This window comes from Maribrevibacterium harenarium (assembly GCF_006385675.1).
Classification (GTDB): domain Bacteria; phylum Pseudomonadota; class Gammaproteobacteria; order Pseudomonadales; family Marinomonadaceae; genus Marinomonas; species Marinomonas harenarium.
On the sequence record NZ_VFRR01000019.1, the window covers coordinates 1 to 55,161 of the forward strand.

Sequence of the window (55,161 nt, forward strand, 5' to 3'; positions counted from 1 at the left end):
GTCATCCGTTAGGTTGATGGTGAACGTCGCTTTCGAGCTGCTGCCATCCGTTGACGTCGCTGTGATCTCGATGGTCGGAGCCGTATCGCTTTCGTAATCCAGCTTGGTGTTGTCCGCCACGGTCACCACACCGGTGGTCGCATCGATCGTGAACGCACCGTTGTAATCGTTGGTCAAGCTGTAAGTGACTTCGTCGGTCGCATCCGCATCCGTCGCCAGACCTGTGATCTGTACTTCGGTACCGTTCGCCGCACTTTCACTGATGGTGTTCACGTCCGCATCGCTATCCTTCACCGCACTGATGCCGCTTTCGCTTGTGTCATCCGTTAGGTTGATGGTGAACGTCGCTTTCGAGCTGCTGCCATCCGTTGACGTCGCTGTGATCTCGATGGTCGGAGCCGTATCGCTTTCGTAATCCAGCTTGGTGTTGTCCGCCACGGTCACCACACCGGTGGTCGCATCGATCGTGAACGCACCGTTGTAATCGTTGGTCAAGCTGTAAGTGACTTCGTCGGTCGCATCCGCATCCGTCGCCAGACCTGTGATCTGTACTTCGGTACCGTTCGCCGCACTTTCACTGATGGTGTTCACGTCCGCATCGCTATCCTTCACCGCACTGATGCCGCTTTCGCTAATTTTCTCAATCGCGGTTTCTTTAGTCGATTCATTACCAGCTTCATCGATAACTTTAGCCTTTACTGTGATATCTCCATCTTTTAATCCGCTGATATCCGTTTCTGGCACAACCCACTCACCGGTCGCATTCTTCTGTGCCTCAACGACCACATCCGGAGTAGTAGGATCGCCATCGCTAAAGGTAACTGTGACGGTCGCAGCATCAGGATCAATACCACTTAGCGTGACCGAAACGTCGTTAACTTCTGAGCTATCTACAACTAAATCAGTAGCTGCCACTTCTAGTGCTAGCTCTGGGGTTTCCGCATCAGCGGATTTATCAAGGGTAATCTCACCCGTAAGCTCTGATTGATTACCACCGTCATCGGTCACCAGCGCAGTAACGGCGATATCACCGTCAGACAAGGACGTTAAATCAACTCCTGTAACTTGCCACTGCCCGCCACCAAGATTGGTTGCAGCAACAGTAATATCCGGAGTATTTGGGTCGTTATCGGAGAATGTAATAGAGACTGTCTGGGCAGTAGAGCCGATATTTTCTAGGGTAACAGTTACACTGGTAGCTTCTTGAGCATTCGTTACAAGATTGGCGGCGGGAACCGTAACTGAAGCATTTTCAACAGGGGAGCTAGCTGTAGGAGCCGGGAAAGTTGTAGCCTCAGGCACTTTGTAGCCTGTTGGGCCGTAATATACGTTACCACCACTTTCAACTGAGCGACTGTTGGCTGTGTCGTAACCGTAATCGGGAAGAGCTGTTAAATTTGAGCGAGAAATAGTTACATCAACACGATCACTCTCTCCTTGAGTATCTGCGTTGGTTTGTTCACCGGCAGCCGGCGCGTCTTGAATCAAGGTCGGGTCAACACCTGCCAAGATGGCTTGTTGCAGCGCTTCGGCATCGGTTGTGGCATCTGCTACCAATTCTTGGTCAGAGCCAAAACTGAAAATTTCGTCAGTGATTTCAACCACCGCCTCATTCGCAACAATGATTTGCGCGCCATCGACAAATTCAATGGTGGCACTGCCATTGCCCACGGCAACCACAGTTTCCCCATAAAAAATCGGGTCACCTTGTTTAATGGTACGTTCACTACCATCGATGGCTTGGACTCGAACAACACCTTCAAGTTGTACTACAAAACCGACGGCATTACCTAAAGTTGCAAAAGAGACTTGGTTATCGCTCATAACGTAAATTCCCTAAAAAATAAAATTCTCACTCATTGCCAACCATATCCTGCTAGGGCAACTAGTACTACTGTACCTTGGTACATATTTTTACAATTAGGGTGAATCTGTTATGCGAATTGCGACTTAAAGCGCCATTCTTTATAATTTAGTGTAATTTTTCCGCAATCCTCCTAAATCATAGTGGTGTTACCACTCCTCAAACATAGGTAATTCATGATTAGTTCAATGCAGCGTGAATGGTTTTCCAACATTCGCGGCGATGTTTTATCCGGCACGGTGGTTGCCTTAGCGTTAATTCCAGAAGCCATCGCTTTTTCTATTATTGCTGGTGTTGATCCTAAAGTAGGCTTGTATGCTTCCTTTTGTATCGCTGTAATTATTGCGTTTATGGGCGGTCGCCCCGGCATGATTTCGGCCGCGACCGGTGCTATGGCACTGCTTATGGTCACATTGGTAAAAGAACACGGTCTACAATACCTGTTAGCTGCCAGTTTTTTATGCGGTGTATTTCAGATCATTGCTGGTTATTTGAAGCTTGGCAGCCTAATGCGCTTCGTATCTCGGTCGGTAGTGACGGGGTTTGTGAATGCACTGGCCATCTTGATCTTTATGGCCCAGTTGCCAGAGCTCACTAATGTGACTTGGCATGTTTACGCCATGACAGCCGCAGGCCTCGGTATCATCTACTTGTTCCCATACGTCCCTGTAATCGGTAAAAGCTTACCTAGTCCGCTAGTGTGTATCGTTTCCTTGACCGCCTTCGCCATGTATGTAGGGCTCGATATTCGTACCGTCGGTGATATGGGCGAGCTACCCGACTCCCTACCTATTTTCCTATTACCGGAAGTGCCGTTAAATCTCGAAACCTTAATGATCATTCTACCCTACTCTTTGGCCCTGAGTGTCGTTGGTCTACTTGAGTCTATGATGACTGCCACCATAGTGGACGAGTTAACCGATACCACCAGTGACCGTAACCGCGAGTGTAAAGGTCAAGGGATTGCGAATATCGGTGCCAGCTTGATGGGCGGTATGGCGGGTTGCGCCATGATCGGTCAATCGGTGATTAACGTGAAATCCGGCGGTCGCGGTCGCTTGTCCACTTTCATCGCTGGCGGTCTATTGATCATTATGGTGGTCTTTTTAGATGATCTGATTAGCCAGATCCCCATGGCCGCATTGGTTGCAGTCATGATTATGGTGTCAATCGGTACCTTCTCTTGGCAGTCTATTCTTAACCTGAAGCACCACCCACTTTCCACCAATATCGTTATGCTTGCGACCGTCGCTATTGTGGTGATGACACACAACCTCGCTCTTGGCGTATTCGTAGGAGTGTTATTAGCGGCTCTCTTCTTCGCCAATAAAATTGGTCGCTTTATGGTGGTTAAAGCTGATCAAGATGAGCAAGAAGGTCACCGTACATACAAGGTGATCGGTCAGGTGTTTTTTGCCTCTTCAGAGCAATTTAATAAATCTTTTGATTTCAAAGAAGTGGTTGATCACGTCACCATTGACCTATCGGAAGCCCATTTTTGGGATATCACTGCCGTATCCGCATTAGACAAAGTTGTCATCAAATACCGTCGTGAGGGCGCTCAAGTGAAGGTGATTGGCATGAATGAGGCCACCGCCACTGTAGTCGATAAGTTTGGCGTGTATGATAAGCCAGAAGAAGTCGAAAAAATGATGGGCGGCCATTAAGGAGATCTCATGCAAAATATCATCGCTTGTATCGATGCATCCAAACAGTCGGAATACGTGGCCGATGCAGCAGCGTGGGCTGCTAAGACCCTCGATACACCGCTAGTAATGCTCCACACCATAGAGAAGTCAGCCACAAGTAACAAAACGGATCTTTCAGGCGCCATTGGCTTTGGTAGCCGGGAACACTTATTGGACGAGCTAACCCACTTGGATGAAGAGCGCGCCAAACTCGCCCAACGCCAAGGAAAACTACTGCTAGAAGCAGCAAGAGAGCACGTAGAAGCACTTGATGTGGAAGCGGTCAGCGTTACCCAGCGTCATGGTGACTTAGTTGAGGCTTTGCTAGATCTAGAAGATCAAGCGCGTCTAATTGTCTTGGGACGTTGTGGCGAAGACCACGCCAATGATTTGAATGTGATTGGCTCCCATATCGAAAGCGCTGCTCGCACAGTCCACCGACCCATCTTAATTACCGTGGATAAGTTTCAGCAGCCATCTAGCTTTATGATCGCCTATGATGGACGTGAAACTGCCGACAAAGCCCTTGAACGCATTATTGCTAGCCCTTTACTTAAAGGAATGCACTGCCATTTAGTTAACGTTAAGCGACCAGACCAAGATATTAACCAAGCGTTTATTAGCGCCAAACACAAACTGGAATCCGCTGGATTTGTCGTCTCTGCGGAGCGCCTTGGTGGTAACAACATCTATGAGAGCTTGCAAAATTATCGGGATAGCAATGGCATAGAGCTAATGGTCATGGGCGCCTACGCTCACTCTAAAGTGCGCCAATTCTTTGTCGGTAGCAATACCACTAAAATGATTATGGCAAGCCCGATCCCTTTATTGATTCTGCGTTAATATTTTTATTGTATACCAGTGGCAAGGTAAAGCACCTTGCCACTACTCTACGCCAAGCTCCAGTGCCGTTTCCCAGCTTTCGATAAAGCGCCGTTGCTTGAGTAAGTCTCGCCCTACTAATAACTGCTGGTCTAACTCAATAGAGCGTGTTGGCCCAGGCGGCAAAGTCAAATTATCGGTTTGTTCCGATACCTCGCTGTTCACTGGATACAACAATCCTTCTCGCGCCATCGCCTGCTGGCTCGCCCGAGATAAAATAAAATCGATAAACAGCCCCGCATCCTCAACGTTAGGAGCATTTACCGGAATTAATAAGGTACGCATAACCATCAAGGTATAATCTTTCGGCAACACCATGACCAACCGGTCGTCTTCCCTTACTCGCTGGGCCGCATAGGAGCCTAGTAGGTTGTAAGCAATCACCAAGCGACCTTGCGCAACGTCATCGATCATCTCACTGGTACAGCAATAGGTACGGACAGAATGGCTACCAAACGCCTCTAACAGACGCCCCCACGTCGTATCTGCTTGTCGGGCATCTTGGCTCGCCAATAGATATCCAACACCACTTTGGCGAATATCATAAGTGCCAATTTTGCCACGAATGGCTTCCCCCTGTTGCCGTACATAGGCTAGCAAGCCCTGACGATCTTTTGGGTAAGAATATGACGCGAAAGCAGCTTTATTCAGCACCATAACTACGGGCTCGAAGGAAAAAGCAAACAAATGATCACGCCATTTTGCAAAACTAGGCAGCTGTAACGTTTGCGAAGAACGATAGGCGCGAGCGAAGCCATCATTTACCAATTTAAGCTGCAAATCCATGGCACTACTGATGATCAAACTTGCCCCATTTGATTGGTGAAGCAATACGTTTTGGTACAGCTCTTTAGTATTAATATCCTCATAGCCAATGCGTATATCAGAAAAGCTCTGCACAAACTGGCTTAGCAAAGGAGCCACCGACGCCAAGTCTAGAGCCGATTGAATATGCAAGTAGCGGGGAGCATCATCACGGCCGAAATACACCGGTTCAGCCACTAGCTGACTTGCGCTAACCAACCAAAGGCCAAATGCCCAGAATAGCTTTTTCATTGCTCCACCTCTGAACCTCGGTAGGCGGGAAAACTCACCGCAATAGTCGTTCCCCGTGGCACCGTATCTAGCACTTCCAAGCATGCATGATGGTGATCAGCGATATCTTTCACCAACGCCAAACCAACCCCAGTGCCAGCAATGTCGTAGCGCCCTCGATAAAAACGCTCAAAGACCCTGGATTTCTGAGCATCGGGAATACCAATGCCAAAATCCGTTACTCGCACACAAAAACTACCATCACCCGGCAAGATACGCACTATCACTTCCTGCTGCACTTTATCGTCACTAGGCATCTCTGCAACGGAATAGCGCACTGCATTTTCGATCAGATTCTGCATCATTTGCTGAATTGCAAAACGGTCACCCACTATCATGGCACCATCCAAATCACATTCAAAAGATAGGTAGATCCCCTTTCGTAACGCTGTCACGGCTAAATCACGACAACTGTCCCGCACTGGCTCCACGAGATCGAGCAACTCTTTGTGCTGAGTTTGCAATCGGTGGGACATAACTGCCTGGTTCAATAAGGTGGTCACGGTTTCATTGAGGGCTTCGCACTGGTTAACAATTTGATTTAAGGCTCGGCGCTGGGCATCAGGGTTTTGAATATCCCGGGCGTTTTCTGCCACCGCCTTCAAGCTCGCGATAGGGGTTCGTAATTGATGAGCCGCATCCGCGGTATAGTTTTCAAGTTGCTCTAAGTTGGTCTGTAGCCGCGCCATAAAATGGTTAATGGCGAGTTTTAACTGGAGCGTCTCTTTAGGAGTCCGTAATGTCAAGGGAGATAAATCCCCAGGGGAACGATCTTCGATCAAACGACCAATACGGTGCAAGGGGCGCAGAGCCAATTGACTCCCTACAGCAATAAAGGTGATTGCCACCAACGCGACTAATACAACGACCTCGACTGCACGCTGGGTAATGGAGTTTGACATGGCTTCCCGAGCTAGCCGTGTATGACCAAGGATAATTCGCACCGTGCCGCTTGCTTCTGGGTCAGTAAGATAACGCTCCATGTAAGCGAACCGTACTAACTCACCGGAATAACGACGGTCAAAAAATTGTACTTTCCCCATCACCGGCTTATACAGAGGTTCGCTATCAATATCAGCATAGCCCGTAATAAAACCGCCTTGGGAACTTTCTACTTTATAGAAAACACGATCATCACTGGCCTGGGCCAAGGTAGCAAACGCGGACCATGGAATATCGATCAACACTTCCTTATGGATAAAGGAGACGTTCTCGTCCATTTGCAACAGAGCACTTTGCAGGAGTCGATCGAAGGATAAATCAGCCAGTTTTTGGCTGTAATCGAACACCAGTTTGATCGCTAGCCCAGCAATAAAGCCGATTAGCAAGATGCCGGTTAGCAGGAAACGAAAGCGCAAAGACGGCGCTTGTTTCTGCTCTAATGCTTCAGCGGCGGGGGTCGGATGAATGAATTTCGGCGACATAACCGATGCCCCGTAAGGTACTAATCACTAAATCCCCTTGCGCAAGTTTTTTACGTAGCCGAGCCACGTACAGTTCTATCGCATTAGGGCCTGGCGTTTCATCAAAGTTGAACAGGTGCTCCGTGATTTCATCTTTGCTTAACACTCGCCCCAAGTGCCCAAGAAAAATCTCCAATAAACGAAACTCCCGATTGGTTACCGGAGTGACTTCACCATTGACACTCACTTGGCGTTTATCACGATCCACGGTGATGTTACCGTGTTCAGTCACATTGGCGGCATAACCTTGACGGCGTCGCAATAGTGCTCTAACTCGCGCTTCCAGCTCCCCAAAGTCAAATGGCTTGGTTAGGTAATCATCTGCTCCTGCGTCTAACAAAGTAATGCGATCTTCCACCTGATCCCGGGCAGTTAAAATCAATACTGGGGTTGCCTGCTCTCGAGCCCGCAGCCGCTGTAATATTTGCAACCCTGATACGGAGGGCAAGTTGAGATCGAGGATGACTAAATCCACTTCTTGGTAACTCAAAATATCATCAGCTTGTTTACCATCTTCCACCAGATCGGCGGCGTGTCCAAGACTGGCAAGACGCTCACAAATCGCTGTACCCAGCACTTTCGTATCTTCCACCACCAAAATACGCATATACCCTAACCTTATTATTTTTGTTCGCCAAAAAAGCAAAAATGGGCCCAGTTGCATCTTAGCACCTGAGCCCATTGATCACACCCTTTGTGGGAGAGTCACTTGATACTTTGCTTAGTCCGCTGTTGGTGCGTTACGTTTCATACGTGCACGCAACATTGGGCCCACGATAATCGGCAATATCAAACCCGCTGCAGCAACGATCCACAGACCAATACTCAAACCGCTGCTAAACAAGATGCCCCAATCACCATCCGATAACACTAGGGAATGGCGTAGGTTTTTCTCCATTTCAGGCCCTAACAACATACCTAAGATGACCGGCACTAGCGGAATCTCAACTTTACGCAACACATAACCCAACACCCCAAAGCCAACCATAAAGTAAAGGTCAACCGCAGAACCTGTGATGGAATAAATACCAACAGAGGCAATGAGGGTAACAATAGGCATCAAGTATTTCGGTGGAATGCTGAGTAACTTAACAAAGATGCCTACCATGGGGATATTCAACAGTAGCAATACCAAGTTACCAACAAATAGCGCTGCAATCACCCCCCAAACAAGATCCGCATTTTGTTGGAACAACATGGGGCCTGGATTAACGTTCAAAGAGATCAACATGGCCAACAGTACGGCGGTGGTACCACTTCCAGGTACACCCAAAGTTAGCATTGGCACCAATGCACCGGATGCAGCGCCATTGTTACCCGCTTCCGGAGCCGCCACACCGCGTGGATCACCCGTACCGAAAGTACCTTTATCAGAGATACGTTTTTCCAGAGTATACGAAATAAAGCTTCCCAAAGAGGCGCCTGCTCCCGGTAATACACCCGCAACAAAACCAAGTACCGCACCACGCAAAGAGGCAGGTAGTACGAACAGGAAGTCTTTAAACGTCAATTTAAGCTTGTTAATTGCAACCTGCTTCAAGCCATCTCCCGCATGAGCTTCCAGGAAGAAGAACAGCTCAGAGATCGCAAACAAACCCACAATCGCAATCAAGAAATCCACACCTTCGAACAGGTGCAAATTATCGTAGGTAAAGCGCTGTACACCGGAAGAAATATCAATACCAACGGTCGCAATCATCAGACCCAACGCGGCGGCAATCAGTGTCTTAAATTGATTCTTACCGGTAATACCACCTAAGGTAGCGAAGGCCAGTGCAAATAAGGCAAAGTACTCAGCAGGACCAAAACTTAGAGCGAAACGAGCTAGAATCGGTGCCAAAATCACGAGACCAATGGTAGCGATAAAGCTACCGATAAAGGAAGCTATAGCTGAGGTCGCCAAAGCTTCCGCCGCTTTACCTTTGACTGCCATTGGATAGCCGTCAAGACAAGTCATCATCGCCGGTTCATCGCCTGGAATATTCAGCAAAATAGACGAAATACGGCCTCCGTACATAGCGCCGGCGTAAACCGAGGTTAGCAAGATCAAAGATGAGGTCGCAGATAGACCTAAGCTAAACGCCAATGGAATCAAGATCGCTACGCCATTGGCCGGCCCCAAGCCCGGTAAAGCACCGATTAATGTCCCCAAAATGGAACCAATTAGGGCAAACATAAGGCTTTCTGGCGTCAGCGCCACCGAAAAGCCATCAAGAAGTAAACTGATTGTTTCCATAACTTAGAACCCCAAGATACCGGCAGGCAAAGCCAATTCCAGCACTTTATTGAAGATTACGAATATAAATACCGAAGTCGCAACGCCTGTGATAGCCGCTTTAGACAAGCTCGCACCCATGCGCCAAGACAAAAAGCCCACCGCCACAGCAGCAGATGGAATAAAGCCCACCGGCTCAATTGCCCATGCAAAGCCCATCAATACAACACAGACAATCGCCAACTCAATCAACATAGATAGCGCAGGCCATTTCGCATTTGGATCGGGTTTTACCATCATGTAAATGGCACCGATACCCAAGAGAAACGACAACAATATTGGGAATGTCTCTGGCCCAACCGATTCCTGACCACCAAAAGGCTCAGGAAATTTCGTCGCTTCATAACCATAGACTACGGCTAAAATGAGCAATATCAGCCCAAACACACGATCATTTAAGCGCATGTAAATGCTCCGAAAAAATACAGGAAATACAGAAAAAAGGGGGGACGCGGGTTCCCCCCAAGTGATCGGCTGACTAACGGATTAAGCCGATATCTTTAGATAGAGTTTCGATGTTAAGAGTTTGGTTCTTAACGAACTGAGTGAAGTCTGCACCAGACTTGTTAAATGGCATTAGACCATTTTTCGCCATGATGTCTTTCCACTCTTTAGATTGGTAAAGCTCTTCCATAGTGTTTACCCACCAGTCGTAGGAATCCTGAGAGGCCTCACCTGGCACATAGAAACCACGCCAGTTTGGAGCAACGGAGCTGATGCCTTGCTCTAGTGCGGTCGGGATAGCGTCAAATGGCGCTGGCAGGCGCTCTTCGGACAATACCGCCAACATGCGTAGGTCACCAGAATCCATAAAGCCTTTTACTTCCGAGATGTCACCGGTGAAAGCATCGATATGGCCACCAACAACCTGTACTAGGGCTTCAGAACCACCACTGAAAGCCAAGTAACGGATTTTTGGCAACTGGCCGACATTCGCTTCTTTAGCAGTAATCAAGACTTTTAGATGATCCCAACCACCTGACGCACTACCACCGGCAAACTTAACAGCACTTGGATCGCCACGCAGAGCGTCCATCATTTGTGTCAGAGAGGTGTATTTGGAATCTTTACCTACGGCGATAACACCGTAATCGGCACCCAAGGTACCCACCCATTTTACTTGGTCAGCATTCATTCCTGGGAATTGGCCTTGCGCCAATCGAGTAGTGGTTGCCGTACTCGCAGCAACAATAAGAGCGTCGTCTTTAGCACGTTTACTTACCGTGTGGGCAAATGCGACACCGCCGCCGGCACCACTCATATTCACGGTCTGTACATTACCTTTGATGTAACCTAGGTCAGTCAGTGCTTTACCAACACTACGACAAGTAAAATCCCAACCACCGCCAGGGTTAGCTGGAGCAATACACTCGGCACTACGAGCTGGTTCATAGGCATGGGCTTGACCAGCAATTGTTAAGGCCGCAGCACCTGTTACCACTAGGGATTTTAGAGACATAGATTTAAGCATGGTTATCTCCTGCTTGTTGTTGTTTTTGTTTAGCACAAAGAAAGGGGCGATATTTCGCTTCCCAGTTTGGCTAAGATAACCAGTGAACCTGTCATCACCCTGTCAGAATGACAATTTTTTGAACAAAATTTGCAGAATTAAAAAAGCCGCGCTGAAATCATCAGCACGGCTTTAGACAAAACTATGGCGATATGCACTAAGGCATTAACACTCGATGGCGTTCACCGCTAGACCACCACGGGAAGTCTCTTTGTACTTATCTTGCATGTCCTTGCCGGTATCGCGCATGGTGCGGATGACTTTATCGAGGGAAATAAAGTGATCACCGTCACCGCGCAGCGCCATCTGGGTCGCGTTAATCGCTTTCATTGCCGCGATGGCGTTACGCTCAATACAAGGCACTTGCACCAACCCACCAACCGGATCGCAGGTAAGACCCAAGTTATGCTCTAGGCCGATCTCTGCTGCGTTTTCAACTTGGGCAGGGGTTCCCCCCATCACTTGACATAGACCAGCAGCGGCCATCGCACAAGCGGAACCCACTTCGCCTTGGCATCCAACTTCAGCACCGGAAATAGAGGCGTTCTTCTTGCAAAGTACGCCAATAGCCGCGGCCGCCAATAAGAAATCCACCACATTCTCTTCTGTCGGTTTAGTGCCGAACTCCATGTAGTAGGTCAATACCGCGGGGATGATACCAGCAGCTCCGTTGGTCGGTGCGGTCACCATTCTGCCCCCACCCGCGTTCTCTTCGTTAACCGCCAATGCGTAGAGATTCACCCAGTCCATCGCACTTAATGTAGAACTGATGATGTTGGGGCGTGTGGCGCGGATCAAAGATTTATGCAGGCTCATAGCACGACGACGCACATTTAGGCCACCGGGTAATACCCCTTCTTTGTGCAGACCGTTGGCAATACACTCTTTCATGGCACCCCAAATGTCCATGAGACCTTCACGAACTTGTTCTTCGGTACGCCAAACTTTCTCGTTCTCCATCATCAATTCCGAGATAGATAAACCATGCTCTTTGCACAGGGCCAATAGCTGCTTAGCGCTATTGAAGTCATATGGAAGCTCGACTTGGGGTACTAGATGGGTTTCTTGCTGCGCTGCCGTTTCGTCGATTACGAAACCGCCGCCGATAGAATAATAAGTATTACTGTAAAGCGCTGCACCCGTTTGGTCGAATGCGGTGAGACGCATTGCATTCGGATGGTATGGAAGGTTTTCTTCCAAATAGAGCATGTCGCGTTCCCAGATAAACTCGATTTCTTGGCTTGGAGCCAACTGCAAGCGCTGGCTAGCACGCAATTCAGCGATGCGACCATTAACGCAGTCTGGGTCAATGGTCGCTGGACGATCGCCCATTAGTCCCATAATCACCGCATTATCCGTTCCATGCCCCTTGCCCGTGGCACTCAAGGAACCATACAGTTCTACCAATACTCGCTGGGTAGATGAAGTTAATTGCTGGTCTAACAACGCTCCGGCAAAATCTGCCGCAGCAGACATAGGGCCGACCGTGTGGGAGCTAGATGGGCCGATACCAATTTTAAACAGATCGAACACGCTGATAGACATGACGCCTCCAGTAAACGAAATTTCCAATAGGAAACAAATGTGAAAAAATGAAACTATTACAGATTTTATTGACTAAAAACAAGCATTAATCAAAAAAATTTGAGCTGCCAATTGGCAGCTCAAAATGATTGCCGGAACGGCAAGAGACGGGAAAGATGAAGTGCGCTAAAACCAGATCTAAATCTGGAAAAAACCTTAGCGACCAAACACAACCGTGCGTTTGCCATTCAAAAACACACGTTTTTCAACGTGAGATTTGACCGCATTAAACAGGGTTACACGTTCTACATCTTGTCCTTTTGCGACCAAATCTTCGGGATAATGAGCATGGTCTACCGATTGGATACCCTGAGTGATAATTGGGCCTTCATCCAAATCGTTATTTACATAGTGAGCCGTTGCACCCACCATTTTCACACCCTTCTCCCACGCTTGGTGATAAGGACGAGCACCTTTGAAACCAGGCAACAATGAGTGGTGGATGTTGATAGCACGGCCATCTAGGTATTGACACATTTCTGGTGACAATACTTGCATGTAGCGCGCAAGAACTACCAATTCAGCTTCGTACTTTTCAATCAACTCAATCACTTGAGCTTCTTGCTGTGGCTTAGTGTCTGCCGTAATTGGCAAATAGTAGTAAGGAATACCATGCCATTGAGCCAATGGCTCAAGATCCGGGTGATTAGAAATAATCACTGGAACTTCAATATTTAACTGACCAGTACGGTAACGGTAAAGCAGGTCATTCAAACAGTGGTCGTACTTGGAAACCATGATGGCAACGCGAGGGCGATGATTCGGTTCCGTTAACTCCCAAGACATCTGAAATGGCTCAGCACGCAAAGCGAACTGCTCATTAAATGCTTGGGCATCAAATTCTTCAGATTTAGGAAAAAACGCGATGCGAATAAAAAAGCGCTCTGATTCCTGATCATCAAAAGAATGAATTTCTTCAATGTAATTGCCGGATTCGGCCATGAAACGGGTAACAACGTCCACCGTACCAATCATGCTTGGACATTGAGCGGTAAAAATCCAAGGTTTAGTGGTTGCTTTCATAGACTGTTCTCTCGTTGAAAGGCCAGCCCGAAGGCTGGCCTAAGCGGATGGGTTTAGGCTTCAACTACCAAACCGAATTCACGGCTAGCATCTTGAATCCATAGCCATAGGTAGTCAGCAAAGCTGCGACGCACGACAAGCTCAAAACTTTGCTCACCGGTACGGCGAATCACAGCAGAGCTCTTAGCGAATACGGTAGATACTACTTTACCTACTGGGAATTCACTATCGTGAATATCAACTGGCGTTGACTTTTTCAGCACGTCTTTAACATTAGCGCCAGACAATTGGTAAATGGTAGTACCACCGCTTACGTTCACTAGCGAATAATGTCCAGGCATGTCGGCAAAGAATGCCGACTCTAACGCAAACGCTTTGTTGCCAGGAACTACAATCAGCCACTCGTCAGGAGAGATCCAACGAACCGATGTATCACCCTTCTCTACAGAAGTGAGTGGCGTAGTTGGCAAAGCAACACCTAACAGCTTTTCTGCTACCGCAGCTTGCTCTGGGTTTTGCGCATTACAACGTAATGTAAGCAAGCCCATTAGCTTCTGCTCTTTAAATTTTACACCGCCCTGTTTAGGACCGTTTTTAGCAACGGTCTCTAAGTCAGCGTGATGCAACGGAGACTGACCCACAATGCCAGCGCCAGGTAGCTGATTCATGACCACCTTGGTTGGTACGGAAGTCGCTTCAGCACCGGTTGCTTTAACATCAGACATTTTGACGCTCCCCTTTTGGATCTAGGAAAATTGGACTACAAATTTCAGCTTCAACTACACGGCCATCAGCAAGTGGGTAGTAAACTTTTTCCCCCATCTTGTCCAAACCACCTTTCACAAAGCCCATGGCGATAGAACGACCTAGGTTTGCACTCCAGTAGCTAGAAGTAATATGGCCAACCATTGGCATTGGAATTGGTGCACTTGGGTCAAATACGCCCTGAGCACCTTCAGGCAATACCACGTTTGGATCAATGGTTTTGATGCCAACAAGCTGTTTACGGTCTTTACGTACACAGTCTTCACGACCCATACCGCGCTTACCGATGAAGCTGAAAGGCTTGTTCATTGACACAGCCCACCCCATACCTAGATCGTAAGGGTGTACTGAACCATCAGTATCTTGACCAGCGATGATGAAACCTTTTTCTGCACGTAGGATGTGCATGGTTTCAGTGCCGTATGGAGTCAGGTTATATTTCGCTCCATGCTCGAACAGTTTTTCCCAAACGTGTAGACCATAGTTCGCTTGAACGTTGATCTCGAATGATAACTCGCCGGTGAAGGAGATACGGAACACACGAGCTGGCACACCAGCAACTTCCATTGGTTTCCAATCCATGAAACCGAAGTTTTCTTTAGAAACGTCAGCATCAGTTAGCTCTTCCAGCAACTTACGGCTGTTAGGGCCAGAAATGGTCATGGTTGCCCAGTGGTCAGTTACTGAAGTGAAGTATACTTCAAGCTCAGGCCATTCTGTTTGATGGTATAGCTCTAGCCAGTTCAACACACCCGCTGCGCCACCTGTTGTGGTGGTCATTAGGAAGTGGTTGTCACCTAGGCAAGAAGTTACACCGTCGTCAAATACCATGCCGTCTTCTTTCAGCATTAGGCCGTAACGACATTTACCAACTGGTAGCTTCGCCCAAGCGTTAGAGTAGACACGGCCTAGGAATTCACGAGCATCCTTACCTTGGATATCGATTTTACCAAGAGTAGACGCATCAAGAATGCCTACAGACTCACGGGTAGCCACACATTCACGGTTTAGCGCTTCATGCATAGACTCGCCTGGTTTCGGGAAGTACCAAGGACGCTTCCACTGACCAACGTCTTCAAATTTCGCACCATGCTCAACGTGCCACTTGTGCATTGCTGTGTAACGTTTTGGATCAAACAACTCGCCACAGTTACGGCCAGCGATGGCACCAAACGTGATTGGCGTGTAGTTTGGACGGAAGATAGTTGTACCTGTCTCTGGAATAGACTGGTTCAAGAACTTCGCCGCAATCGCCATACCGTTGATGTTACCCAATTTACCTTGGTCAGTACCAAAGCCCATTGCGGTGTAACGTTTAACGTGTTCGATAGACTCAAAACCTTCACGACAAGCTAGCTCGATACCAGCCGCAGTAACGTCGTTTTGGTAGTCGACGAACTGTTTAGGTGCTTGCGAAGTTGGCTTAGAGTGCGGAATGTGGAACAACGCCATAGGCTTGCCCTGCACCACTTTATCTGTCTTCGGCACGGCCATTTCAGGAGCAGATTTGCCTAGCTTAGACAACGCTTCCTGAGCTGCTTTGATACCTTGAGACAAGGCACCTTCAGTAGTGAAGTCGCCAGAAATCGCACCAGCAATAAGTTGCTGTTGTACGGTAGCACCTGGAACGAAGCCGATTACATCATCTTTCCAGACTGGGCGAGAGCCAGTGTGACAAGACAAGTGAACAACAGGGCTCCAACCACCAGAAGAAGCAACAGTATCAGCACGTAGCTTTTGTACGGAACCAGTAACGCGAGAACCATCTTCAGACAGAGAAGCAACAGAGACTTCTTGAACGCGCTTGCTACCGTGCACATCAATCACGCCAGAACCAGCAATGATGTTAATACCACGATCACGAGCAGCAGACACTAGATCTCCGCTTGGGTTACGACGGCTGTCAACAATCGCTACCACTTTACGACCTGCATCATGCCAATCCAATGCTGTGCGGTAAGCATTGTCGTTGCTAGTCATAAGCACAAGCTCATTGCCAGGAAGAACACCGTAGCGGTTAATGTAAGTAGAGACAGCACTCGCCACCATACAACCTGGCACATCGTTGTTACCGAATACTAGAGGACGCTCGTGAGCACCAGTCGCTAGTACTACCCATTTGGCACGAACACGGTGCATACGCTGACGCACTTGGCCATTTGGTGCACGATCTGCAATATGATCAGTGCAACGCTGATGGATAGTTAGGAAGTTGTGGTCGTGGTAACCGTTCACAGTAGAACGCGGCAGCATTTGCACGTCTTTGTAAGTAGCCAATTCTTTTACTACTTCACTAACCCATGCACTACCGGCTTTACCGTCGATAGTTTCTTTGCTGCTTAGCAAGCTGCCACCGAATTCGTTTTGCTCATCGGCGATGATAACGCGCGCACCACCACGAGCGGCAACTAGCGCCGCCGCAAGACCAGCAGGGCCAGCACCCACGATCATCACATCACAGTGTTGGTTGATGTTGTCGTAGATATCAGGATCGTATTCTTTTGGTGAACGACCTAGACCTGCTGCTTTACGAATAAATTGCTCGTAGGTTTCCCACATGGATTGCGGGAACATGAAGGTCTTGTAGTAAAAGCCTGGAGGCATCATCTTGCCACCAACTTTACCCACTAAGCCCATTAGGTCGGTTTCAACATTTGGCCAACCATTGGTTGAGCCAGCAACTAGGCCATCAAACAACTCTTGCTGAGTGGCACGTACGTTAGGTACTTGAGTCGCTTCAGTGGCACCGATTTGCATGATCGCATTCGGTTCTTCCGCACCCGCAGCAACGATACCGCGCGGACGGCTGTATTTAAAACTACGACCAACTAGATCTACACCGTTGGCCAACAAGGCAGAAGCGAGTGTGTCGCCAGCAAAACCTTGGTATTTTTTACCGTTGTAGGTAAAGCTAACAGGTTTTGTGCGATCAACGCGGCCACCACTTTGTAAACGATTTTTCTGCGCCATGATCCCGCTCCTTACTTGCTCGGAACCGCGTCAGCAACCACTTTTGGCTGCTCACCGATTTTGTAAACTTCTTTGATTTCATACGTTACGGTATTGCGAGTAACGTTGAAAAACTTACGGCAGCCAGCCGCATGATCCCAAAGCTCATGATGTATGCCTTTAGGGTTCTTGCGGAAGAACATGTAGTTACCCCATTCTTCGTCGGTGCAAGAATCTGGGTCTAGTGGGCGTGCAATGTGAGCTTGGCCGTGGTAGTGAAACTCTTCTTCTTCACGGTATTCACTACAGTGCGGGCAATAAATATGAAACATGTAATAACTCCCCGTTAGTGTGCTACGCCAGCTGCGCCGTGCTCGTCGATAAGCGCGCCGTTGTGGAATCGGAACATAGAGAATGGCTTAGCCAACTCATGCATTTCGCCTTTCGCAAGAGACGCTGCGAATACGTTGCCTGAACCAGGTGTTGCCTTGAAGCCACCTGTGCCCCAACCACAGTTGAAGAATAGGTTTTTAACTGGTGTTTCAGAGATAATTGGACACGCATCAGGACAAGTATCAACGATACCACCCCATTGACGGTTCATGCGTACACGACTGAAAATTGGGAACATTTCCACGATCGCCTGAACGGTGTGTTCAATCGTTGGGTAAGAACCACGCTGACCGTAACCGGTGTAGCTGTCGATACCCGCACCGATTACCAAGTCGCCTTTGTCAGACTGAGAAGCGTAACCGTGTACGTGGTTTGACATAACAACCGTGTCAAGGATTGGTTTGATAGGCTCAGAAACCAACGCTTGTAGTGGGTGAGATTCAAGTGGCAATTGGAAGCCAGCTTTAGCCGCCATCACACCTGAGTGACCAGCAACGACACAGCCAACACGATCGGCTTTAATTTCACCGTAACGATCTGTTTTAACACCAACCACTGTGCCGTCTTCAATAATGAAGTCAACCACTTCAGTCTGTTGAATCAAATCAACGCCATGCATGTCTGCGCCACGAGCAAAGCCCCAAGCGACCGCGTCGTGACGGGCAACACCCGCGCGTGGCTGCCAAGAAGCGCCCATAACTGGGAAGCGTGCATTTTCAGAGCAGTCTAAGATAGGCACGATTTCGCTGACTTGTTTAGCGTCCAACACTTCACCATCGATACCATTCAAACGGTTAGCGTTTACACGGCGTTGGATGTCGCGCATATCTTGCAAGGTGTGACCTAAGTTCAATACACCACGCTGAGAGAACATCACGTTGTAGTTAAGATCTTGGGATAGACCTTCCCACAACTTCATAGCGTGCTCATATAGGTGAGCTGCTTCGTCCCACAAGTAGTTAGAACGTACGATAGTCGTGTTACGGGCAGTGTTACCACCACCTAGGTAGCCTTTCTCGATAACGGCAACGTTGGTTACCCCAAACTCTTTCGCCAAGTAGTAGGCTGTCGCCAAACCATGACCACCGCCCCCTACGATAATAACGTCGTATTTTTTCTTAGGGGTTGGATTACGCCACACACGTTGCCAATTTTCGTGGTGACTCAAACTGTGTTTCAACAGACCGAAACCGGAATAACGCTGCATTGATCAGCTCCTCATCATGGCAGCCGCTAGGCTGCCGTCAATAACATTTAACTAGCGATAAACAGGGTACTCAGCACAAAGTGCTGTCACCTTGGACTTCACTGTAGCAATCGCCTCTTCTAGGGCTTCCGGCTGATTGAGTACGTCGAGGATATCGGCGATCCAGCCAGCTAGCTGCTGACACTGGGCTTCAGTGAAGCCACGAGTCGTAATTACCGGAGAACCAATACGCAGACCTGATGTCACAAATGGAGATTGTGGGTCATTTGGCACTGCATTTTTGTTCACCGTGATGTGAGCACGACCGAGAGCTGCGTCTGCGTCTTTGCCGGTCAAACCTTGCTTGATCAGGCTAAGTAGGAACAAGTGATTATCGGTACCACCAGATACCACATCGTAACCACGTTCTAAGAACACAGACGCCATCGCTTGGGCGTTCTTCACTACTTGCGTTTGGTAGGCTTTGAACTCTTCGCTCAAGGCTTCTTTAAACGCCACAGCTTTCGCTGCGATTACGTGCATCAATGGGCCGCCTTGTCCACCTGGGAATACAGCCGCATTAAGTTTCTTCTCTAATTCATTGTCGCGTGACACGATCAAACCGCCACGAGGACCACGCAAGGTTTTGTGTGTGGTGGTAGTCGCCACATCCGCAAATGGTACTGGGTTAGGATATACACCCGCTGCCACTAAGCCCGCTACGTGAGCCATGTCAACGAATAGGTATGCACCCACTTTGTCCGCGATTTCACGGAACTTCGCCCAGTCAACAACACGAGAATATGCAGAGAAACCAGCCACAATCATTTTTGGCTTGTGCTCTAACGCTAGCGCTTCTACTTGGGCGTAGTCGATTTCTCCGGTTGTTTCATTCAAACCGTACTGCACAGCTTTGTAGATCTTACCGGAAAAATTGACATGGGAACCGTGAGTCAAGTGACCACCGTGTGCAAGACTCATACCAAGAACTGTATCACCTGGCTCACACAACGCCATGTATACTGCAGCATTGGCTTGTGAACCAGAGTGCGGTTGAACGTTGACATATTCAGCACCAAATAGCGCCTTTGCACGATCAATCGCTAACTGCTCGACCACGTCGACGTGTTCGCAACCACCGTAATAACGCTTCTGCGGGTAACCTTCAGCATACTTGTTGGTCAAGACTGAACCTTGAGCTTGCATCACCCGAGGACTGGTGTAGTTTTCAGAGGCGATTAGCTCGATATGGTCTTCTTGACGAACAGCTTCGTCTTGCATCGCTGCCCATAGTTCGGCGTCGAAGTCAGCGATATTGTCATTCTTAGTAAACATGTCGTACTCCAATAGATCACGTTATGATTCATGTTAGGAAATACAACTTCTATTCACATTTCAAAATGCGCCACCTTGCTTGGCATTTACGACAGTTTGTAATAATTCCCTAAACGCATATTTTTCTGCGCGAATTTTTGGGCTTTAGCACTTATAAAAATACTCGTGCTACCATACACTTAGTATCAACAAAAGGCCCTTTACAAGAGGAACACCAGTCCCATGACAGCATCAACAAAGACGGCTACCACGACAGCACCCAACAAGGGCTTACCGGAGTCGACTAAACCAACAATAAAACGCTGTATGACGGTTGGGTTTATTTTGCAGGAGCACTTTTCTATGGTCGCATTCACTGCGGCAGTAGATGCTTTGGTGACCAGCAACCTAGTAGACACCGACAAACCATTCCATCATGTAACCCTAGGAATAGACACAGAGACAGTTAATAGCGATCTAGGTATCGAAATCGTTACCGGAACCAGTATTACCCGTGAGATGGCAGAACAGAATCATATTTTCGATGTGCTCATTGTCTGTGGTGGGTTCCGCTGCAACCTCGAGAAAAACGCGCTGCTCACCCAATACCTGAAACAGAGTAGCCAAAAGAACGTATATTTGGGGGGATTGTGGAATGGTTCCATTCCTCTGGCCCACGCAGGCCTCGTTACTAATCAAGCGGTGGCTTTACACCCGGACAATCATCCTTACATACATGAACACTTCCCAAACCTAATCATCGCTAAAGACACCTCGGTAGTCAGCGAGAGAATATTTAGCTGCGCTGGCCCAGTCAGCACACTTAATATGATGCTTAATCTAGTTGAAAAACTACAGGGGTTGAAAGTAGCAAGGGCGGTACGTGAAATCCTTAGCTGCGATCAAATAGCGGAGGCACCGAGCACCACGATTCGCGAAGCGGTAAACGAACAGCATTTCCCTGACCCACTCAAACGGGTATTAGAGCTGATGCGCAATAATATAGAGGAACCCCTGTCGCTTGAGGAGCTACTTCAGTACACCAAGGTGTCACGTCGCCAGTTAGAGCGCATGTTCCAAACCTTCATGGAATCGAGCCCATCGCGATACTATTTAGAACTGAGACTCATGCATGCCAGACGACTATTAAAGCAGACGAGCCGCCCTATTATTGATATTGCCATTGCCAGCGGCTTTGTCAGCTCAAGCCATTTTAGTAACTGCTTTAAAGATTACTTTGGCGTGGCTCCTTCAAGCTTTCGCCGCAAAAACAGCTAATATTTCGTGATTAACTCGAAATTTGACAAATTTTAGGCATAAAAAAGGAGGTGCAAGCACCTCCTTAAAAGACATTTAGACATTTCTCTAGATCACCAGCAAGCTGGCTCTCATCGCAGACCGTTCCCCATAAATCATGTACCTACGACATTGAGATATGCAAAAAATGCTTTTTCACCACTATTCAATTGAGAAGACAACAACGCAGCAACAGACCGCTGTGCGCTATAGCCAGTTTCCATTATAGGCAGGGACTGGGGATTCAATTTGCCAGTAACGACAGCAATCTGCTTATTTCCGAAAGGACGAAATGAAAACACCCCGGTCAGGACAAGGCTAAACGGGGTGTTTTTTTCTAAAACTAATATTTAGGCGACTTGGTGGATTGGTCGAGGCAAACTTTGCAGAGAAGCCTCCATAGCAGCCATACCATTAGGTTGATCAACTTTGACACCGAGATCACGCATGGTACTACCAAGCGCGTGCAGTGTACGGAATAAGTTGTGCTCACGGCACTGCTCCCCCATCTGACCAATACGCACGATTGGCTGACCAAATGAGCCCGCTATTTCTACTCGGTAGACTTGCGAAATGTGATGACAAATCTGTTTCGCCTCTAAGCCTTTAGGAATTGTAATCCCCACTACCGAGTTTAAGCGGTCTTCGTTACCGATAAACAATTCAAGGCCGAGTCCTTCAATACCTGCCTGCAGCGCTTTTGAGCAGCGTAAGTGACGCGCAAACCGCTGCTCCAGTGTCTCATCGCAAACAATTTTCAACGCTTCATGCAAAGCCATGATACCTGATACGGGCGCAGTGTAATGGTAGCCGTCACGATGCCAGAAATTCTCAGCCAACTTAGCGTCAAAACACCAGTGTGATAAAGGCGTCTTGCGATTAGAGATGGTTTCCCACGCTTCGTTTGAGAAAGCCACTAGGGATACACCAGGAATCGAGGACAAACCTTTCTGACCGCCAGTGATCACCACATCCACGCCCCACTCGTCCATGTATAAAGGCATAGTACTAAGAGTACACACAGCATCTACTACCACTAAGCAGCCAAACTCCTTAGCAATCGCAGCAATTTCCGGCAAGAAGCGGTTGCATACCGTATTCGAGGTCTCCCCTTGCACCAAACTCAATACCTTTGGGCGAACTTTTGCTAGCGCTTCCCGCACGCGATTTGGATCAGCCGATTCGGTAACAGGCACATGCAATTCATGCACATCTGCTTTGACACGCTGGGAGAGTTCCGCCATGCGGTGGCTAAAGAAACCATTGTTGATGCAAAGAATCTTATCGCCGGGCTCCAACAAGTTCACCGCCGCCATTTCCATCGCCGCCGAGGCCGGACCCGCCACACCAAGCACCCACTTGGATTGGGTTTGGAATACATAGCGCGACATCGATTTCACTTGATCGATGACTTTAGCCATAGTGCTACCCAAGTGATTAATAACCACAGAGTTGGCTTTGGCTACGCGCTCCGGAATCGGTACTGGCCCCGCGCCCATCATAAGCAACGGCTCATGTGGCAGGATGTCATCTAGCGATTGGATTTGCGGACGGGGAATTCCCCTTGATGGTGTCATCATTAGCTCCCAGGCGTATTGTGATTCTAAAAATCAAATCATGTTTTTTACACAAAATCAGAATAAAAACCCAAAAAATCTTTTTATTCAAAATTTTATCCTTGAATCATACTCTAACTGCCCCTTAAAACAGAGACCCGAATGATAAAAGAGTATGAAATACCTTAAACAGCACAAATACGATGATGACCCACTAATTCGCTCAAGAAAAAGCAGGATTTTTCCCTTCCCAATTTCGATTACAGCATTACCAAAAATGCTAGCAACTAGCCGTCATTTCGCATTTTTCTATCAGAATCAACGGACGGATACTATTGAACTTGAGCGACAACCTATTCTCACATTGGCTACGCACTGTATGAGTGCATTAAAAAAACACTCAGGCCAGGCATTTCACTCTGTTCGACTTTTATAAGCTAACGCCTCTTAGAACAAACCTCTAACGCCCAGTTAACAAGGCCTCCGCAGCTATAGGGCTGTAATAAAACTGTTCCCTAATGGGCATACTATGGCGTCCATTTGAAACTGGATTCCAGTACTGGCACCGGAATTGCAAAGATAAAAACCAATGATCACGCCCAATTTGGTGCCTATTTCGGCACTAAAACGGGGGTCACAGAATAAAAGGAGGAAGGCCAGCCCTGTGCAGGCCCCGACGAATATGGCACAACTGTTAGTATTTACAGACTTAGATGGCACACTGCTGGATCATCATGACTACAACTTTGATGCCGCTGTACCTACGCTAAAAACTCTGGCAATGATGGAGATCCCCTGCATCATCAACACCAGCAAGACATTCGCAGAGCTAGTAGTTTTACGTAAAGCGCTTAATTTGAATACGCCTTTCATCAGTGAAAATGGCGCAGCCGTCTGGATTCCAAAAGGCCAGCTTAACTGCACAGAACCCCTCATTGAAACAGATACGTTTTGGCTAAAGCCCTTCGGACCTGCCCGCGAACAGCTAACGGAACTAGCACAGGGATTCGCAGAGCAATTTAGTTTCACCCCTTTCAGCGAACTCAGTAGTGCCGACGTAATGCATCTTACGGGACTAACTGAAGCAGAAGCTGAGGCCGCTATGGAACGTCATTTTACTGAACCGTTGGTGTGGCGCGATTCCCCTTTAGCACTGGAAAGATTTCGTAAGGAACTTGAACCCCATGGCATACAAGCGCAAAAAGGTGGCCGTTTCGTTCACTTAATGGGGAGCCAGTGTGACAAGGCCAAAGCGATGGCTTGGCTCAAAGAACAATATCAACAGCAATCCGCTTCCCCAGTAACTGTGATCGCCTTGGGAGATGGTGAGAATGATATTGGTATGCTCAAAGCAGCTGACATCCCAGTGTTAATTCGCTCGCCAAAACATCTCCCCCCACAAATTCCCGGGCGACACAACATTCTACTGACAGAAAAGTGTGGCCCAGCAGGCTGGTCGGAAGCATTAAATCAAATACTGATAAGAGAGGGCGTCATTTAAAGCCCGGGGCATCGTTCGGTGCCATTCATTTATTTAAGGCAATAGGAGCACACCATGGGCGATTTTTACCAAAATGGCATTATCACCACCTTACACAACCTTTCTCGACGTCCGTTGGAAGATATGGAACAGGAGCTATGTCAGTTTGCCAAACGTCGTCCAATGGCGCTGATTTTGCCCTGTCTTTATTCAGAACTTGAAACCGATGCGATGCCAAATATCATCGCCCATTTACAAAAGGTACCCTACTTAAGCGAAATCATTATTGGCCTCGATCGAGCGACCGAGGAGCAATATCGCCATGCATTAGAGTTTTTCTCGGCTTTACCTCAGCCTACGAAGGTACTTTGGAATGACGGCCCTAGATTACGGGCGATTGATGAAATACTCAAAGGGGAAAAGCTCTCCCCCATGGATCCTGGCAAAGGTCGTAACGTGTGGTTCTGTATGGGGTATAACTTAGCCGCTGGAACAGCTGAAGCTGTAGCCATGCACGATTGCGATATTGTTACTTACGACCGTGAGCTACTAGCTCGCTTGATCTACCCGGTAGCCAACCCAAATTTTAATTATGAATTTTGCAAGGGCTTCTATGCGCGTACAGCTAACGGCAAGATGAATGGGCGCGTCAGCCGCTTACTCGTCACTCCCCTACTGTACTCCTTAAAAAAGGTATTCGGGGATTTGGATTATCTAGAATACTTAGACAGCTACCGCTACCCGCTCGCCGGTGAATTCTCTTTCCGTCGCGATGTGATGACCGATCTGCGCATCCCTAGCGATTGGGGCTTAGAAATCGGTGTACTCAGTGAGATGTATCGTAATTACTCGCTCAATCGAATTTGCCAAGTCGATATCGCCGACGTCTATGATCACAAGCATCAAGATCTCTCCAAAGATAACGACCAAGGCGGCCTTTCCAAAATGTCCATCGATATCACCAAAGCGATTTTCCGCAAGCTGGCCACTAATGGCATTGTGCTAAATCCGGAAACCTTCCGCACCGTAAAAGCTACCTATTACCGCGCCGCCTTGGACTTTATTGAGATCTACCGCAATGACGCTGAAATAAATGGCTTGCGCCTAGATGTTCACCAAGAGGAACAGGCGGTGGAGTTGTTTGCTAGCAATATTATGAAAGCAGGCAATATGTACCTAGAAAACCCGATGGATGCGCCGTTTATTCCTAGCTGGAACCGGGTAATTAGTGCCTTTCCAACCGTGCTGCAACAACTTAGTCAAGCAGTTGCCCAAGATATGGAAGAATTTGGACCAGAGAAATAACCCTTGTCGTTCCCTTAATCTTACTCCGCAGTAGAGGTTTGCCCATGGAATCATCCCCCCTTTCAGCACTGGAGCAGCGTTTAATCAGTCATCTACAGGTGCTATACCCACAAACGGATGCGGGCGAGCTAGCCCGTCAATGCCTGAGCGCTTTAAAACTCGATGCTAAAACTCCCTCCCCACAACCTCACCGTAACATTTGGGATCAAAGGGACATCATGCTAATTACCTATGGGGACACGTTACGCTGGGACGATCACCCTCCCCTAGAAACTTTACATGGTTTCGTCAAAACGCGTTTGAGTGACGCTATTTCAGTGGTGCATTTACTACCGTTTTTTCCGTACAGTTCCGACGATGGCTTTAGCGTGATGGATTACACTACGGTTAACCCCTCCGTTGGGCGCTGGCGCCATGTATCAGCACTAGCACAGGACTTTAAAGTCATGGGAGACTTAGTTATCAACCACTGCTCTAGCCGCAGCCGCTGGTTTGAAAACTATAAGGCCGGGGTAGAACCCGGCGCGAGCTACTTTTATGAGGCTGATCCTAATGCTGACCTAAGTAACGTGGTACGCCCCAGAACCTCACCATTGCTAAGAGAAATACAGACACAAAATGGCATTAAACATGTATGGTGCACCTTTAGCCACGACCAGATCGATCTAAACTTTGAAAATCCAGCCGTGCTATTGGAATTTCTCAGCATCATTTACCAGTATCTTGAGCAGGGTATCCGCTGGTTTCGTTTAGATGCCGTTGCGTTCCTATGGAAAACACCTGGAACCAGCTGCATCAACTTACCCAACACCCACGAGATTATTCGCCTACTGCGCCTGCTAATTGAGCATAAGGCCGAAGATGCCGTTATCATTACAGAAACCAATATCCCCAATCGGGAAAATCTCACGTATTTTGGCAACGCCAACGAAGCCCATCTGATCTATAACTTTTCTCTGCCACCTCTACTGATCAACACCCTAGTTACCGGCTCTTGTGATCACTTGAAGAATTGGCTTATGCGGATGCCCCCAGCTCAACAGGGCACAACTTATTTAGATTTTGTGGCCTCTCACGATGGCGTCGGCTTACGACCTACCGAGGGACTACTCACCGAGTGGGAATTAGATAATCTGATCAACACCATGAAACGTTTTGGCGGCAAGGTAAGCTCACGCACTCTGCCAAGTGGAGACATCAAGCCCTATGAAATCAATATTAGCCTTTGGAATGCCCTGAGCGGCTCTGTTGCCAAGGGCCCAGACCAATGGCAGTTTGCACGCTTTATGTGTGCTGCCGGCATCCAACTGGCGCTTGAAGGTGTGCCAGCACTTTATATCCATTCCCTGTTTGGCACAGAAAATGATCATGACAGAGTCGAGCATACTGGGCAATTACGCTCAATCAATCGTCACATCTGGAATATGGATGACCTAGAGCACGCACTGAACACTCCAACACACCATCAAAAGGTCTTTGAAGCGATGGTGCGACTACTAAAAATTCGTCGCGGACAACCCGCATTCCATCCCAATGCCACCCAGTACGTACTTCATATGGGAGATAGATTGTTTGCTTTTTGGCGCCAAAGTCTAGATCGTAGACAAAGTCTATTCGCGATCTTCAATATCAGTGACGAGCCACAAAGTTTCAATCTTGCAGAACTAAATCTCATCGCCACGGATGAGTGGACCGATTTGGTCTCCGGGCAAAAACATGAAGATTTACTAGGGAAAGTAACCCTGATGCCTTACCAATTCCTCTGGCTGGCCAATAAAGTCGGCAAGCTTAGCGAACCAAATTAGTAAGAGAAGCCAATAAAAACGCCAGCTAACACGCTGGCGTTTTTTGTTTAGCTAAGACTAAAACATAGATTAGATTGCCACTGAACCGAAACTCGGCTCCGCATGGGCATGGTTAAGAGCATGGGCCGCATGAGGAACGTACACCACCTCATCTGATTTACTACTACCAGAACACCAAGCCACTTTACGCTCATCACGAGGCGACTGCCCCAAATGCTTGCGATAACAACGACTAAAGTGTGGTGTTGACACGAAACCACAGGCTGCCGCGATTTCCACAATCGACATATTAGATTGCTTCAGAAGCTGACGAGCGCGCTCTAAACGTAACCGCAAGTAGTAGCGTGATGGCGAACAATCCATATATTTATGGAACATTCGTTCCAGCTGACGGCGAGAAACGTTCACAAAAGCCGCCATTTCATCTAAATCAATTGGCTCTTCTAAGTTGTTCTCCATTAGCTCGATCACATCAACCAATTTTGGTTTGTAGCTGCCGTTGTTGAGCTGACGCAGAGGAATACGCTGTTGGTCCGTTTCGGTACGAATCCGATCACAAATGAACATATCAGAAACCGCATTAGACAGCTTGCTACCATGTTCACGAGCAATAATATTCAGGAACATATCTAGCGGGGCGCCACCACCAGTAGCGGTATAACGACCTTCGTCCATAGAAAACAGACGATTGTTGCAGCGCACTTTCGGGAAGTTTTCTTGCAGTGCAGTCAAACACTCCCAATGGACACTACAGTTGTAACCATCAAGCAGACCCGCGTGAGCAAGCACATAAGCCCCGGTACAGATGCCACCTAGGGTGGTGCCTTTACGGGCACGTTTTTGCAGCCAACTCATTTGTTTTGGGGTGTAAGCACGGGTGATATCTAGTCCCCCTGCCACAATGATCAAATCAAGATCAGGACACTCGTCCAGAGTGGTATCGGAGGCGAGACTCAATCCGTCGCTAGCGCTAACTGGGCCACCATGCTCAGAAATCATAATCCAGCTGTAGAGCTCTTGACCTTTCAACTGATTAGCCATGCGCAGAGGTTCGATCGCAGACGCTAGCGCGATCATGGTGAAATTATCGAGTAGCAAAAAACCAACTCGAGTGACTGGTGCTGCTGCGGGGGTCGCGGCTTCAACATTAGGTAGGATCATGATTGCTCCCTCATGGTAATATCTCCAGCACTATTAGCAAATTTTAGGCCAAATACAGCTAGAGGTCGTAAACTTTTTATTTTATTTATATTACGGATATAGTCGTTTTTAGACAGCTCGAGCCGCTAGTTATCGGCTTAAAAACGACACATATCTGGGAGCGAATAGTAATCTAAGCGTAGCAGCCCGCATGAATGTTTGCGACTGCAAAACGACAAAAAATGCCAGTTTGCGACAGACCATTTTAGGTAGCATTGAAACGATAACTTATGATCATACAAGAATGAAGGAGAAATTTTGCTATTTCCTGCACAACCCATTGATAAAAAAGGGGAAATCGCACATTTTTAGAAAACAAACAGAAATAACGCCTCATAACAGGGCGTTATTCCCATAAATCCCCAATAACCCTGCTATCATCATAATGATGACGCAGTTGTGCCTGTAATAATTCAGCAGTTGCCAAGGCATCCGTCATTGCACTATGGAGCGGGTAACGGGGCAGACCGTAACGACCGCGACTATCGGCAAGACGTATAGACACTGGCTTACCTCCAAGCAAGCGTTTCAGCTTAGCGCCAATTTGTTGGCGATGAAAAAATGCTTCGATCGCCATGGTATCGATCAAGGGGAACAACAATTCATCACCCAAACGTTGCTGCACTTGATGATACAAAAAGTCTCGCTCAATATATTTAAAATGAACGACCACCACTTTTGACGCCAACACGGCCAAAATATCATCCAACACTTCCATGAGGTCAGGGGCCTGCTCAAGGTCAGCATGGGTAATGCCGTGTATCAAAACCGAATCATCTGCGAGCTGTTTTCGTGGTTTTACCAGCCAAGAGCGTGAATCATTTAACTGAATACGTCCGGCGGTAAAAGGCACCATACCCACACTGATGATTTCGTGGACTTCTGGAGTAAGACCGGTGGTTTCAAAGTCCAGAGCCACGAAGCTGGCTTTTTTAATTGGTTGATTGGGGTCTAGCTTACAGGCTTGGTAAAACCGGCGCACAGTGTCATGCTGTGCGCTGGCTTCTTGCGCCGAGCGAAACGACTCCCAATCGACAGAGGAAAAATCGATATCACACATAGGGTTTAGCTACGTTTATAGGGATATTTAAATTTAAGGAAACGCTGACCATTGCTGAGCACTTGAAACGCTTCTTTTAGATTACGGCGCTCGGCGTCAGTCAATTTGTCAGGTTCAATGTTATTGTCTGGAGCATGCCCCTCATCAACATCCTCTGCCTGATGGCTGATCCTAACCATGGTGAGATACTCCATAGCATCCCGCAACTCTCGTGCTCGACCTTCCGGAAGCAAGTTAGCTTTCATTACTGCCTCCAACCGCTCGAATGAACTTCTGGCAGCAGACCCCACTGCGAAAGCATGCACCCGAATTAAGTCAACCAGTGGCGCAGTACCTCTACGCTTTAAATTGATTGTACGACGGTGCTCACCATCACGTTCCATGACAAAGCCTTTAAAAAAACCAAGAGGAGGGGTTCTTAGTAGGGCATTACGAGCCATGCTAGCTAGGAATATAGGATTGTTTTTGGCGCGATCAACGATGAACTGACTAAGTTCATCGGCCCATTCAGTCTTGCCCCAGACCCCTTCTAAATCGAAGAAAATCGAACTATTGAGCAGGGATTCTGGATCAGGCACATCAATCCATTGGGCAAAGCAGTCGCGCCATTGGGTTACAGTTTTACGCCATTTTGGATTGGTCGCCATAATCTGACCGGTACAATAAGGATAACCACACTTATCCAAACCATCGCTAACAAACTGAGCCAGCTCGGCGAAGTAAGCATTGTGTTGAGCCGGATTGTAATCATCAGATAACGCCATCGCGTTATCCTGGTCGGTGATAAGCAGTTGCTCATCTCGGGCCATAGAGCCTAACGATAAGAAGCAATATGGCACCGGTGGTGGGCCAAGCCGCTCTTCCCCGAGCTCTAATAGACGTTGCATAAAACTACGCCCAATGACCGACATAGCACTACCGATCATCGAGGCACTGGCATTATCTTGCACCATGCGCACGAAGCAAGACGTGACATCTTTTGCAACCAACGCCAGTTCCTCCACCGTCTGTTGACGATGAATCAGGCTAACAATATATAAACTGCTCTTTGACTCAAAGCGAACGATATCGGAGATCGCTATTACACCAATAGGACGCGTCTGGGAAGTAACGGGGAGATGGTGTATGTTGCAGCGCAACATAGTCAGCATAGCTTCGAAAACATAGGTATCTTTATCGATGGTGATCGGGGATTTGGTCATCACTTCAACCACCGAACTCTCGATATCAACACCTTGTGATACCACCCGTGTACGCAAGTCGCGATCCGTTAAGATACCCGCTAAACTGCGGTGAACTTCCTCACTGTCGTCTATCGGATATTGCTCCGAAACGACCAACAGAGATGACACTCCTTCCTCCGTCATCAAAGTAGCAGCTTGACGGATGCTGGCATCAACACTAATCCAAACAGGATTGCGTGCAATCAAACTGCCTACTCTGGCTCCAGATAGGGGGCTTTCTTGTTGCTGCTCTTCAACGGTTTTTTTGAGGCGACGCTGCTCGTCTATCTCGACAAAATAGGCAAAGGCTTCGTATTCGTCGCAAAGCTCGTAGAAGAGCGCCTCGGGGATAAAATAAATTAGGGAATCTTCCATGGCCCTAGCTGGCAGACGAACTCGGTTCGCCATGAGCAAACCAAGTTGTCCAAATACATCGCCTTGACTCAGACGATTGTATAACTTGCCATTACGGCGATAGATTTCTACCGCTCCGCTGCGAATGACACAAAAGTCGTGGATTTCATCACCGAACTTGTAAATGTCGTTACCGGAGCGGTAATAGCCTACCTCAAGGCGAGTAGCTAGCTGCTCTAGACGAGCTTGCGGCAGAGCATCGAAAGGCGGGTAGCGCCCAAGGAATTCTGCAATTTCGTAGTGTTCTGCTTCCAATTAGGCGCCCTGCTCTGCTAATTAATATTCGATAACAACGTCTGTCTTTGGCACAGTACAGCAAGATAGAACGTAACCAGCAGCCACATCATCGTCTGTGATACCGCCATTGTGTTCCATGGTTGTTTCGCCTTCTTTTACCAGCACCTTACAAGTACCACAAATCCCCATACCACAAGCTTTTGGAATGTGTAGATTCAGACGAGCAGCAGCGTTGTGTAATGTTTCCCCAGGAACCACTTGTACACTCATGCTCATGCCATTGTTAATGATCTCAACGCGAGTCAAATCCTCGGAAGTCAATGCGTCGGCTTCCGCTTGAGCAACTTCGGCTTGCTCAATGGCATCTTCTACCACTTCCGCAGGCGTCGCACCGAAGGCTTCCTCATGGTAATGAGTCATGTCAAAGCCTTGCGCTTTCAACATAGCTTTTACTGCATTCATGTAAGGCGTAGGCCCACAACAGAAAATCTCGCGATCCATGAAGTCCGGTGCAATCATCTCTAGCTTGGCTAAATCAAGATAACCACGGTAGCCATGCCACGCTTGACCGTTCTCAACGCGCTCAACGATCAAATGAAGTTTGAAGTTATCAATACGAGATGCCATGTGATCAAGCTCACGTGGGTAGATCAAGTCACCTGGCGTGCGAGCGCTATGAACGAACACTATGTCAACTTCACCATTGGTATCAAACCACCAGCGCGCCATAGACATCACCGGAGTAATACCCACTCCACCAGAAAGCAGTAGCACCTTTTCAGATGGGAAGTCGATGCAGTTGAAGTTACCAACCGGGCCGTGTACTGCTAACTCAGTACCGACAGACATATTGTCGTGTAGCCAATTAGAAACCAAACCACCCGGTGCACGCTTCACGGTAATGGAAAAGCTGTAAGGTACGGAAGGGGAACTAGAAATGGTGTAAGAGCGCATTACCTGCTTACCATCAATTTCTAACTCTAGCGTAACAAATTGACCTGGTTTAAAGAAAAACATTACTGGCTGCTGAGCCATGAAGCAGAATGTACGTACATCCCATGACTCTTGAATTACCTTTACACAACGCACGTTGTGACGGCCATTTACCCACGTTTGTGTATTAATCGGCGTCAGGTTATCGGCAGAAGCCGAGGTATTAGTAGGGGTTGTCATAGTCGTTCTCTCTCACAGTGACGTTGGGTTTTCATGTTTTGTGCCATTTTGTTCTGGTACTCGAAACGGCAATTAGCCATTCACGACACTTAGTTGTCCATTGCGGCCAAAACCAGCTATATCAGTAACTACGTAAGTGTTTATAGTCGATTTGCGTATCTGAATACGTCGCGTTTAGGCATTAACATAAACACAACATGGTAGACGATAGCGCCATTACTACAACGGAAGGTAAGCGTTTAGCTTTCCTCAATTTGCTCTGACGAGAGAAGCAAATTAAAAAAACTAATTTTTACAAAGGGATCACTCCTATGAACCAAAATGATCTACTCAACATGCGTTACGCTACTATCGAAGACGCTCGCACTGCAATGGCGAAATATTTAGAAGAGCGTCCAGCTAACTATTCTCTTGAAGCACCTCTATACAACGACCCAATGATGTTCCGTGTCGATATGGAAGAAGTGTTCCAGAAGGAGTGGCTATTCGTTGGTATGACCAGCGAAATTCCAAATCGCGGTGATTACTTTACCGTTGAAATTGGTCAAAACCCAGTTTTAGTTGTGCGTGACGCAGATGGTTCTGTGAATGCTTTCCACAACACTTGTCGTCACCGTGGTTCACGTGTGTGTCTAGAGCACCGCGGTAAAGTGGCAAACCTAGTTTGTCCTTACCACCAGTGGACTTATGACCTAAAAGGTAACCTGCTATTTGCTGGTACTGAAATGGGTGAGTCATTCGACAAGTCTAAGCACGGACTAAAGAAAGCATTTTGTAAGACTGCCGGTGGTTTTATCTTCGTTTGCTTAGGCAAAGAAGAGCCACAAAGTGACTTCGACGAATTCCTAGCAACTCTTGAAGAGTACATGGCGCCATACGATGTAGAAAATACTAAGTTGGCTGTTGAATCTAACATGTACGAGAAAGCTAACTGGAAACTTGTTATTGAAAATAACCGTGAGTGTTACCACTGTGCCGGTAGCCACCCAGAGCTACTAAACACCATTCTAGAATGGGATGACACAAACGATCCACGCGCACCACAAGACTTCCTAGACCACTACCATGATCTAGCTGCTCAGTGGGACGCAGAAGGCATTCCACATGAGCACAAGAGCTTTGGCCCTGGCAAACGTAACCGTATCGTGCGTATGCCACTGAAGAAAGGCACCAAAGTAATGACTATCGATGGTGAGGCCGGCTGTAAGAAGCTATTAGGTCGCATCCAGAACCCAATGCTAGGTTCTATGCGTATCCTTCACCTACCAAACTCTTGGAACCACATGCAGTCTGACCACTTCATCGTGTTCCGCGTGTTACCTATCTCTGCTACAGAGTCTATGGTTACCACCAAATGGTTCGTACACAAAGATGCTGTAGAAGGCGAAGATTACGATCCAGCTCGTCTACGTCAAGTTTGGGATGCTACTAACGACCAAGACCGTATCCTAGGTGAAGAAAACCAACGCGGTATTGCTTCTGTTGCTTACCAACCTGGACCATACTCTGAAACATTCGAGTTCGGTGTAATGAACTTCCTAGAGTGGTACTCTGACACTGTTCAGAAAAACCTGAAGAAATAACCTAGCCTAATAACGGCTTAAGCAAACGCCCGACAACTTGGTTGTTGGGCGTTTTTTTTGCCCGCTCTACACGCCAATGATTACCTGCTGCTAAGCATTTACGACGTGACGCATAATTAAGTCTCTACCCCCTCTGAACAAGCGACCCCCTAACTCAAGAAAGTCACTACTTACCCACATAGGAGAAAACCGATTCATTTGCTTTTGAGCCTAGCAAGCACTGTAGACACGCGATCCAGGCAGGTTATGAGAAAGCAAACAACCCCCAAGAGATTCACCATAATCCACAAAACCATCAGACCAAGATAATCGCCTTAGCTCAACTACAGCGAGTTCTAACTCTTATGTCTTGAGTGCCTACTGACTGACACAGTAATACCTGAAAACACTTTTGGTCACACCTGAGATAATAAGTTTTTAACTTACTGCGTCGCAGGAGTCTCTTTATAGTGGCATCGATATTGGCGTAGAACGTCACATAGTAAGCCCCCCAAGTAGTCTCCCTCGCAACTGCCACTTCCCTTTAAAATGACTTTCATAGACTTCAGAGGAACGCACAGGCCAACAGTACTTTAGAGCTATCTATGCAAGGTAAGACGCATCTTGTCAGCTTTAAAAAGCCTGTGCCGATCGGCTATGTCTCGGGGAATAATAGGTGAGCAGTGAGGAGAGCTTGGACTTTTATCGAATCGATAACTAGCCCCAATATTTTGAACTACGAGATTATACCCACTAAAAGGCAAAACCCCCGGCACTCTCGCGAGAGCCAGGGGTCGTCAGACTTACTAGGGGTTAACTGAGAGAATTAACGCATTTCAGAAGCCAAACCTTTGTAGATACTGAAACACATTACAAGCAATACCACAGTGAATGGTAAACCAGTCGTAATTGCACCGGCTTGCAATGCTGTCAATGAGTCATTACCACCACCGGCAAGCAATACACCAGCGATTACACCAACCATAGATGCCCAGAAGATGCGCTGTGGCACAGGAGTCTCAACTTTACCACCAGCAGTGATGGAGTCGATTACCAATGAGCCAGAGTCAGAGGAAGTGATAAAGAATACCAACACCAACACAATGGCAATTACGGAAGTCAAACCAGACAGTGGTAGGTTTTCTAGCATCTGGAACATAGCGCTTGGTACATCACCAAGACCGTTAGCTAGTGCACCGATACCACCTTGTACTTGATCTAGGGCTTGACCACCGAAAGTAGACATCCAGAACAAAGACACTAGTGTAGGCACAAGTAATACAGCGATCATGAACTCACGTACAGTACGGCCTTTAGATACGCGCGCGATAAACATACCTACAAATGGTGACCAGCTAATCCACCATGCCCAGTAGAACACAGTCCATCCTTCGTAGAATTTAGGATCATCACGACCTACCCAGTTACTTAGAGGAATAATGTACTCACCGTAAGCAGTCAGAGTAGAGAAGAAGTTGCTAAAGAAGCCTGTAATAGAACCAAATAGGATTACGAATAACATTAGAACGCCGGCCATAATCATGTTGATATTACTCAACACTTTAACGCCGCCATCTAAGCCACGCATTACAGACAGAATCGCAATGGCACTAACCACCACAATGATGCCTATCTGCGTAGAGATGTTGTTCTCAATACCGAACAAGAAGTTAAGACCGCCGCCAGCTTGAGAAGCACCGAAACCTAGAGACGTCGCCAAACCAAAGATAGTTGCCAATACAGCAAGGATATCAATGATGTGACCCATAAAGCCCCAGCAACGCTCACCCAAAAGTGGGTAGAATGCAGAACGCACTGTTAGCGGCAGACCTTTGTTGAAAGAGAAAAACGCTAGCGCCAATGCCAATACACCGTAAATAGCCCATGGGTGTAGACCCCAGTGGAACATGGTGGCACCCATAGCTGCTGCGGCAGCCTCAGGAGTGTTAGCTGGAACGTTTAGAGGCGTACCCCACCAATCGGTGTAATATGCTACTGGCTCAGCAACACTCCAGAACATAAGACCGATACCCATACCAGCAGCAAATAGCATTGCGAACCAAGAAGCCGTGGAGAACTCGGGTTTAGCATGATCACCACCAAGTCGGATTTTACCAACTGGCAATAAAATAATAGCAAGACAGAATAATACGAAAATATTACCACCGATCATAAATAGCCAATCGAATGTTCCAATCGACCAAGATCGTGCACCTGTCAACATTTCTTTTGATTCTGCTGGGAAAATCAAAGCAAATGCAATAAAGGCAATTATTACCAGAGCACTGGTAGTAAATACCGGGTTATTTACGTCCATACCTAGGATTTGGACGTTATCCTGTCCGGCCTTATAGTCAGACGTATAGTCTGACGACCGGGTACTCTTACGAGAGTTTGAATCCATCGTAGTTCTCCACCTTTTGTGATCGCGTTATCAGCTTAAGTACCAACAATTAAATTGTTACACCAACCGCTAACCGCGCTTTTCTGATTGATCTAATTAAAATTATCACCAACCCCTATCTGGGATTAGACAATAATCAAGGGAAACCCCTCGCCTTGCATACTACGACGGGCAGAGAAATACTTACTGCCCTATAGCGACATAGAAACGCAAGTTCTATCCATTGACGACGCTTAAGAAAAGGTGAAATAAAACTGGACAAAAGAAGGAAATTGAAAGTGGTGTAGAGGCTTTAATCGCTATTTAGAATAAAAAAAACCGCCAAGTGCCCTCTCCTGCACTTGGCGGTTTGTTACCTAATTTTATGCTGCGCGGCTTACTTTAGAATATCAGCCAACACCACATCAATTTCAGGTAAGACGGTGGTTTCGGGATTCTGTAATTCATCATATAGCGCTTGAATCGCTACACGATTCTGATCATCAGCAGCCCAATCCGATAACATTGAAGCAATATCTGAAATGTTCTCACAATCCTGAACCGGAGCCCCTAAAGCGACTAAGCGATCCTTGAAGTCAAACTCATCAACTAAATCTACGATCATCATGACAGACATCTCCTCGCAAAAAGCTTAGCGTAGCACTTTTTCTTCAATAAGAAGATCAAAGATTGCTTGAGCCTTTTCTTCAACACTTTCATTCTTCATTACTTTACCAGCTCCACCTTGTGGCTTAGCGGTAGCAGCTTTGAAACGATCAGCAGCAGTCTTAGCCTTGACTACTTTCAGACGTTTAGGGCGAGCCTTAGCCGGATTTTCATCCCAGCTAATACGCACATCATCGACCAAAGAGCTACCTGCTTTGCCATCTAGCTTAGCACGCAAACCCGGACCATAGGCGGTTTGGCGTGGAGCCTGTGCCGCGTTATCGATAGTAGCAATAAATGGCAATTTCACCGTCACTTGACGACGCTGACCCCGTGGCAAAGCCAACAATACTACCGCTTGACCATCTTTGATTTCGGTAATATCCGCAACACGAGCCACCATTGGCCAGCCCATTTTTTCCGCCAGCAGATAAGGCACCATGCCGGAAGACTCGCCACTTTCCGCGCGAATGCCAGTAAGGACAATATCAACCTTGCTTTGTTTCAAGTAGTTTAAGATCGAATCGCTAGCATCTACAACGCCATCTTGCTCAAGGACAGTCACGGAAGGAAGCCCCATGCCTGCATACTGACGCAATACCGGCTCTTCACTACTACCAGCGTGAACAACCTCAAGCTGCTCACCAGCTAACTTGATACCCAACTCCACAGCGCGAGCATCTTGCTCCGCACGACGAGGCCGACCCGATTGAGGATGGCGACCAACAGAAATTAGAGACATCACATTATGCGGCATGCTCAGTTACCTCCCCTGCCGATAAGGTCGCACCACGATGTTCAGCAACCAGTTTCATCAAGGCAGCAAGAATCTGCTCGCTATCCCCAATAACACTTAAAGCAGCTCGCTTCACCATATCACAGCCGGCGTCAGTGTTAATGGCGACAACCTTATCTACCTGACCTATACCTTGCATGTGCTGGATCGCACCAGAAATACCAACAGCGACATAAACACGTGCAGTAACCCAAGTACCGGTTGCACCAACCTGACGGAAACGAGGCATAAAGCCATCATCTACTGCCACACGGCTAGCGCCTTCGGTTGCACCAAGTAACTTAGCTGCATCATGGAACTGATCCCAATTATGGATACCGTTACCAGCAGATAGAATGAACTCCGCCTCTGCTAACGGAATCGCATTCGGATCCACCGACATCAGTCCACCATCGATAATTTTCGCTTGTGGTGCAGTTAGACCCTCTACAGAGATCTCTTTCACCTCGTGACGAGTTTCGTCGATCGCATCTGCACACTCTTCAAGCAGCAGCATCACTTTTGCCACTCCTCGGGTAATGTCCAAACTGCCAGAGGCACCGCGACTCACAACCTTGTCACCGTTGAATTGCCAGACTTGTGTTGCTGGACGCTCGCCCAATTTGGCAGCTAGGCGTGAACCAAGATCAGTACCACCGTGGATACTGTCTGGGAAAAGCCAGTTAGTAATATTGAGCTGTTGGCCGATTTGCATCAGTGCTGCGGCGCGAGCTTCTGGCGCATAGCCTTCGTAAGCTTCACCTTGAATGTGTATCAAACGATCTACACCAGCCAAGTCGAAATGCTCTTCTTTTACCTCACCGAAGCAAACGGCGACCACAGCGGCATTCTTGTCACCAGCGAGTAGCTGATGAGCAAACCCAAGTACGTCTTTATCATGGGAGGTCAAACGACCACCCACTAAATCAGGAACAACCACAACAAAGCGCTCAGGATTTTCGACCACATAGAGTGGCAACTGTACTTCCTGAGCCGCATGGCCGCGTTTACCTGCTACAGCGCCGGAGTTACCCTTCAAGCGATCAATTCGTTTGATACCGTTAGGGCCAATGAATCCTACCTTATGGGGGTTCTTACGGATCAAACCAGATGGGCCGCGAACTTCCGCCTCCCCCTGATTGGCATATTCGGTATGCAACGGGTGCAAACGGTTGCGAATGATCCACTCAACCCGTGGATCACGGCGAAGAATTCCGTTAGAAGAAAAGTCACTCATCAGTGCACCTCCTCGATTAGGTGATCAACCAAGATCTCGGCAATGTCTTGCACCTGCGGACGTGGTTCAACCACACCTTCCAACATGGCAGTACATTGTTGACAGCCTACAGCGACCAATTCCGCACCAGTAGCAACCGCATCTTCCATACGCATGTCGGCAATACGGCGCTCGCCTGGAATATCCGTAATCGGCGCACCGCCACCGCCACCACAACAACGGGAACGGAAACCTGAGCGCTCCATTTCTGCGATTTCGATACCTAAAGCATGCAGAAGCTCACGCGGTGCCTCGTATTCACCATTGTAGCGACCCAAATAACATGGATCATGGTAAGTCACTTTGCCACCCTTGAATGGAGCGACTTTTAGCGCACCACAAGAAATGAGTTGATTCAAGAAGGTTGTATGGTGCATTACTTCGACGCCATCTAGGGCATCGGAACCAAAGTCGCCGTACTCATTCTTCAAGCAGTGGAAAGCGTGAGGATCGGTAGTGACGATTTTGTTGAACTTGTACTTCGACAAGGTCTCCAAGTTGCGTTTCGCCAAACTTTGGAAGGTAGCGTCATCACCTAAACGACGGGCTACGTCACCGCTATCACGTTCTTCATCACCTAGAATAGCCACATCAACATTGGCAGCTTTCATCAGCTTAACGAAAGCACGCAAAATACGCTGACTACGCATATCAAAAGCACCATCAGAAACCCAGAACAACACGTCGGCTTCTTTTTTGTCTTTCATAACAGGTAGATTTTGGTCTGCCGCCCAGTTGGTACGGCTGCCTGGAGCATAGCCATTCGGGTTATCGGTAGCGATGATGTTATCCAACACTTCCGCACCCTTGTTTGGCGTATTACCTTTTTCCATAGTCAGGTAGCGACGCATGTCAACGATGGCATCCACGTGTTCGATCATCATCGGACACTCTTCCACACAGGCACGGCACGTTGTACAAGACCATAGGGTTTCTTGGCTAACAAGACCCGCAGTGATAATTTCACCTGGACCACCTTTAGCGTGACCCACTTCTTTACCAGGGTATGGGCTGCCGGCATAGTTGGCATCCGTGCCCCCTGCGAGGCCCACTACCATGTCTTGGATCAGTTTTTTCGGGTTCAAAGGCTGGCCAGCCGCAAATGCAGGACACATAGCCTCACACTTACCACACTGTACGCAAGCATCGAAGCCTAGTAATTGGTTCCACTTGAAGTCAGATGGTTTGGCAACACCATGCACATCGCCCCCAAGCACAGCTGGTTTGAGGCCAGTGGAGCGACCACCACCGAACCGCTCGGGACGACGGTGGAATGCTAAATGCAAAGCCCCCGCAAAGGCGTGCTTCATCGGGCCACCCCAGCCAATACCAAATACGAGCTCACCCAGACCGATGACGACACCGATACTCAGCACGATAGTCAGCACCAAGCCACCCGCACCTTCAGGCAGAATGCCAGCAGCTGGCAGCGTTAATACGATAAACGTTAAGGCAAACGTGATCAGACTCTTGGGCAAACGCATCCAAGGGCCTTTAGACAAGCGTGAAGGTGGGTTCAAACGACGTTTAAATACGAAGAATGCACCAACCAGCATGATTGCCAATGCGCCAAGCAAAGCCCAAGCTACAATTGTTTCGTTGATATCAAATACATGCACCAAAAGCACGAGAATCATGGATAGCACAAAGCCACCCGCTGTCGCTACGTGTGTCTTGGAGATGTATTTGTCGCGCTCTACCACATGGTGCAAGTCCTTGAGGTAACGCTTTGGCATCGCCATTAAACCGGCGATGATGTCGACTTTTTCAGGTTGTCCAGCGCGCCACAGGCTAACGCGACGTAGGGCGCCGATTACGCCAATCCCTAAAAGCACAACAATTAATACGGAAGGTAACCAGTCGAGTACCATCTTAACCCCTTATTTAACGCGGCGAAGAAATCTTCGCCGCGCTTTGAGTCAGTTGACAGTTGGTTGGAAGGAAACGTTATAGGTCTTTACAAAGACGTAGAGCGTCATACATCGCAGCGTGAGTGTTACGTTGAGATACGCAGTCACCCAAGCGCCATAGAATCATGCCGTCACCAGCTTCACTTAGCACTGGCTGTGGTTTGATATCGAATAGCGCCTGCACATCGATTTGACCTTTGTTACGAGACTCATATTTCAACTCGTAGTAAAGCTCTTCGTTTGGACGCACACCGTTTTCCACGATTACTTGGTCAACTACGCGCTCTTCGCGGGCGCCAGTGTATTCGTTTTCTAGAACAGCAACGAAGTTGTCGCCTTCTTTGTAAACTTTTTCCAACAACAAGTCAGAAGTCATAATCACTTCTTTCTCGTATAGAGAGCGGTAGTAAGTCGGGAAGGTTGTACCACCGATACCAACACCAGGTTTGATATCATCAGTTACGATCTCAACTTTCGCACCTTTAGAAGCCAAGAAGTCGGCAGCAGATAGGCCTGAGAATTCACAGATAGTATCGTAAATCAGCACGTTTTTGCCTGGCTCAACTTTGCCGGTCAATACGTCCCAAGTAGATACCACTAGACCTTCAGCCGCACCCCACTCTGGGTTTTGCTCTAGGAATGGACGACCACCAGTAGCAAGGATACACACATCTGGTTTCAGGCTACGAATTAAGTCAGCATCAGCGGCAGTGTTCAAACGCACGTCAACACCGAGACGATCTAGCTCCATCACCAACCAACGGGTAATACCAGCAATCTGGTCACGCTGAGGCGCTTTAGCAGCGATAGTGATTTGACCACCTAGTTCAGAGCCACGCTCGATCAGAGTAACTTTATGGCCACGCTCTGCCGCAACACGGGCAGATTCCATACCGCCAGGGCCACCACCAACGATAACCACATTACGCACAGGACCTTCAGTCTTTTCGATGATGTGCGGTAGACCCATGTACTCGCGAGAAGTCGCCGCGTTTTGGATACACAATACGTCAACACCCATGTACTGACGGTCGATACAGTAGTTCGCACCAACACACTGACGGATCTGATCAACTTGGTCCATTTTGATTTTGGCAATGAAGTGCGGGTCAGCAATGTGCGCACGAGTCATACCAACGAAATCAACATAACCTGCTTCGATAATACGCTTAGCTTGGTTAGGATCTTTGATGTTTTGTGCGTGAATAACCGGCACAGAAACCACTTCTTTAATACCCGCAGCCAAATGTAGGAATGGCTCTGGTGGGAAGCTCATGTTCGGGATTACGTTAGCCAAGGTGTTGTGAGTATCACAACCAGAGCCAACCACACCGAAATAGTCAACCATGCCAGTGGCATCATAGTAAGCCGCGATTTTCTTCATGTCGTCGTGGTTCAAGCCATCTGGGTGGAACTCGTCACCAGTAATACGCATACCCACTACGAAATCAGGGCCAACTTCCGCACGCACAGCTTTTAGTACTTCTAAACCGAACTTCATGCGACCTTCGAAAGTGCCGCCCCATTCGTCGGTACGTTTGTTTACACGAGGAGACCAGAACTGGTCGATCATGTGTTGGTGTACCGCAGACAATTCTACACCGTCAAGACCACCTTCTTTGGCACGACGAGCAGCCTGCACGAAGTCGCCGATAACACGCCAGATTTCTTCTACTTCGATGGTTTTACAAGTCGCACGGTGAACTGGCTCGCGGATACCAGAAGGAGACATTAGGTTCGGCCAGTTTTCACCGTCCCAACGGGAACGACGACCCATGTGGGTAATCTGAATCATGATCTTACCGCCGTGCTTGTGAACGGCATCAGCAAGATTCTGGAAGTGTGGGATGATGCGATCCGTAGATAGGTTTACGGAGCTCCACCAGCTTTGTGGAGAGTCGATAGAAACTACGCTCGAACCACCACAGATACAAAGACCACAGCCACCTTTTGCCTTTTCTTCGTAGTACTTAACATAACGATCAGTAGTCATACCACCATCAGTAGCGTATACCTCGGCGTGCGCGGTACTTACGATACGGTTACGGATAGTGAGCTTATTAATATTTAAAGGCTGAAACAGCGCGTCAAACTGGGACATAGTGGAACCCCGTCTAGGTTTAAACTAATTTACGATTTATATATTTAAAGTGGTGTTACTTCGAAGTAACCAACATCACAACCTTCTTCTGCGGCACATTGGGTCTGAACCGCTTTAGTGCGAACAGATAGGCCTTGTGCTTCAGCGATTTGGTCTAGTGCACCAGCAAACCAACCGGTAAACATGTAGTCGATTTTGCGATTTACTTTTTTACCGTGGATTTTCTCGTAGTGGTAAACGAATGCTGAGTTCTCTAGGCGAACTTTGGCAGTACCTTTCTCGATATCTAATTCTTCAGTGATGAAGAAACCCCAACCACGCTGAGAAAGACGTTTTAGGTAGTGATGCCAAACATCGGCACCGGAGATACCATGGCATGCTGATTCCTGTTCACACCAGTAGTAAGCAGACTTGTAACCGGCTTTGTATAGAATTTCAGCGTAACGCTCAGTACCAATCTCATCTTCGATACCCATGTGGTTGTTAACGAAGAAATGGCGTGGTACGTAAAGCATTGGCAACGCGTCGGTTGTCCACACTCCGGTTTCATCATCAACTAGGATCGGCATTTCTGGCGCATGTACACCCATGATTTGTTCCTTAATTTTTCTTTATGTCATTAAATAAAAATGTGGACCTGAGGCGCGAAAGAGGTCGTGAACTATTCCCCAGGTCCACTCTAACTAATACAGCTTGGGACTTATTCGCCCCAAACTTCTTTAAGCAGGTTAACCCAGTTCTCGCCCATGATCTTACGCACTTGACGTTCAGTGAAACCGTGGCGCAATAGTGCTTCCGTCAGATTCGGGAATTCACCAATGGTACGAATACCTTTTGGATTTACGATTTCACCAAAGCGAGTTAGACGGCGCGCATAGCCCTTGTCATGGGTTAGGTATTCGAAGAAATCTTGACCGTGACCTTGGGTAAAGTCAGTACCGATACCAATCGCATCTTCACCAACGATGTTGTAGACGTATTGAATAGCTTCTACGTAGTCATCGACAGTTGCATTAACACCGGCGCGCAAGAAAGGAGTGAACATGGTCACACCAACGAAACCACCGTTTTCAGCGATGAATTTTAATTCTTCGTCAGTACGGTTACGTGGGTGCTCTTTCAGACCAGAAGGCAAGCAGTGGGAATAGGCCACTGGCTTTTTAGACTCGATAATGACTTCTTTAGCGGTATTTGGACCAACGTGTGACAGGTCGCACAATACGCCTACACGGTTCATTTCCGCTACGATTTCACGACCAAAACCAGACAGACCGCCGTCACGCTCGTAACAGCCAGTACCCACTAGGTTTTGCGTGTTGTAACACATTTGCGTGATACCCACGCCTAGGTCTTTTAGGATTTGTACGTAACCGATTTGATCTTCGTATGGGTGGGCGTTTTGGAAGCCCATCATCACGCCGGTTTTACCTTCCGCTTTAGCACGGTAGATATCTTTGGTGGTACGAACTTTGAGAAGAAGATCGCTGTTTTCTTCGATCATCTTGTTCATGTCAGCGATATTTTGAACTGCCCCTTCAAAGTCTTCCCAGAAGGACATAGTACAATTCGCTGCAGTCAGCTTACCTTTGGCCATGTCTTCAAATAGCTCGCGATTCCATTTCGAGCAAATCAAGCCATCGATCACTATGGCGTCATCATGTAACTCAGCTGCATTCATCGTATTTTCCTTTTTCAGGTCTTATCAGGATAGATGAATCCAGTGTAAGAGGAGCACTTGGGACTGTGGTGGCTGAATACGACGCTGGCCGTACTAAAACCGACAAAGGCAACAAAATGATCCGTTAACGACACCACCCCCAGTTATTTTAGGCAGGTGGTGTGACTTGTAACAATTTATTCGCCGATATCTTCCGCTAAAAAGCCACCTGTTTGGTGAGCCCAGAGCTTAGCGTAGATACCATTTTGCTCCACGAGCTGCTGATGGGTGCCCATTTCAGCGATTCGCCCCTGATCCAATACCACCAGTCGATCCATTTCTGCAATGGTAGATAGCCGGTGGGCAATGGCGATAACAGTTTTACCTTCCATTAAGCGATACAAACTACTCTGAATGGCTGCCTCTACTTCAGAGTCGAGGGCAGAGGTTGCTTCATCCAACACCAAGATTGGGGCATCCTTGAGTAACACGCGGGCAATAGCGATACGCTGACGCTGACCGCCAGACAACTTGATACCACGCTCCCCTACCATGGCGTCGTAGCCTGAGTTTCCGTAGGGGTCAGTGAGTGTCAGGATGAAATCGTGGGCTTCCGCTTGTTTAGCGGCGGCGATCATCTGTTCTTCGGTGGCATCAGGATTCCCGTAAAGTAAGTTTTCTCGCACCGTGCGATGCAGCAAAGAGGTATCTTGAGTCACCATACCGATATTGGCACGCAAGGAATCCTGCTGCACTTGGCGTATATTCTGCCCGTCAATGGTAATCTGCCCGTCTTCCACATCATGGAAGCGCAATAGCAAATTCACAATGGTGGATTTACCCGCACCGGAGCGACCAACCAAACCGACTTTCTCCCCCGGTTTAATGGTTAGGGCCAGCTTTTCGATCACCTTGCGATCTTGCTTACCGTAATGGAACACCACATCGTCAAAGCGAATTTCGCCGCGGGGCACATTTAGTGGCTGCGCATTTTCTTCATCAAGGATGGTAAGGGGTTTCGATAGGGTTCCCATCCCGTCTGCGACCATACCAATATTCTCAAACAGGGCACTGATTTCCCACATAATCCATTGGGACATACCATTGAGACGCAAAGCTAAACTTACCGCAATGGCAATTGCCCCGACACTAATGGCGCTATTTAGCCACAAGCCAATCGCTACCGCTGCGATAACAAACGCCAACAAATAATTGCAGCTTTGCACCCCTAGGTTCAGACCGGTCACCAAGCGCATTTGCCGGTAAACCGTTTGCAAGAACTCATCCATCCCTTCTTTGGCGTACACAGCTTCCCGTTGACTATGGGCAAACAGTTTCACCGTAGTGATGTTGGTATAGCTATCCACGATGCGGCCAGTCATATTAGAACGAGCGTCCGCTTGCTCTTTCGAGATCTTTTTCAAACGTGGTACAAAATACAACTGCAAGGCGATGTAGCCAGCTAGCCACAAAAGCATGGGCAACATTAGACGATAGTCAGCGTTAGCAATGAGCACCAACATAGAGATGAAGTAAACCAGGATATACATCAGTACATCCATTAGCTTCATCACCGTTTCGCGCACGGCAAGGGAAGTTTGCATGACCTTGGTAGCAACCCGACCGGCAAAGTCATCCTGGAAGAAGCTAACACTTTGGCGAAGCACGAACCGGTGGGCCAACCAGCGAATACGCATGGGATAGTTGCCCAACAGGGTTTGGTGTACCACTGCCGAGTGTAAAAAAGTCACCAGTGGCATGGCGACCAATACCATCAGGGACATACCTAGCAGGTGCAGCCACTCTTCCTGCAAGAAAGTATCAGGCTGCTTGGTCACCAACCAATCCACTAGCTGCCCCATGAAACTAAACAACACCACCTCTAGAATGGCGCTGGTAGCCGTTAGCAATGACATAACGATCAAAGGCAGCTTGACACCTTTGGAATAGTACCAACAAAAGGCAAATAGATTCTTTGGGGCCTGTTGGGGGTCAAGATCAGGATAAGGCCCCACCCACTTTTCAAAACGCTTCAACATAATGTGTCATTCTTCCAAAATAAAATCGCCATCATGGTAGTGGAGTCTGTCCACTCGGTAAAATCCTAGTTTCACAGCCACGCCATCTTTGGTTCTAAAGTAACCTGAGTTCATGTGGTTTTAGTGCATAAAACTGCGATTACCCCGTGTTTTCACATTGACTACCCGACACGCTGGTATAATCCCCAGCACAAATCTGTTTCTAGGAATAACATGACTCTCTCACTTCCCATCTATCTCATCCTCGGTTTATTAGTAGGCTTAACGCCTCTGGCGATAGATGCATACCTACCTAGCATTCCCACCATCGCCAGCGATCTGGGCATGGAAATAAGCTACATTCAGTTAACATTGAGTGTCTATTTGTTGGCATTTGCCCTACTTCAGGTGGTGTTTGGCCCCCTTTCTGATGCCTTGGGCCGCCGTAAGATTATCAATTTCGGTTTGATCGTGTTTGCCACGGGAAGTCTCTGGTGTGCTTTAAGCCAGGCCTATGACATGCTGATTATTGGCCGCGTCATTCAAGCCATAGGTGGTGCCGCGGTGGCGGTGAGTATCCCCGCATTGGTAAAAGATGGGCTCAGTACCGAAGAGTTTTCCAAGGCCATGTCCATGGTCATGTTAGTGATGGCATTAGCGCCATTGGCTGCTCCCATTATCGGTGGAGTCATTCTAGTCACTCTGTCCTGGCATTACATTTTTGTTTTTCTTGCGGTGTTGACGCTTATTGGTATGGCGCTATTTCTGCGCAATATTCCTGAAACTCTTCCACGGGAACACCGGGTTCCGCTTTCCCTTCGAAACATTCTCTCGAACTACCGACGCTTAGCTAGGCATCCGGTAATCATGGGATACATCGTTGCCGGTTCATTTCATTTTGCCGGTCTGATGTGCTTTATCACTGGCGCGGCCTTTATTTATATCGAGCTCTATCATGTGCCTGAGCAGTATTTCGGTTTTTATATGGGACTGAATGTTGTTTCAATGATGATAGCGACCACACTAAACCGACGCTATGTAGATCGACTCGGCCTACCAAAACTGACCCGCTATGGCATCCATGTTCTAGCGATTAGTGCAATACTACTGTTTGCTTTAGCAGTACTAGATATGCCGCCCCTTATCGCGATTATGCTCGGCTGCATGCTATACACGGGCACTATGGGCGTGTTGGGGGGCGGCTTGATGGCTGGCGCCATGCGCTACTCGGGCAAGCACAATGGCAGCGTCACCGCTTTGGCTGGTACTTTTCGCTTTACCGCTGGGGCCTTATCTGGAGCGATTGTTAGCGCCCTTCATGACGGGTCGCAAACTCCGATGTTAGTAGTCATGGCAAGCTGTGCTACCCTAGCCATTCTAGCTTGGTTTTGGACCATTCGAACTGAACGAAGCGGTGACTTTGCCTCACTCGAAGTTACCCAATAATTGATCAAGGTTTGTTTTATGTTATCTGTATCTGAACTGATTAAATTAGTACGTACCAGCCCGGAAAAAGTAAATTTTCGGGACGTTATCGCCACCATTGATGAACACTATAATTTTACCCCGACGGCTTTTCGTAATGGTGATCAGCATAATGGTGTCGGCGAGAATAATGGCTCCTGTAAAATTTTGTCATTTGCTAAGCTGAATGAACTGACTGTCGACGAAACATTGAATCTATTTGGTGATTTCTATCGTATGGATGTACTGCAACATCCCGATAACAGCGATCACCAAAATATTCGCCAGTTTATGGCACACGGTTGGGGTGGCGTAGATTTCACTGCAGCCGCACTCACTAGCAAATAAGTTAACCCTCGGAGGAAGTATGGAGCTGGTAGTTTTTGACTTAGATGGCACCTTGTTAAATAAACAGCAGCGGCTTTCTCCATTCACGATCGAAGTATTAAAAGCCCTCGACGAGCGCGGCATCCACTATACGGTTGCGACTGGCCGCACTCATTTGGCAGCGCAATCGTGTATTGCTGATCATGATTTTCCGAACTGGCTGATTTGCAAAAACGGTGTCGAGTGGTGGCACCCTCAAGAGAAGTATTATCGCCATCAGGGCATTTTAACGCCGGCCGAAATCGACTCGACCTTAGCAGCATTTACCGAAGCCGATGTGACACCATTTGTCTTCTGTCTCGATCAGCACGGTCAACAGACTGCGTATTACTCTCGCCTAGTCAATTCTCAGGCAGAGCATATTTACGCAGAGCTCAAGGCCCACCCAGAGCTGAAGCTAGCGCCTCTAAGCGCATTACCGGAGCAGGCACAGATAATCAATCTCAGTGCACTGGGCCCCAAACCTGCCTTAGATCATATCGTTAGCCATTGTCACAGCCTACCACACCTCAGTGCCTACAGCGGTGGCGGTATTTACCATCCAGATATCTACTGGCTTGATATCCATCACCGGCAAGCCTGCAAAGGGTCGTCAATTCAGCAGTTACAACAAGAACTAGGGGCGAGCAATATTATTGTGTTTGGCGACGGAGACAATGATTTGCCTATGTTCAAAATTGCCCATGAAGCCTACGCCATGGCAAACGCAGATGACCATGTAAAACAGGCGTCCCACGATATCATTGGACACCATGATGAAGATGGCGTCGCGAAATTCTTGGTGCAAAGATTTAGTTTGTAGAGCTACATATATCCTTATTTTTTAATACAAATTGAAACATTTTCTGCTTTACCTAGTCTCAGTAATGTCCCATAGTAATGATAGAAACTGAAGTTGGAGAAAGATCATGGCTGAATTTTTAGTGTTTGCGTTAGTGATGAGTGCGGCAGCATTGGCCTTAGTACATACCGCCAAACAGCTCAGCCAGCCAAAACTTAAGCCGCAACCTATCAAAGTTGAAAACGAACAACAGCGAAGAACTCGCCAGCGCCGCTCTTACTGATATCCATCATGATAGCCCAGTTTACCCTGGGCTATATTGTTAAGTCTTTTTGCTAATACCGTACTCTCTTAGTTTTAGTGCAATAGCGCCGTGACTCATTCCGAGCTTCTTGGCTAATTTCCGGCTACTTGGGTAACTTGGAAAGAGTCCTTCCAGTAGCTTTTTCTCGAAGTTCTTTATGGTTTTTTCCAACGAATCCTCAACGAGTTCGACTCTTACCGAGCTCATTTCGTTTTCGCCATTACTACGAGCATGCGCCAACATAGTATTGGACACTTCCCCGTCGAATTGCTCTGTTGTGGCTAGCAAACGCTCTTGCTGTCGATTGATGCGCTTGGCACTGCGCAAAAAGATTACACCGCCAGCCAAAATTGGCTCCCCTTCGTCATTGGGAATCGTGACGGGTTTAAACTCTGTCAAAATCAGTTGGCTATTGATGCGTATGCGTTTACTGCCCAACGACCCTGCCCGACGCCAATCAACACGAGCCAAGCCAGGGGCAACATCCGCAATCTTGCTACCGATCAGCTCTGCCACATTCCGCCCTAAATCTCGTGCAGCCTGATGGGTTGCCAAGGTAATACGGCCGCCCAAATCAACACTAACCACACCATCAGGCATTGCTTCTAGCAAATGCCACGTCGCATAGTGGGCTCGCTCAGTTGGCGTAAAGTGCACTACCTTCACATCGTGAACGCCATTGATACGTCGAATCGCTCCGAGTAGTAGCTGCAACTGTGCGAACGCTACATCCGGCATACCCACATAAAGCTGATCACTGTGGGTTCCCACTTCAATCAACTGCAAGTCGATCTGGTGTAATAGAAATAAATCTAAAATCTCATGCACCATCCCGAGACGATTTTGACAATGAATCTCTAGTCGCATCCCTAGCCCTGACGAATGAGTACGGATTTATGGGGAGCAAAGGTATCGTATAGCGGCAATAATGCCGCACCGATCGCACCACTAAAATGCGCGGTTTTTGCCAAGGTAAAAGGCGGCACCGGAAGCAAGCTAATATCTGCGGTAGCTTGCTCTATTAGCGGCAATAAAGATTGCGCCAACCATTGGGGCAAATGCCCCCCAAACAGCATTAGCTGCGGATTTTCCATGGCGATCACAGACGCAAACACCGGAGCCACGATGGGAGCAATCACCTGCCCCCATTGCTCAGTCGCAGCCATCACCTGTTGCGATGGGGTGACTAACCAATCGTCTGACAAGTTTATCCCTGCTTGCTCTAAATAGCGACGCAGACCACTGAGCGACAACACTTCCACAATGCAGCTGCCAAAGGGATTGTCCATCAAGGGAATTAAACCAAAGTGACCCGCACGCCCATCGGCGCCACGAACTATTTCCCCGTCACTGACAATGGCGGCACCGGTGGCAATACTAATGAAGAAGTACAAAAAGTATGGACAACTCGTGGCGAGAAACTTCTCCGCCAATGCCGATACCACAGCATCGTTTTCTCGCAAGGCTCGTAGTTGCGTCTGTTCACCCAGCCACGTTTCAAAACTCTCGTATTGCCAGTAGCTGACCCGGTCTGCGATGCGGCGAATATCACTGGTGGAAGTATGGGCTGGCAACATGGTTTCTAACCAACAATCCATATAGTCAGGACAAGAAAAGCCGATGCCAGCCACTTTCACCCAATAATCGCCCAACTCTTGCCGTGCTTGCTCCAACAGCTCGGTAACAACTGCTTTTGCCTCTACTTCCCCAGGAAACAGACAAGCTGAACTTTGTGTGTAGATGACCTCACCCAAGAAATTAACCAAAGCTATGCTAATACTGTTACGGTCAACGTTAATGCCAATGGCGAAAGCACCTTGCCCATTAAGCTCTAGCTCGATGCGAGGCTGTCCGCGGCGGCCTTTGGTTTTACCCCGTACCTGAATCAATTCCCGCTCTAACAGGGAATGGCAAATCACCGAGATGGACTGGGCGCTCAACCCGGTAAGGAGGGCAATATCAGCACGGGCAATACCGGGTTCATTACGAATCACGTTTAAAATAATGCGTTCATTAAACAAACGACTTTGTTCAGAGGTGCTGGTTGCGTTGCGCATACCTGATCCCAACCAAATAAATTTAAGTTATCGCTATTGGGCACCGAATGCCAGATTTTTACCTGCCAATATTCCCCACTAATCCAAGAAACTCCGACATAGGTCGTGACTTGGGTCTATTCAATTTCATTTATGGGGTTAAATACAGTATTATCCGCCAACCATATTGGATACGGCTTCCTTATGCAGTTAGATAAAATAGATCTGAACCTACTTCGTTACCTAGACTCGTTGTTACGTGAGCAAAATGTGACTCACGCAGCCAATCAGCTAGGCATAACCCAACCTGCCATGAGCAACGGTCTACGTCGGCTGCGTGATTTATTTCATGATCCGCTACTGGTACGAACCAGCGATGGCATGATGCCAACTGCCTTGGCAATTCAACTGCAGCCTAGAGTGCAGAGTATTCTACAATCGGTCGATGAAGTACTCCACTTAGGGCAAGAGTTCGATGCGGATTCTAGCTCCCGAGTATTTCGTATAATGGCGAGTGACTATGCCGAAGCGACTCTGATTCCCCCCTTGATGCAGAAGTTGCAAGCGGAAGCGCCGGGGGTCATTCTGGATGTCATGAATCCCAGTGATGTGAGTTTCCACGATGTGGAGAAAGGCAAAGTAGACTTGGTGATCAACCGCTTCGAGCAGTTACCCCAGTCGTTTCACCAAAAATCGGTTTGGGTGGATCGCTTCTCTTGCTTGGTGCCTGCCAACGACACTTTTTCCGATAGCTTGACGCTGGAAGAATATCTGGCCGCCCAACATGTTTGGGTTAGCAAAACCGGTTTCGGTGTCGGCGTTGGCATTCAACCCGAAGAAGTACAAAAGCTGGGCTGGGTGGATGGTTCTTTAGCAGAGCTAGGACACAAACGTAATATCCGTTTATTTACTCGGAACTACAATGTAGCCATGCGTGCGACAGAGCAACTTGGCCTTATTGCCACACTCCCTTCCCTAGCGACTCGCTTGATGGAAGGCAATGACAAGGTAAGAGTCGTCGAACCTCCCTTTACTATTCCTCCGGTCGAACTGAAAATGCTGTGGAGCCCTTTACTCCAACATGATCCGGGGCATATTTGGTTGCGCTCGACTATCTCAGGCTGCGCTCGCGCTATCGCTGAGAATGCGGATTTGGGTTGATTTAGCCTGATGATGCTTGCCTAGAAATCAAAACGGGAGCCATGCGCTCCCGTTTTGCTCATATAGCCACCAATAACTACTGACAGTGGTAGTCGATACCCTTAGCAAGGGTGGGCATATCCCCATCCAGTTGGCGCTGGGCTTCCTCTACGCTAGAAGCGGTCACATCCAGATCGGTTATATGACCGTTCTGAATACTGTAACACCAGCCATGCACATGTAGCTCCTGACCTGATTTCCAAGCATTTTGTACAATACTGGTGGCTGAGACGTTAGCTACTTGCTCGATGACGTTCAGTTCACACATGCGATTAAAACGCAGACAATCATCACTGATGCCATCCAGTTCGGCCTTATGCAAGCGGTAAACATCTTTTATGTGGCGCAGCCAGTTATCAATTAGGCCGTGTTCGCCATTCTCCATGGCCGCTTTAATACCGCCACAGCCGTAATGCCCAACCACCATAATATGCTTCACCTTAAGCACATCGACCGCATATTGGATCACAGAAAGGCAGTTTAGATCGGTATGCACCACCACATTGGCAATATTACGGTGTACAAATACTTCACCGGGGAGTAAGTCGACGATTTGGTTAGCAGGGACACGACTGTCTGCACACCCGATCCAGAGATACTCGGGCTTTTGTTGTTGGGAAAGTTTCTCGAAGAATACTGGATCTTCGGCGTTAACTTTTGCCGCCCATGCCCGGTTTTTCGCAAAAAGGTTTGGCAGTATTTTTGACATAGGTTTGATCCTTAAAGTTTTTGATACCAGCGCAAGCACACATCCACGGTCACGTCTAACCGCTCTAGTTTCGACAAGGCATCTCGTCCTGCTTTAGGGGATTTGTGTTGATGCGGGGTCATACTTAATAATTGTGAAATTTGCGCCTGACTAGACAGCTGAGCAAGATAGCGCGCAGTGGTGACTTCAGCTGGCTTAAAGCCCGCAAGCTGCTCCCCATAGGGTAAAGTAAATGACTTAAGCGTGGGGTACAAAATCCGACGCATTTCCAACAAATGATCAGCACCAGGATCAACCATTAGCAACCAGCCGCCAGGTTTCAATACTCGCAAAAACTCTTCGAATATGGGAAACCCAAAAGTACAAACAAGCCAATCCAGACTGGCATCCGGTAATGGAATGCGGGCATTCGAGCCGACGACCCAAGCAATTTCCTTGGAGCGTTTACTAGCGGATTGAATGGCCCATTTAGAGATGTCGATACCAAATACCCGACTTCCACCACCATTAGCGGCATGAATTCGAGTGGTATAGTACCCCTCCCCGCAGCCAGCATCTAAAACGGTAATGGCTCTCGATAATAAATCTGCTGATCTCGAACGCAAAATTTCTTCTACTATTGGGCTATACAGACCACTTTCAAGAAACTCACGTCGGGCGCTGACCATGGCTTTACTGTCGCCTGGATCTTTGGAGTGTTTGTTCTGCACTGGCAACAAATTGACGTAGCCAGTTTTGGCAAAATCAAAACTATGTCCGTTCGGACAGCTTAGACCTGATGCGGTACGGCTTAATGGAGCAGCGTCCAGTGGACACAATAACATTTCAAAGGAAGGCACAGTTCTTTCCGTTACTTCGAGCTAGGCGGCTAGTGTATTGCTCGCGAGCCTGCGATTCAATGCAAACCAGCCCGAGTTTGGGCCGAGTGTTGTGAAAGATCAGTGTAATGATACCGCTTGATCGCTTGCTTGGGGGAAAACCCCTTGACGCTCTAGATATGCCAAGAAGTCATCCTGGGCCATTGGCTAAGCATACAAAAAGCCTTGCACCTCTTGGCATTGGTAACTTAGTAGCATATCTGTCTGATGACGATGCTCAACCGTTCCTAGTTGTATGGAAAAATATTCCATATCGCCGGGCGAACAGTGTTCCCGGCTGTGAGTGCTCCAAGCTTACGCTCGGGCACTTACCC

General features: G+C 47.9%; 45 protein-coding genes. 13 read left to right on the plus strand and 32 right to left on the minus strand.

All coding sequences use genetic code 11. From position 1 onward, the window contains the following. Positions 1 to 1,824 (minus strand): retention module-containing protein (locus tag FJM67_RS10280; protein ID WP_140589021.1); only part of this gene is annotated, 1,824 nt, incomplete at its 3' end. Positions 1,825 to 2,040: 216 nt separating this feature from the next. On the opposite strand from FJM67_RS10280, the gene FJM67_RS10285 reads away from it, so the two are divergent. Together FJM67_RS10285 and FJM67_RS10290 are read left to right on the plus strand one after the other, a co-directional pair. Further along, complete coding sequence (locus tag FJM67_RS10285; protein WP_140589022.1) at positions 2,041 to 3,531, plus strand: SulP family inorganic anion transporter; 1,491 nt, start codon at positions 2,041 to 2,043, stop codon at positions 3,529 to 3,531. Positions 3,532 to 3,540: 9 nt separating this feature from the next. Continuing rightward, positions 3,541 to 4,395 (plus strand): universal stress protein, encoded by an 855-nt coding sequence (locus FJM67_RS10290; RefSeq protein ID WP_140589024.1) that lies wholly within the window; start codon positions 3,541 to 3,543, stop codon positions 4,393 to 4,395. Positions 4,396 to 4,437: 42 nt separating this feature from the next. On the opposite strand, the gene FJM67_RS10295 is transcribed toward FJM67_RS10290, so the two are convergent. The 13 genes from FJM67_RS10295 to glyA form a co-directional block, all read right to left on the minus strand. Then, a complete protein-coding gene (locus FJM67_RS10295) occupies positions 4,438 to 5,490 on the minus strand; it encodes an ABC transporter substrate-binding protein (protein WP_140589025.1) in 1,053 nt (350 codons plus the stop codon). Further along, entirely contained in the window at positions 5,487 to 6,953 is a 1,467-nt protein-coding gene (locus FJM67_RS10300; protein ID WP_140589027.1) for a sensor histidine kinase, read from the minus strand. Before FJM67_RS10300 ends, FJM67_RS10295 begins: the two co-directional genes overlap by 4 nt. Further along, positions 6,916 to 7,599 (minus strand): response regulator transcription factor, encoded by a 684-nt coding sequence (locus FJM67_RS10305; protein WP_140589028.1) that lies wholly within the window; start codon positions 7,597 to 7,599, stop codon positions 6,916 to 6,918. Before FJM67_RS10305 ends, FJM67_RS10300 begins: the two co-directional genes overlap by 38 nt. Before the next feature lie 114 nt (positions 7,600 to 7,713). After that, positions 7,714 to 9,228: a tripartite tricarboxylate transporter permease gene (locus FJM67_RS10310; protein ID WP_140589030.1), complete on the minus strand. Its 1,515-nt coding sequence runs from the start codon at positions 9,226 to 9,228 to the stop codon at positions 7,714 to 7,716. 3 nt (positions 9,229 to 9,231) lie between these two features. After that, positions 9,232 to 9,672 (minus strand): tripartite tricarboxylate transporter TctB family protein, encoded by a 441-nt coding sequence (locus FJM67_RS10315; protein WP_140589032.1) that lies wholly within the window; start codon positions 9,670 to 9,672, stop codon positions 9,232 to 9,234. A 73-nt stretch (positions 9,673 to 9,745) separates the two neighbouring features. Then, on the minus strand, positions 9,746 to 10,738 hold the full coding sequence (locus FJM67_RS10320) for a Bug family tripartite tricarboxylate transporter substrate binding protein (RefSeq protein ID WP_140589033.1): 993 nt from the start codon (positions 10,736 to 10,738) through the stop codon (positions 9,746 to 9,748). A gap of 204 nt (positions 10,739 to 10,942) precedes the next feature. After that, a complete protein-coding gene (locus FJM67_RS10325) occupies positions 10,943 to 12,322 on the minus strand; it encodes an L-serine ammonia-lyase (RefSeq protein ID WP_140589035.1) in 1,380 nt (459 codons plus the stop codon). 195 nt (positions 12,323 to 12,517) lie between these two features. Further along, positions 12,518 to 13,384 carry a formyltetrahydrofolate deformylase gene (purU, locus tag FJM67_RS10330; protein WP_140589037.1) on the minus strand — a complete coding sequence of 289 codons (867 nt, stop codon included), beginning with the start codon at positions 13,382 to 13,384 and terminating at the stop codon, positions 12,518 to 12,520. Positions 13,385 to 13,437: 53 nt separating this feature from the next. Continuing rightward, positions 13,438 to 14,109, minus strand: a complete 672-nt coding sequence (locus tag FJM67_RS10335) for a sarcosine oxidase subunit gamma (protein WP_140589039.1) — start codon at positions 14,107 to 14,109, stop codon at positions 13,438 to 13,440. Then, complete coding sequence (locus FJM67_RS10340) at positions 14,102 to 17,119, minus strand: sarcosine oxidase subunit alpha (RefSeq protein WP_140589040.1); 3,018 nt, start codon at positions 17,117 to 17,119, stop codon at positions 14,102 to 14,104. The genes FJM67_RS10335 and FJM67_RS10340 overlap by 8 nt, the downstream gene beginning before the upstream one ends. Positions 17,120 to 17,130: 11 nt before the next feature. Beyond that, on the minus strand, positions 17,131 to 17,430 hold the full coding sequence (locus FJM67_RS10345) for a sarcosine oxidase subunit delta (protein ID WP_140589042.1): 300 nt from the start codon (positions 17,428 to 17,430) through the stop codon (positions 17,131 to 17,133). Positions 17,431 to 17,444: 14 nt separating this feature from the next. Continuing rightward, on the minus strand, positions 17,445 to 18,698 hold the full coding sequence (locus tag FJM67_RS10350) for a sarcosine oxidase subunit beta family protein (protein WP_140589043.1): 1,254 nt from the start codon (positions 18,696 to 18,698) through the stop codon (positions 17,445 to 17,447). A gap of 51 nt (positions 18,699 to 18,749) precedes the next feature. After that, positions 18,750 to 20,012 carry a serine hydroxymethyltransferase gene (gene glyA, locus FJM67_RS10355; RefSeq protein ID WP_140589045.1) on the minus strand — a complete coding sequence of 421 codons (1,263 nt, stop codon included), beginning with the start codon at positions 20,010 to 20,012 and terminating at the stop codon, positions 18,750 to 18,752. A 222-nt stretch (positions 20,013 to 20,234) separates the two neighbouring features. Here glyA and FJM67_RS10360 point away from each other — a divergent pair, with 222 nt between their 5' ends. Continuing rightward, on the plus strand, positions 20,235 to 21,269 hold the full coding sequence (locus FJM67_RS10360; protein ID WP_140589046.1) for a GlxA family transcriptional regulator: 1,035 nt from the start codon (positions 20,235 to 20,237) through the stop codon (positions 21,267 to 21,269). Between the two features lie 368 nt (positions 21,270 to 21,637). Here the strand turns inward: FJM67_RS10360 and FJM67_RS10365 are convergent, their stop codons facing one another. Continuing rightward, a complete protein-coding gene (locus FJM67_RS10365; RefSeq protein WP_140589048.1) occupies positions 21,638 to 22,867 on the minus strand; it encodes a pyridoxal-phosphate-dependent aminotransferase family protein in 1,230 nt (409 codons plus the stop codon). Between the two features lie 658 nt (positions 22,868 to 23,525). Here FJM67_RS10365 and FJM67_RS10370 point away from each other — a divergent pair. Genes FJM67_RS10370 through FJM67_RS10380 form a run of 3 tightly spaced genes read left to right on the plus strand, consistent with a single transcriptional unit; the run spans position 23,526 to position 27,433 of the window. Then, positions 23,526 to 24,344, plus strand: coding sequence for an HAD-IIB family hydrolase (locus FJM67_RS10370; RefSeq protein ID WP_140589049.1), 819 nt, complete (start codon positions 23,526 to 23,528; stop codon positions 24,342 to 24,344). Positions 24,345 to 24,398: 54 nt separating this feature from the next. Further along, complete coding sequence (locus FJM67_RS10375; RefSeq protein WP_140589051.1) at positions 24,399 to 25,628, plus strand: glycosyltransferase family protein; 1,230 nt, start codon at positions 24,399 to 24,401, stop codon at positions 25,626 to 25,628. Between the two features lie 44 nt (positions 25,629 to 25,672). Then, on the plus strand, positions 25,673 to 27,433 hold the full coding sequence (locus FJM67_RS10380; RefSeq protein WP_140589053.1) for an alpha-amylase family glycosyl hydrolase: 1,761 nt from the start codon (positions 25,673 to 25,675) through the stop codon (positions 27,431 to 27,433). A 69-nt stretch (positions 27,434 to 27,502) separates the two neighbouring features. Here FJM67_RS10380 and gbdR read toward each other — a convergent pair whose 3' ends face one another. From gbdR to FJM67_RS10400, 4 genes are all read right to left on the minus strand, one after another. Next, positions 27,503 to 28,594 carry a choline metabolism transcriptional regulator GbdR gene (gbdR, locus tag FJM67_RS10385; RefSeq protein WP_140589054.1) on the minus strand — a complete coding sequence of 364 codons (1,092 nt, stop codon included), beginning with the start codon at positions 28,592 to 28,594 and terminating at the stop codon, positions 27,503 to 27,505. A 385-nt stretch (positions 28,595 to 28,979) separates the two neighbouring features. Then, positions 28,980 to 29,693 (minus strand): 3'-5' exonuclease, encoded by a 714-nt coding sequence (locus FJM67_RS10390; protein WP_140589056.1) that lies wholly within the window; start codon positions 29,691 to 29,693, stop codon positions 28,980 to 28,982. 5 nt (positions 29,694 to 29,698) lie between these two features. Beyond that, positions 29,699 to 31,585 (minus strand): DUF294 nucleotidyltransferase-like domain-containing protein, encoded by a 1,887-nt coding sequence (locus tag FJM67_RS10395; RefSeq protein ID WP_140589057.1) that lies wholly within the window; start codon positions 31,583 to 31,585, stop codon positions 29,699 to 29,701. A 21-nt stretch (positions 31,586 to 31,606) separates the two neighbouring features. Further along, positions 31,607 to 32,740 (minus strand): hybrid-cluster NAD(P)-dependent oxidoreductase, encoded by a 1,134-nt coding sequence (locus FJM67_RS10400; protein WP_140589059.1) that lies wholly within the window; start codon positions 32,738 to 32,740, stop codon positions 31,607 to 31,609. A 311-nt stretch (positions 32,741 to 33,051) separates the two neighbouring features. On the opposite strand from FJM67_RS10400, the gene FJM67_RS10405 reads away from it, so the two are divergent. Then, entirely contained in the window at positions 33,052 to 34,323 is a 1,272-nt protein-coding gene (locus tag FJM67_RS10405) for an aromatic ring-hydroxylating oxygenase subunit alpha (RefSeq protein ID WP_140589060.1), read from the plus strand. Positions 34,324 to 35,128: 805 nt separating this feature from the next. Here FJM67_RS10405 and FJM67_RS10410 read toward each other — a convergent pair. From FJM67_RS10410 to FJM67_RS10450, 9 genes are all read right to left on the minus strand, one after another. Further along, the gene (locus FJM67_RS10410) at positions 35,129 to 36,706 is read right to left on the minus strand and encodes a BCCT family transporter (RefSeq protein WP_140589062.1); all 1,578 of its coding nucleotides are present in this window, start codon (positions 36,704 to 36,706) and stop codon (positions 35,129 to 35,131) included. A 376-nt stretch (positions 36,707 to 37,082) separates the two neighbouring features. Next, positions 37,083 to 37,313, minus strand: coding sequence for a hypothetical protein (locus FJM67_RS10415; RefSeq protein WP_140589064.1), 231 nt, complete (start codon positions 37,311 to 37,313; stop codon positions 37,083 to 37,085). Positions 37,314 to 37,337: 24 nt separating this feature from the next. Next, positions 37,338 to 38,108 (minus strand): electron transfer flavoprotein subunit beta, encoded by a 771-nt coding sequence (gene etfB / locus FJM67_RS10420; RefSeq protein WP_140589065.1) that lies wholly within the window; start codon positions 38,106 to 38,108, stop codon positions 37,338 to 37,340. Then, positions 38,098 to 39,363 carry an electron transfer flavoprotein subunit alpha gene (gene etfA, locus FJM67_RS10425; RefSeq protein WP_140589067.1) on the minus strand — a complete coding sequence of 422 codons (1,266 nt, stop codon included), beginning with the start codon at positions 39,361 to 39,363 and terminating at the stop codon, positions 38,098 to 38,100. Before etfA ends, etfB begins: the two co-directional genes overlap by 11 nt. Then, complete coding sequence (locus tag FJM67_RS10430) at positions 39,363 to 41,273, minus strand: (Fe-S)-binding protein (protein WP_140589069.1); 1,911 nt, start codon at positions 41,271 to 41,273, stop codon at positions 39,363 to 39,365. The genes etfA and FJM67_RS10430 overlap by 1 nt, the downstream gene beginning before the upstream one ends. A gap of 76 nt (positions 41,274 to 41,349) precedes the next feature. Further along, complete coding sequence (gene dgcA, locus FJM67_RS10435; protein WP_140589070.1) at positions 41,350 to 43,413, minus strand: dimethylglycine demethylation protein DgcA; 2,064 nt, start codon at positions 43,411 to 43,413, stop codon at positions 41,350 to 41,352. Positions 43,414 to 43,457: 44 nt separating this feature from the next. Beyond that, complete coding sequence (locus FJM67_RS10440) at positions 43,458 to 44,003, minus strand: DUF5943 domain-containing protein (protein ID WP_140589072.1); 546 nt, start codon at positions 44,001 to 44,003, stop codon at positions 43,458 to 43,460. A 110-nt stretch (positions 44,004 to 44,113) separates the two neighbouring features. Beyond that, the gene (locus FJM67_RS10445) at positions 44,114 to 45,091 is read right to left on the minus strand and encodes a dipeptidase (RefSeq protein ID WP_140589074.1); all 978 of its coding nucleotides are present in this window, start codon (positions 45,089 to 45,091) and stop codon (positions 44,114 to 44,116) included. A gap of 176 nt (positions 45,092 to 45,267) precedes the next feature. Beyond that, positions 45,268 to 47,109: an ABC transporter ATP-binding protein gene (locus FJM67_RS10450; RefSeq protein ID WP_140589075.1), complete on the minus strand. Its 1,842-nt coding sequence runs from the start codon at positions 47,107 to 47,109 to the stop codon at positions 45,268 to 45,270. 213 nt (positions 47,110 to 47,322) lie between these two features. Between FJM67_RS10450 and FJM67_RS10455 the strand changes: the two genes are divergently transcribed. The 4 genes from FJM67_RS10455 to FJM67_RS17530 all read left to right on the plus strand — a co-directional run bounded on the left by FJM67_RS10455 (position 47,323) and on the right by FJM67_RS17530 (position 50,003). After that, positions 47,323 to 48,534, plus strand: a complete 1,212-nt coding sequence (locus tag FJM67_RS10455; protein WP_140589077.1) for a Bcr/CflA family multidrug efflux MFS transporter — start codon at positions 47,323 to 47,325, stop codon at positions 48,532 to 48,534. Between the two features lie 18 nt (positions 48,535 to 48,552). Beyond that, entirely contained in the window at positions 48,553 to 48,900 is a 348-nt protein-coding gene (locus FJM67_RS10460; RefSeq protein ID WP_140589079.1) for a HopJ type III effector protein, read from the plus strand. Positions 48,901 to 48,919: 19 nt separating this feature from the next. Next, positions 48,920 to 49,741 (plus strand): HAD family hydrolase, encoded by an 822-nt coding sequence (locus tag FJM67_RS10465; RefSeq protein WP_140589080.1) that lies wholly within the window; start codon positions 48,920 to 48,922, stop codon positions 49,739 to 49,741. 106 nt (positions 49,742 to 49,847) lie between these two features. Continuing rightward, complete coding sequence (locus FJM67_RS17530) at positions 49,848 to 50,003, plus strand: hypothetical protein (protein WP_181161476.1); 156 nt, start codon at positions 49,848 to 49,850, stop codon at positions 50,001 to 50,003. A gap of 39 nt (positions 50,004 to 50,042) precedes the next feature. Here FJM67_RS17530 and FJM67_RS10470 read toward each other — a convergent pair whose 3' ends face one another. Together FJM67_RS10470 and FJM67_RS10475 are read right to left on the minus strand one after the other, a co-directional pair. Next, a complete protein-coding gene (locus tag FJM67_RS10470; RefSeq protein ID WP_140589082.1) occupies positions 50,043 to 50,891 on the minus strand; it encodes a TyrR/PhhR family helix-turn-helix DNA-binding protein in 849 nt (282 codons plus the stop codon). 2 nt (positions 50,892 to 50,893) lie between these two features. Further along, entirely contained in the window at positions 50,894 to 52,081 is a 1,188-nt protein-coding gene (locus FJM67_RS10475) for an ROK family transcriptional regulator (RefSeq protein ID WP_140589083.1), read from the minus strand. 183 nt (positions 52,082 to 52,264) lie between these two features. On the opposite strand from FJM67_RS10475, the gene FJM67_RS10480 reads away from it, so the two are divergent. Continuing rightward, a complete protein-coding gene (locus FJM67_RS10480) occupies positions 52,265 to 53,221 on the plus strand; it encodes a LysR family transcriptional regulator (RefSeq protein WP_140589085.1) in 957 nt (318 codons plus the stop codon). Between the two features lie 76 nt (positions 53,222 to 53,297). Here FJM67_RS10480 and can read toward each other — a convergent pair whose 3' ends face one another. Further along, positions 53,298 to 53,969 carry a carbonate dehydratase gene (can, locus tag FJM67_RS10485; protein WP_140589086.1) on the minus strand — a complete coding sequence of 224 codons (672 nt, stop codon included), beginning with the start codon at positions 53,967 to 53,969 and terminating at the stop codon, positions 53,298 to 53,300. Between the two features lie 11 nt (positions 53,970 to 53,980). Beyond that, a complete protein-coding gene (locus FJM67_RS10490) occupies positions 53,981 to 54,808 on the minus strand; it encodes a putative RNA methyltransferase (RefSeq protein ID WP_235890034.1) in 828 nt (275 codons plus the stop codon). Positions 54,809 to 54,915: 107 nt separating this feature from the next. Between FJM67_RS10490 and FJM67_RS17655 the strand changes: the two genes are divergently transcribed. After that, positions 54,916 to 55,161, plus strand: a 246-nt coding sequence (locus FJM67_RS17655; protein WP_219845954.1) for a hypothetical protein, incomplete at its 3' end; no start/stop codon positions are given.

Bases quoted from the DNA above. Each gene is read 5' to 3' on its own strand.
- FJM67_RS10285 (WP_140589022.1), top strand. From the start codon at position 2,041: ATGATTAGTTCAATGCAGCGTGAATGGTTTTCCAACATTCGCGGCGAT.
- FJM67_RS10290 (WP_140589024.1), top strand. From the start codon at position 3,541: ATGCAAAATATCATCGCTTGTATCGATGCATCCAAACAGTCGGAATAC.
- FJM67_RS10295 (WP_140589025.1), bottom strand. From the start codon at position 5,490: ATGAAAAAGCTATTCTGGGCATTTGGCCTTTGGTTGGTTAGCGCAAGT.
- FJM67_RS10300 (WP_140589027.1), bottom strand. From the start codon at position 6,953: ATGTCGCCGAAATTCATTCATCCGACCCCCGCCGCTGAAGCATTAGAG.
- FJM67_RS10305 (WP_140589028.1), bottom strand. From the start codon at position 7,599: ATGCGTATTTTGGTGGTGGAAGATACGAAAGTGCTGGGTACAGCGATT.
- FJM67_RS10310 (WP_140589030.1), bottom strand. From the start codon at position 9,228: ATGGAAACAATCAGTTTACTTCTTGATGGCTTTTCGGTGGCGCTGACG.
- FJM67_RS10315 (WP_140589032.1), bottom strand. From the start codon at position 9,672: ATGCGCTTAAATGATCGTGTGTTTGGGCTGATATTGCTCATTTTAGCC.
- FJM67_RS10320 (WP_140589033.1), bottom strand. From the start codon at position 10,738: ATGCTTAAATCTATGTCTCTAAAATCCCTAGTGGTAACAGGTGCTGCG.
- FJM67_RS10325 (WP_140589035.1), bottom strand. From the start codon at position 12,322: ATGTCTATCAGCGTGTTCGATCTGTTTAAAATTGGTATCGGCCCATCT.
- purU (WP_140589037.1), bottom strand. From the start codon at position 13,384: ATGAAAGCAACCACTAAACCTTGGATTTTTACCGCTCAATGTCCAAGC.
- FJM67_RS10335 (WP_140589039.1), bottom strand. From the start codon at position 14,109: ATGTCTGATGTTAAAGCAACCGGTGCTGAAGCGACTTCCGTACCAACC.
- FJM67_RS10340 (WP_140589040.1), bottom strand. From the start codon at position 17,119: ATGGCGCAGAAAAATCGTTTACAAAGTGGTGGCCGCGTTGATCGCACA.
- FJM67_RS10345 (WP_140589042.1), bottom strand. From the start codon at position 17,430: ATGTTTCATATTTATTGCCCGCACTGTAGTGAATACCGTGAAGAAGAA.
- FJM67_RS10350 (WP_140589043.1), bottom strand. From the start codon at position 18,698: ATGCAGCGTTATTCCGGTTTCGGTCTGTTGAAACACAGTTTGAGTCAC.
- glyA (WP_140589045.1), bottom strand. From the start codon at position 20,012: ATGTTTACTAAGAATGACAATATCGCTGACTTCGACGCCGAACTATGG.
- FJM67_RS10360 (WP_140589046.1), top strand. From the start codon at position 20,235: ATGACAGCATCAACAAAGACGGCTACCACGACAGCACCCAACAAGGGC.
- FJM67_RS10365 (WP_140589048.1), bottom strand. From the start codon at position 22,867: ATGATGACACCATCAAGGGGAATTCCCCGTCCGCAAATCCAATCGCTA.
- FJM67_RS10370 (WP_140589049.1), top strand. From the start codon at position 23,526: ATGGCACAACTGTTAGTATTTACAGACTTAGATGGCACACTGCTGGAT.
- FJM67_RS10375 (WP_140589051.1), top strand. From the start codon at position 24,399: ATGGGCGATTTTTACCAAAATGGCATTATCACCACCTTACACAACCTT.
- FJM67_RS10380 (WP_140589053.1), top strand. From the start codon at position 25,673: ATGGAATCATCCCCCCTTTCAGCACTGGAGCAGCGTTTAATCAGTCAT.
- gbdR (WP_140589054.1), bottom strand. From the start codon at position 28,594: ATGATCCTACCTAATGTTGAAGCCGCGACCCCCGCAGCAGCACCAGTC.
- FJM67_RS10390 (WP_140589056.1), bottom strand. From the start codon at position 29,693: ATGTGTGATATCGATTTTTCCTCTGTCGATTGGGAGTCGTTTCGCTCG.
- FJM67_RS10400 (WP_140589059.1), bottom strand. From the start codon at position 32,740: ATGACAACCCCTACTAATACCTCGGCTTCTGCCGATAACCTGACGCCG.
- FJM67_RS10405 (WP_140589060.1), top strand. From the start codon at position 33,052: ATGAACCAAAATGATCTACTCAACATGCGTTACGCTACTATCGAAGAC.
- FJM67_RS10410 (WP_140589062.1), bottom strand. From the start codon at position 36,706: ATGGATTCAAACTCTCGTAAGAGTACCCGGTCGTCAGACTATACGTCT.
- FJM67_RS10415 (WP_140589064.1), bottom strand. From the start codon at position 37,313: ATGATGATCGTAGATTTAGTTGATGAGTTTGACTTCAAGGATCGCTTA.
- etfB (WP_140589065.1), bottom strand. From the start codon at position 38,108: ATGCCGCATAATGTGATGTCTCTAATTTCTGTTGGTCGCCATCCTCAA.
- etfA (WP_140589067.1), bottom strand. From the start codon at position 39,363: ATGAGTGACTTTTCTTCTAACGGAATTCTTCGCCGTGATCCACGGGTT.
- FJM67_RS10430 (WP_140589069.1), bottom strand. From the start codon at position 41,273: ATGGTACTCGACTGGTTACCTTCCGTATTAATTGTTGTGCTTTTAGGG.
- dgcA (WP_140589070.1), bottom strand. From the start codon at position 43,413: ATGTCCCAGTTTGACGCGCTGTTTCAGCCTTTAAATATTAATAAGCTC.
- FJM67_RS10440 (WP_140589072.1), bottom strand. From the start codon at position 44,003: ATGGGTGTACATGCGCCAGAAATGCCGATCCTAGTTGATGATGAAACC.
- FJM67_RS10445 (WP_140589074.1), bottom strand. From the start codon at position 45,091: ATGAATGCAGCTGAGTTACATGATGACGCCATAGTGATCGATGGCTTG.
- FJM67_RS10450 (WP_140589075.1), bottom strand. From the start codon at position 47,109: ATGTTGAAGCGTTTTGAAAAGTGGGTGGGGCCTTATCCTGATCTTGAC.
- FJM67_RS10455 (WP_140589077.1), top strand. From the start codon at position 47,323: ATGACTCTCTCACTTCCCATCTATCTCATCCTCGGTTTATTAGTAGGC.
- FJM67_RS10460 (WP_140589079.1), top strand. From the start codon at position 48,553: ATGTTATCTGTATCTGAACTGATTAAATTAGTACGTACCAGCCCGGAA.
- FJM67_RS10465 (WP_140589080.1), top strand. From the start codon at position 48,920: ATGGAGCTGGTAGTTTTTGACTTAGATGGCACCTTGTTAAATAAACAG.
- FJM67_RS17530 (WP_181161476.1), top strand. From the start codon at position 49,848: ATGGCTGAATTTTTAGTGTTTGCGTTAGTGATGAGTGCGGCAGCATTG.
- FJM67_RS10470 (WP_140589082.1), bottom strand. From the start codon at position 50,891: ATGCGACTAGAGATTCATTGTCAAAATCGTCTCGGGATGGTGCATGAG.
- FJM67_RS10475 (WP_140589083.1), bottom strand. From the start codon at position 52,081: ATGCGCAACGCAACCAGCACCTCTGAACAAAGTCGTTTGTTTAATGAA.
- FJM67_RS10480 (WP_140589085.1), top strand. From the start codon at position 52,265: ATGCAGTTAGATAAAATAGATCTGAACCTACTTCGTTACCTAGACTCG.
- can (WP_140589086.1), bottom strand. From the start codon at position 53,969: ATGTCAAAAATACTGCCAAACCTTTTTGCGAAAAACCGGGCATGGGCG.